Source organism: Streptomyces sp. NPDC047085, assembly GCF_040643735.1.
GTDB lineage: Bacteria > Actinomycetota > Actinomycetes > Streptomycetales > Streptomycetaceae > Streptomyces.
The window spans coordinates 586587-641923 of the sequence record NZ_JBEYUW010000004.1 but is presented as its reverse complement, the minus strand read 5'-3'; the positions used below and the strand labels follow the sequence as shown (position 1 = coordinate 641923).

The following is a 55337-nucleotide window of genomic DNA, read 5'->3' as shown; positions in this document are numbered from 1 at the left end:
TCGGCGCCTTCCTGACCGGTTCGGCGCTGCGCGGGGCGGCCCCGTCGATCGGCTGGCTGATCGCCTCCCGGGCCGTGCAGGGCCTCGGCGCGGGCGGGCTGATGAGCGTCACGATGGTCGTGATCGCCCAGCTCAAGGGGCCCGGCGAGAAGAAGAACAAGGGCGCGGGCACCGGCGGGATCGTCGCCGGCGGCGGCATGGCCGTGGGGCCGTGGCTCGGCGGCTTCCTCGCCGACCACGCGAGCTGGCGCTGGGCCTTCGAAGGCCCCGCCCGGATCTCGGATCTCCGGGCGGGGCCTTCCGGTCGCTACGACCGCTGACGCCTACGACCGCCTACGCCAGCAGCGCCGGGATCGTGCCCTCGTGGGCCTCGCGCAGCTCGGTCAGGGGGAGGGTGAACTCGCCCTGGACCTCGACGGCGTCGCCGTCCACGACACCGATGCGGGTGGCGGGCAGGCCCCGCGCACCGCACATGTCGTTGAAGCGGACCTCCTCCGAGCGCGGCACGGCGACGACGGCGCGCCCCGCCGACTCGGAGAACAGGAAGGTGAAGGCGTCCAGACCGTCCGGGACGATCAGACGGGCGCCCTTGCCGCCCAGCAGCGCGGACTCGACCACGGCCTGGATCAGACCGCCGTCGGACAGGTCGTGCGCGGAGTCGATCATGCCGTCGCGGGAGGCGGAGATCAGGATCTCGGCCAGCAGCCGCTCACGCTCCAGGTCGACCTTCGGGGGCAGACCGCCGAGGTGGTCGTGGACCACCTGCGACCAGGCCGAACCGCCGAACTCCTCACGCGTGTCGCCGAGGAGGTAGAGCAGCTGGCCCTCCTCCTGGAAGGCGACCGGCGTGCGGCGGGCGACGTCGTCGATGACACCGAGGACGGCGACCACCGGGGTCGGGTGGATGGCCACCTCGCCCGTCTGGTTGTAGAGGGAGACGTTGCCGCCCGTCACCGGGGTGCCGAGCTGCTGGCAGGCGTCCGCCAGACCGCGCACGGCCTCCGCGAACTGCCACATCACCGCCGGGTCCTCGGGCGAGCCGAAGTTCAGGCAGTCCGACACCGCGAGCGGCTTGGCGCCCGTGGTCGCCACGTTCCGGTAGGCCTCGGCCAGGGCCAGCTGGGCGCCCGCGTACGGGTCCAGCTTGGCGTAGCGGCCGTTGCCGTCCGTCGCGATGGCGACGCCGAGGCCGGTCTCCTCGTCGACGCGGATCATGCCGGAGTCCTCGGGCTGGGCGAGGACGGTGTTGCCCTGCACGAAGTGGTCGTACTGCGAGGTGATCCACTTCTTGGAGGCCTGGTTCGGGGAGGCCACCAGCTTCCGGACCTGGTCCTTCAGCTCCTCCGAAGTCGTCGGCCGGGGCAGCTTGTTCGCGTCGTCCGCCTGGAGCGCGTCCTGCCAGTCGGGGCGGGCGTAGGGGCGCTCGTAGACCGGGCCCTCGTGCGCGACCGTGCGCGGGTTGACGTCCACGATCTTCTCGCCGTGCCAGAAGATCTCCAGCCGGTCGCCGTCCGTCACCTCACCGATGACCGTGGCGATGACGTCCCACTTCTCGCAGATCTCCAGGAAGCGGTCGACCTTCTCCGGCTCGACCACCGCGCACATGCGTTCCTGCGACTCGCTCATGAGGATCTCCTCGGGCGAGAGCGTGGAGTCGCGCAGCGGTACGTCGTCCAGGGTGACGCGCATGCCGCCGGAGCCGTTGGAGGCCAGCTCCGAGGTGGCGCAGGACAGGCCGGCCGCACCCAGGTCCTGGATGCCGACGACCAGCTTCTCCTGGAAGGCCTCCAGGGTGCACTCGATGAGGAGCTTCTCCTGGAAGGGGTCGCCGACCTGCACCGCGGGGCGCTTCGACGGCTTGGCGTCGTCGAAGGTCTCGGAGGCGAGGATCGACGCGCCGCCGATGCCGTCGCCGCCGGTCCGGGCGCCGTACAGGATGACCTTGTTGCCCGCGCCGGAGGCCTTGGCGAGGTGGATGTCCTCGTGCCTCATCACGCCGATGGCGCCGGCGTTGACCAGCGGGTTGCCCTGGTAGCAGGCGTCGAAGACGACCTCGCCGCCGATGTTGGGCAGGCCCAGGCAGTTGCCGTAGCCGCCGATGCCGGCGACCACGCCGGGCAGGACGCGCTTGGTGTCGGGGTGGTCGGCCGCGCCGAAGCGCAGCGGGTCCACGACCGCCACCGGGCGGGCGCCCATCGCGATGATGTCGCGGACGATGCCGCCGACACCCGTGGCCGCGCCCTGGTAGGGCTCGACGTACGACGGGTGGTTGTGCGACTCGACCTTGAAGGTGACCGCGTAACCCTGACCGACGTCCACCACGCCGGCGTTCTCGCCGATGCCGACGAGCATGGCGTCCGACTGGGGCGCCTTCTCGCCGAACTGGCGCAGGTGGACCTTGGAGGACTTGTACGAGCAGTGCTCGGACCACATGACCGAGTACATGGCGAGTTCGGCGCCGGTCGGGCGGCGGCCGAGGATCTCGACGACGCGCTCGTACTCGTCCTTCTTCAGGCCGAGTTCGGCCCAGGGCAGCTCGACGTCGGGGGTCGCGGCCGCGTGCTCGACCGTGTCCAGAGGCGTCCGGCTCATGCGTTGACCAGCTTCTTGAGGATCGAGGTGAAGAACGGGAGGCCGTCGGTACGGCCCGTACCGATCAGCGGCTCGACGGCGTGCTCGGGGTGCGGCATGAGGCCGACGACGTTCCCGGCCTCGTTGGTGATGCCGGCGATGTCGTTGAGCGAGCCGTTGGGGTTGAAGTCCAGGTACCGGAAGACGACCCGGCCCTCGGCCTCCAGCTTGTCCAGCGTGTACGCGTCGGCGACGTACCGGCCGTCCATGTTCTTCAGCGGAATGTGGATCTCCTGGCCCTGGCGGTAGTCGCCGGTCCAGGAGGTCTCCGCGTTCTCCACCCGCAGCTTCTGGTCGCGGCAGATGAAGTGGAGGTGGTCGTTGCCGAGCATGCCGCCCGGGAGGAGGTGGGCCTCGGTGAGGACCTGGAAGCCGTTGCAGATGCCGAGGACCGGAAGGCCGGCCTTCGCCTGCTCGATGACCGTCTCCATCACCGGCGAGAACCGGGAGATGGCCCCGGCCCGCAGATAGTCGCCGTAGGAGAAACCGCCGGGCAGCACCACGGCGTCGACCTGCTTGAGGTCCTTGTCCTTGTGCCACAGGGCGACGGGTTCGGCGCCCGCGAGGCGGATCGCGCGCTGGGTGTCCCGGTCGTCGAGACTGCCCGGGAAAGTGACGACGCCAATACGAGCGGTCACTTGGCCGCCTCCGCGACTTCCGCGGTCTCTTCCACCTTGACGGTGAAGTCCTCGATCACGGTGTTGGCGAGGAAGGATTCCGCAAGATCGTGGATGCGGGCGAGCACGGCCTCGTCGACCGGCCCGTCAACTTCCAGTTCGAAACGCTTTCCCTGGCGGACGTCCGAGATCCCTTCGAAACCCAGACGCGGCAGCGCACGCTGGACCGCCTGGCCCTGGGGGTCGAGGATCTCCGGCTTGAGCATGACGTCGACTACGACGCGTGCCACTGGCACTCCCGGTGTGTGGTGCTGAGCAGGTTCCTTCAGACTACCCGCACAAAATTTCTACGCGAGTAGAGTTGTAGGAAACTACGTGAGCCGCGTCACGATCGGGTGTCGAACACCGACCACCGTGAAAAGTTCTGGGAAAGTTCTACGGTCCGCCCGCGACACCTATTGCCCCCGGACACGCGGATGGATTTAGTCGGGCTTCACATTGCATTGCCGGGCACTGTACAAATGAATTGGCAATAGCCGATACTCGGCACGTCATCGCCGTTGAGCTGTATCGACGTGCCGCACGAAGGGACCGATATTCGTGGCGCAAAAGGTCGTGGTCACTCTCTTTGACGACATCGACGGCTCGGAAGCGGCGGAAACGATCGCCTTCGGACTCGACGGCAAGTCGTACGAGATCGACCTGAACGAAACCAACGCCAAGAAACTGCGCAAGGCGCTCGCGCCCTACGTGGAGGCCGGCCGCAAGCGGTCGCGGTCCGGCAAGGCGTACAAGCAGACCGAGGTCGCACCCGACCCGGCGGCCGTCCGCGCCTGGGCCCAGGCGAACAAGATGGACGTCCCCGCGCGCGGACGGATCCCCAAGAAGGTCTACGAGGCGTTCACCGCCGCCCAGTGAGCCCGCGAAGGGGCAGCCCCTCAGGGTCCGTCAGCGGGCCCTGGGGGCCGTTCACTTGGCCTCGGGGGAACCGACTTGCGCTACCCCCCCGCCGATCAGCTAATGTCTGGGACACGCCGAGGGGCGAGGCCGGAAGGCCGAATCCCACGGACCGTGCGGGTGTAGTTCAGTAGCAGAACATCCCCCTTCCAGGGGGAAGGCGCAGTGTGCAATTCCTGTCACCCGCTCTGGCACCGGTCGTCACGACCACTCCTGTGGATCAGGTAGGCTGGTGCTCGCACCGATCGGTGGGAGCCGGTCGGGAGCAGTGCGGACGTAGCTCAGTTGGTAGAGCGCAACCTTGCCAAGGTTGAGGTCGCGAGTTCGAGCCTCGTCGTCCGCTCCAGGAAAGCCCCGGTCATCGACCGGGGTTTTTTCGTTCCCACACACCGCCGCCGCGCACCGCACACCGCTGACATTTGTCATGCCGAGTGATGACACCGCGCACTGCCGACCATGCCCGGCCGGCGGAACGCTGAAGGCATGGACATCAGCGAACACGAGCACGTGATCGAGGTCACCGACCTCCGGCGTGTCTACGGGGGCGGGTTCGAGGCCGTACGCGGAATCACCTTCTCCGTGGCGCGCGGCGAGATCTTCGCGCTGCTGGGCACCAACGGCGCCGGAAAGACATCGACGGTCGAACTGCTGGAAGGGCTCGCCGCACCGGCCGGGGGCCGGGTCCGGGTCCTCGGCCACGACCCCTACCGCGAGCGGGCCGCCGTACGCCCTCGCACCGGGGTCATGCTCCAGGAGGGCGGCTTCCCCTCCGACCTGACCGTCGGCGAGACCGCCCGGATGTGGGCCGGCTGCACCACTGGCGCCCGGCCCGAGTCGGAGGTGCTCGGACTGGTCGGGCTGGCCCAGAAGACCGGCGTGCGGGTCAAGCAGCTGTCCGGGGGCGAGCGGCGGCGGCTGGACCTGGCGCTCGCCCTGCTCGGCGACCCCGAGGTGCTCTTCCTGGACGAGCCCACGACCGGGCTGGACGCCGAAGGCCGCCGGGACACCTGGGAGTTGGTGCGCGCGCTGCGCGAGGAGGGCACGACCGTGCTGCTCACCACGCACTACCTGGAGGAGGCGGAGGGCCTCGCCGACCGGCTCGCGATCCTGCACGAGGGGCGCGTCGCCGCCTCCGGAACCCCGGCCGAGGTCACCGCGGGCCGCCCCTCCCGGATCTCCTTCGAACTGCCCGAGGGCTACTTCCTCGGCGATCTGCCCCCGCTGGCCGACCTTGGCGTCTGCGGGCACGAGATCGCCGGGCGGGTCGTCCGGCTGCGCACCCGGGAACTGCAGCGGACCGCCACCGGGGTGCTGGTCTGGGCCGGGCGGGCCGGGGTGGAGCTGCGCGGCCTCGACGTGCGCTCGGCCTCGCTGGAGGAGGCGTTCCTCGGGATCGCGCGGGAGCAGGAGGTCATGGCATGAGCAGCCACGCATGGGCACCGGCCGGCCGCAGGCTGCGCGCGCTGGGCCGCGCCGAACTCGCCCTCCTCGGCCGCAACCGCGGGGCCGTCTTCACCGCGCTGGTCGTGCCGCTCACCCTGCCCTTCACCGTGCGCCCGGCCCTCGACCAGCTGGACCTGGAGAAGCAGGGGCTGACCCTCGGCACCACCCTGCTGACGGCCGCGGTCGGCTTCTCCCTCCTGTTCGCCGTCTACACCTCCCTGGTCGGCGCCTACGTCGCCCGCCGCGAGGAACTCGTCCTCAAGCGGCTGCGCACCGGCGAACTCTCCGACGCCGAGATCCTCACCGGCACCGCCCTGCCCGCGACCGGCATCGGCCTCGCCCAGGCGCTGCTGCTGTCCGTCGGCTGCTCGGTGCTGCTGCACACCGGCGCGCCCAGGGCGCCGTACCTGACGCTGCTGGGGCTCGCGGCGGGGCTCGTGATCAGCGCCGCGCTGGCCGCGCTCACCGCCTCCTTCACCCGGAGCGTGGAGAGCGCCCAGGTGACCGCGCTGCCGATGGTCTTCCTCTCCATGATCGGCTCCGGGATCACCGTCCCCACCGAGGTCCTGCCCGACCGGCTCGCCTCCGTCTGCGCGCTCCTGCCGCTGTCCCCGGCGATCCGGCTGGTCCGCGGCGGCTGGACCGGCCACCTGAGCGCGTACGAGGCGCTCGGCGCGACGGCTACCGCGCTGGCCTGGGCGGTCGTGGCGGTGTTTGCTGTACGGCGGTGGTTCCGCTGGGAACCGCGGCGGTAGGACAGGGGGCTCATGCTGAGGCGGATCCGGCGGCTGCAGCAGCGGCACTGGCGGGAGCGGAGCAAGGCCGAGCGGGTCGAGCTGCAGAGCGTCGTCACCTGGTACCTCACTACCTGGTTCTTCTCGCTGAGCTGGCTGCTACTGCCTCTGGTGGGCGGGCTCGCCCGCCGGCCGGTGCCGCTCGTGCTCGGCGGGCTGCTGCTCGTCGTGGCCGTCCTCCAGTGCGCGGACGCGAACCGGCTCACCCGGCCCGTGCTCGACCACTACCTCGGGCGGGCCGAGCTGCCGCCGCGGGCGCTGCGCGGTTCCGCCGTCCTGCTGGGCCTGGCGCTCGCCCTGATCGTTGCGCTGGCCGCGCTGGACGGGGCGGACGGGGTGACGAGCCGGTTCGCGATCGGCGCCTCACTGCTGCCGTTCGGGCTGCTGTACGGGCTCGTGGTGCCGATCCCGGTGTTCCTGCGCCGGTCCGGGGCCGTCGCGGTGGTGCTGATGGCCGCGCTCGGGCTCGCCGACGCGGACGGCACCGGCATCCTCATGACCGGCGTCGTGACCGCCTTCGGCACGCTCTTCGCGCTGATCGCCTGCCGCTGCGGCGCCTGGACCCTGGCCGTGCTCTGGGAGGCGGAGCGGGCCCGCGAGGTACAGGCCCGGCTCGCCGTCGCCGAGGAGCGGCTGCGGTTCGGGCGCGATCTGCACGATGTGCTGGGGCGCAACCTCTCCGTCATCTCCCTGAAGGCCGAGCTGGCCGTGCAACTGGCCCGGCGGGGGCGGCCGGAGGCCGTGGAGCAGATGATCGAGGTGCAGCGCATCGCGCAGGAGTCGCAGCGCGAGGTGCGCGAGGTCGTACGCGGCTACCGGGAGGCCGACCTGGTGGTCGAACTCGCCGGCGCCCAGGGCGTGTTGTCGGCCGCCGGGATCGACTGCCAGGTCCGCGCCGAGGCCGACGGGCTGCCCGCCGGGGTGCAGGCCGCGCTCGGCTGGGTGGTGCGCGAGGCGGCCACCAACGTGCTGCGGCACGGGGACGCGGCACGGTGCTCCGTGGGGCTGCGGGTGCGGGAGGGCCGGGTGGTGCTGACGGTGGAGAACGACGGGGCCGCGGGCGACGGCGGCAGTGGCGGCTCGGGGCTCGCGGGGCTGCGCGAGCGGCTGGCCGCCGTGAACGGAACCCTCGATGCGGGGCTCGTCGGCAGGGACCGGTTCCGGCTGGTGGCCGAGGTGCCCCTGAGTCAGGAAGTGAGTGAGGTCACCTCATGAGCAGCCCGGTACGGCTGTTGCTCGCCGACGACGAGCACCTGATCCGGGGCGCGCTGGCCGCCCTGCTCGCCCTGGAGGACGACCTGCTCGTCGTCGCGGAGGCGGCGAGCGGGCCCGAGGCGCTGGCGATGGCACGCGCGCACGAACCCGATGTGGCCGTCCTCGATCTCCAGATGCCGGGCGCCGACGGTGTGAGGGTCGCCACATCCCTGCGCACGGAACTGCCCGGCTGCCAGGTGCTGATCGTCACCGGTCACGGGCGGCCCGGGCACCTGAAGCGGGCGCTCGCGGCCGGTGTGCGGGGGTTCGTCCCGAAGACGGTCAGCGCCCAGCGGCTCGCCGAGATCATCCGGACCGTGCACGCGGGAAACCGTTACGTCGACCCGGAGTTGGCCGCCGACGCGATCGCCGCCGGGGACTCCCCGCTGACCGCGCGGGAGGCCGAGGTGCTGGAGCTGGCGGCCGACGGCGCGCCGGTCGCGGAGATCGCCGAGCGGGCCGCGCTGTCGCCGGGGACCGTGCGGAACTACCTGTCCTCGGCGGTCACGAAGCTCGGCGCGGAGAACCGGCATGCGGCGGTGCGTCTCGCACGCGAGCGAGGTTGGGTATAGTTGCTCTCGCGCCACGGCGCAATGCGGACGTAGCTCAGTTGGTAGAGCGCAACCTTGCCAAGGTTGAGGTCGCGAGTTCGAGCCTCGTCGTCCGCTCCATACGAAAAGGCCCCCGGTTCCCGCCGGGGGCCTTTCGCGTGGCGGGAAGCCCCCCGGTTCTCACCAGGGGGCCCGGTGTCACGACCAGCTCGTGCCCGTGAGGCGCTCGTACGCCTCCACGTACTTGGCCCGGGTCGCGTCCACGACCTCCGGGGGCAGCGGCGGCGGGGGCTGCTCGCTCTTGCGGTCCCAGCCGGACTCGGCCGAGGTCAGCCAGTCACGGACGAACTGCTTGTCGTACGACGGCTGGGCGCGGCCCGGCTGCCACTGATCGGCCGGCCAGAAGCGGGAGGAGTCCGGGGTGAGGACCTCGTCGGCGAGGACGAGGGTGTCGCCGACGAAGCCGAACTCGAACTTGGTGTCGGCCAGGATGATCCCCCGGTCCCGGGCGATGTCCCGGGCGCGGGAGTACACGGCGAGGGTGGCCTGGCGCAGCTGGGCGGCGGTCTCGGCGCCGACCTGGCGGGCGACCTCCTCGTAGGAGACGTTCTCGTCGTGCTCGCCGACCTCGGCCTTGGTGGCCGGGGTGAAGATCGGGCCGGGCAGCTCGGAGCCGTCGACCAGGCCCTCGGGGAGGGCGAGGCCGCACACGGTCCGGGACTCGTTGTACTCGGCCAGGCCCGAGCCGGTGAGGTAGCCGCGGGCCACGCACTCGACCGGGACCATCTTCAGGGACTTGCAGATCAGCGTGCGGCCCGCCCAGTCGGCGGGGGCGCCCTCGGGCAGCTCGGTGCTGATGACGTGGTTGGGGGCCAGGTCCCGCAGCTGGTCGAACCACCACAGGGAGAGCTGGGTGAGGACGCGGCCCTTGTCGGGGATCTCGGTGGGCAGCACCCAGTCGTAGGCGGACATGCGGTCGCTGGCGACCATCACGAGGTCGCCCGCCTCGTTCTGGTACAGCTCGCGCACCTTTCCGGTGTGCAGATGCACCAGGCCCGGAACCTGAATCGGCTCGGGCTTTTCTACGAATCCGGACACGGTTCCTCCCCGTGGTTCTGTCCAAGTGCCTCGATTCTCCCTTATCGGGGCGATCGGTTTCGGCCAGGGGTCGGTCGTGGTCCGTCGGGGCGGCGGTCGGCCGTGGTCGTTCGACGGTCGATCGGCGGTCGGTCGGCGGTCGGTCGGCGGTCGGTCGGCGGTCAGTCCCGTTTGCAGATGCGGTCCAGGAGGTTCGCCGTGGCCCGCTGGATCCGGGCGTCCACATGGCCGGGGCGGTCCAGGGACGGCGACCAGGCGAAGGTGCCGGAGGCGAACACCCAGGCGCCGGAGGGCGCGCGGTACAGGGAGGTCTCCTGGTGGCGCAGGACGCCGTCGTTGTCGGTGTAGGGGGAGTGCGCGAGCAGGATGCGCTCCTCGTGGTCGGGGAGCGCGGTGCGCGGGAAGTAACGGTCGGCCTCGCCGGCGACCAGGCCGTCGATCTCGTCGCCCTCCCGCGCGCCCGTCGCGTCCCACAGCCAGTGACCGGCGTTGCGGACGATCAGCGGATGCGGCTCGGGCACCCGGCCCGCGTACTGGATGCCGACCAGCTGCTGCTCGGGGCGGTCGATCTCGCGCCACAGCACCGGCCGCCCGGGGCCCTTGCGCTTGCGGCAGGTCAGCAGCCGGTCGGGCACCCCGGACGGGGAGGGGCCCAACTCCACCTGCCAGTACATGGTGTTGGCGGAGAGGAAGACCAGCGAGGTGCCCCGGTCGCGGGCGTCCTCGACGGCCCGGCGCATCGGCACCGACCAGTACTCGTCGTGGCCGGGGAAGACCAGGCCCCGGTAGCGGCTCGGGTCGACGCGGCCGGCGTGCAGGTCGCGGGCGTCGGCGTAGGCGAGGTCGTAGCCGTAGCGCTCGGCCCAGCGGATGAAGTCGTAGGCGTGGCCGACGTGCAGGGGCAGGCCGGCACCCGCGTACGGGCGGTCGAAGGAGACGGTGGTGGCCGCGTCCGCCTCGCCGAGCAGGCGGCCCTGGGCGTCCCAGGCGTGGTAGAGGCTGGCGCCGGTGCGGCCGTCCTCCGGGTAGAGGTTGTACGCCTGCCAGGTGATGTCCGGCAGCAGCAGGAGCAGATCGGCGGGGCGGTTGTCGCGGACCGTGAAGGGCACGTGGGAGCGGTAGCCGTCGGCGGTGGTGAGGACGGCCACGTAGGCGCCGATGCTCCAGGAGGAGGGCACCTGGAGGCGCCAGGACAGCCACCAGTGGTGACAGGAGACCGTGCGGTCGGCGGCCAGCGGCGGGGGCTGGACGATGCCGGAGAGCCGGGGACTGGTGGTGATCTTGGAGGCGCCGTCGCCGCCGTAGTGGCCGATCCGGTAGATGTCCACGCTGAACTGCTGGGGCGGGTCGACCGTGATGTGGAAGTCGATCGCCTCGCCGGGCGCGACCGCGCCGGTGGAGGTGAAGCCCTTGATCTGACGGTGCACGTCGTCGGCGGAGCGGGGGCCGGGGCCCGCCGCGCGCGGTGCGGGGACGCGTGCCGCCGTGCCGGTGTGCGTGTGCTGCCGGGTGGCGTCGACGTACCAGGGCACGACCTGGCCGGTGTCGTCGAAGTAGGTCTCGCTGCCGCGCAGCCAGGGGACCGGGCCCTGGCCGAAGGGGTCGGTGACGGCGTGCGCGAGTGCTCCGGACTCCCAGCGGCGGATGTGGTCCGAGGCCATGGCCGTTCCCCTCCCTCGTGCCCCCGTCGTGTGTGTCGGTGGTGCTCGTGTGTGTCGGTGGTGCGTCGGTGTGGTGCGTCGTTGCGGTGGCGCTCCCGTCGGGTAGCGCTGCCGTGCGGTGGCGCTTCCGTGTGCTGATGCTCGGACGCGCTGTCGTATGTCGCGTGCCCTTGCCATGTGCGTGGTCGGTCCCAGCACATCACATAACGCACGGGCTCGGTCACTATTCGTTGCGAATTGACCTGAAGTGGATGAGGCAACTCCGGTACGGCACCGGCGCGGGCCGGCCGTCGGGACCACGCGTCCATCCCGGCCGTCAGACCAGTCGGACCGGCTTCTCCGGGCGTATCCCGGATGCGGCCAGCCATGCGCGCAGCGGACCCGGGTCTCCCTCCTCGATCAGGCTGAGCACCTTCGGCGCGAGGTCGGCGGCCCGTTCGCCGCCCAGCAGCAGGGAGGGCCCGTCGAGCCAGTCCAGGCCGGGGACTGCGCCGGCCGTGTCGACGGCGGAACAGCACACCATCGCGGTGACATGGTCGGCGAGCAGGTCCCGCCCGGTACGGGGAGGCTGCAGCGGGAACAGCGGGAGAGCGCCGTCGTCCCACAGCGCGCTGTCGTGGCCGGGTGCGGTCGCGCCCTTCGGGGCCGACACCTCCTCCCGGGCCAGCTCGGCACTGAGGCCGGCGGCCAGGGCGGCACTGCGCTCGGTGGCGGGGTCGGTGTCGTCGGTGTCGTCGGTCTCGTCGGCCGGTTCCGCCCCGGCTCGGCCGTCGGCGGCCTGCCGGGTCTCCCGCAGGACTTCCGGTACGACGGTTTCCGGTACGGCGGTGTCCGGGCCCGGCTCGGCGAGGTGGTCCAGGACCCGGGCGAGGGTGGCGCCGCCGGGGTTGGCGGCCGTGGGGTCGAGGGAGGGGCGGACGCCGAGGGCGTCGAGGACGCGGTGGAGGCGGGCCGCGTCGGCGCGCCAGGTCCGGTCGACGACCTCCTCCGGATACGCCTGCCAGTCCACCGGCGACCACTCCGGGCCGGACTCGGCGGGGCCGCCGTGGAAGAGGCGGGCGGCGAGCAGGGAGGCGGCCTCGTCCACCGCGCCGGGCTCCTCCAGCAGGTCGCAGGCGGGGCGTTCGCCGAGGCGGGAGGCGAAGCCCTCGGCCAGGCGGTCGCGGCGGGACAGCTCGGTCAGCGCGGCCACCACGCCCGCGTCCAGCCGGGAGGGCCAGCGGCCCATCCGCCAGGCGGGCAGCGCCACCTTGGTCAGCAGCCGGTCCCAGCCCGCGTAGGCGAGGCCGACCTGCTCCTGGGCGACGATCCGCAGGCCGTAGTCCACCGCCTGCGCGCGCTCGGCGGCCGCCGCCGCGACCCCGCGCTCCATCAGGGCGGCGTGCTCCCGGCAGCCGCGCAGCAGCAGCCGAGCCACCCAGCCCAGCGCCCCGCACAGGCCCCGGATCAGCGGGCAGCGGCCCGGTGTGGCGGCGACGGCCACCGCGGCGTCGAGCCCGCGCACGAAGCGGCGGGCGGCCGCTATGTCAGGGTGCGCGGAGGGTCCCGTACCGGCGATGACCGGGGCGAGGACCGCGCGCAGCTCGCCGACCCGCATCCACCACAGGAACGGGGAGCCGATGACGAGGACCGGCGCGGTGACGGCGCGGCGGTGGGAGGGGTGGCCGGACACCGGGCCCGCCATCTCGTCGCGGGCTCGCGGCGGGGGTGGGCCGTGGGCCGGGTGGGTGCGGTCCTCCAGCCAGCTGTCGCAGTCCGGGGTGAGCGCTATGGCCGAGGGCGCGGGGACGTCCAGGCGGTCGGCGAGGTCGCGCACCAGCCGGTACAGGTCGGGGGCGGACTTCTCCGGGACCGGGACCGTGGGGGTCATGGCGGGGCGCGCGCGGGACACCACCGCGGCGATGGCGGCGGCGACCAGCAGCACGAGCACGGCGAGCACGCCCACGATCCAGCGGGCGGTGTCCCAGCCCGGACCGACGAAATGGCCCGTGGAACCACCGGTCAGCAGGATCACCTCGGCGGCCGCGGGCAGCAGGGCCACGCCCAGCGCCCGGCCCCGGACACGCAGCACGGCCAGAGCCCGGGATCGCGCTGCCTGCGCGCCCGTTTCCGCACCGATTCCGGTCATGACCGGACCTCACCCCCTCCCTGCCGGTCCCGCGCTGTCCTGGCGTTGTCCACTCCCCCACTGTGGCACCCGCCACCGACATCGCAATGCCGGTGGGCCAAGTGCCGGAATGCACGCGCCGCACCCTAGTTGGGGCCTCGGCCCACGTCAGCCGGATAGAGGATTGCTCACCCGATGGAATGGCTTTGGTCAGAGGTGCATGACAGACAGCAACGATCAGGCCCCGGATCGGGATCGATCCGGGGCCTGGGTGGGGACGGGGTCCGGTGCTTACGCCCGTGCGGCCTCGGCTGCCTTCGCCGCGATGTCCGTGCGGTGCTGGGAGCCGTCGAGGCCGATGCGGGTCACCGCCCGGTACGCCCGCTCCCGGGCCTCGGCCAGGTCCTCGCCGGTGGCTGTGACGGACAGCACGCGGCCGCCCGCGCTGACGATCGCGTCGCCCTCCCGCCTGGTCCCGGCGTGCAGGACGTAAGCGTGCGGGGCGTCCTTCGCGGCCACCTCGTCCAGACCGGTGATCGGGTCGCCGGTGCGCGGGGTGCCGGGGTAGTTGTGCGAGGCGACGACCACGGTGACGGCCGCGTCCCCGCTCCACCGCAGGGGCTCCAGGACGTCGAGGGTGCCGGTCGCGGCGGCGTGCAGGACGCCGGCCAGCGGGGTCTTCAGCCGGGCCAGCACGACCTGGGTCTCCGGGTCGCCGAAGCGGGCGTTGAACTCGATGACCCGGACACCGCGCGAGGTGATGGCGAGACCGGCGTACAGAAGCCCGGAGAAGGGGGTGCCGCGCCGGCGCATCTCGTCGACGGTCGGCTGCAGCACCGTGCGCAGCACCTCGTCGACCAGCTCCGGGTCGGCCCACGGCAGCGGGGAGTACGCGCCCATGCCGCCTGTGTTCGGGCCCTCGTCGCCGTCCAGGGCGCGCTTGAAGTCCTGGGCGGGCTGGAGCGGTACGACCGTCTGCCCGTCGGTGATGGCGAAGAGCGAGACCTCGGGGCCGTCGAGGAACTCCTCGATGACGACCCGCTCGCACGCCGCCGCGTGCGCCTTGGCGGCCTCCACGTCGTCCGTGACGACGACGCCCTTCCCGGCGGCCAGCCCGTCGTCCTTGACGACATAGGGGGCGCCGAAGGCGTCGAGGGCGTCGGCGACCTCGGCGGCCGTGGTGCAGACGTACGACCGCGCGGTCGGCACCCCGGCCGCCGCCATGACGTCCTTGGCGAAGGCCTTGGACCCTTCCAGCTGCGCGGCTTCCCCGGAGGGGCCGAACACCGGGATGCCCGCCTCGCGCACGGCGTCGGCCACACCGGCCACCAGCGGGGCCTCCGGGCCGACGACGACGAGGTCGGCACCGAGGTCGCCGGCCAGCGCGGCCACGGCCTTGCCGTCGAGCGCGTCGACCTGGTGCAGCTCGGCGACCTCGGCGATGCCGGCGTTGCCGGGAGCGCAGTACAGCGCGGTGACGTCGGGGTCGAGGGACAGGGAGCGGCACAGGGCGTGTTCGCGGGCGCCGCTGCCGATGACGAGGACCTTCACGGGGTCAGCCTAATGGCAAGGTCGCCGAACCCTGGGAGCCGGGGAAGCTGTACGTTCCTACGAACGCGGGTCACTCGTTGGAGAACTCACTCGTTGGAGAACTCCTCGACCACCGTCGCCCCCAGTTCCCGCACGATCAGTTCGTGGCCGGAGAGGGCCGACTCGTCGAGGTCGGGGTCGTCGTCCTCGGGGATGTCGTCCTCGGGGGCGACGGGGACCGGCTCCGGAGCCGCCGCGCGCCCCGGAGCCGGGGTGGCCGGTGCCGGGGCCGCCGGGCCGCCGCCCTGAGGGGCGCCGGGCGCCGGGGTGGACGGCTGGACCGGGGCGGGGCGAGGCGCGGCCGGGGCGCCGTGGCCACCGGCGGCGGGCGCGCTGCCGTAGGACGCGCCGCCGCCCCCGCCGTAGCCCGGCGCGCCACCGGACGGCGGGGGTGCGGAGCCGCCCGAGGGATCGACGATCGCGTCGATCTTCCACTGCACGTTGAACTGCTCGGCCAGCGCCTGCCGCAGCACGTCCTCGCTGCCGCTGCTCGCGAAGTTGTCGCGAGCGCCGGCGTTGACGAAGCCGAGCTGGAGGGTCGTGCCGTCGAAGCCGGTCACCTGGGCGTTCTGGCTGAGCAGGATCCAGGTGAAGCGGCGGCGGTTCTTGACGGCCTCCAGGATGTTCGGCCAGAGCATGCGGGGGTCCAGGCCACCGGCGGGGGCGCCCTGAGCCGGAGCCTGGGCCGGGGGTGCGGCCGGGGCAGGGCTCTGGGGTGCGGCGGCGGGCGCCGTGGGCCGGGTCTGCGTCTGGGGCTGGGGCTGGTGAGTGGGCTGGGCCGGGGCCTGGCCCTGCCCCGAGCCCGCCTGAGCGGCCGTGGGCCAGCCACCGGGCCGCCGCCCGCCGCCCGCGGGAGCGGCGGTGGGCCAGGCCCCGGGAGCGGAGGCGGCTGCGGGAGCGGACGGGGCGGAGGGGGCGGGTGCTGCCGGAGCAGGGGGCGCCGCGGCCGGGGCGGGTGCGGGAGCCGGGGGCGGGGCAGGCGTCGTAGGAGCCGCAGCCGCAGCCGCAGCCGCAGGACCGGCAGGACCACCAGGGCCGGCAGGCCCGCCGGCGGCCACCGGTGCCGCCGCGCCCGAAGCCCGTACGGCCGCGCGTGCCGCGGCGGGACCGCCGCCGGGCGGTACGGGCGCACCGCCCTCGGCGCCACCCGGGACCATGCCCATGGGGGCGCCCGTGGGGGCACCCATGTGGGCCTCCGGGCCCGGGACGTACCCCATGGCGGGGGCGCCGGCGCCGGCCGAGAAGTTCACGCCGCGCTCCAGGCGGTCGAGACGGGCCATGACGGACCGCGTGTCGCCGTAGGCGGCGGGGAGCAGGACGCGGGCGCAGATGAGCTCCAGCTGGAGGCGGGGCGAGGTGGCGCCGCGCATCTCGGTGAGGCCCTCGTTGACGAGGTCGGCGGCGCGGCTCAGCTCGGCGGCGCCGAAGGTGGAGGCCTGGGCCCCCATGCGCTCCAGGACGTCGGCGGGGGCGTCGATGAGCCCCTTGTCGACGGCGTCCGGGACGGCGGCGAGGATCACCAGGTCGCGCAGCCGCTCCAGCAGGTCGGCGACGAACCGGCGGGGATCGTTGCCCCCCTCGATGACGCGGTCGACGACCTCGAAGGCGGCGGCGCCGTCACCGGTGGCGAAGGACTCGACGACGGAGTCGAGGAGGGAGCCGTCGGTGTAGCCGAGGAGGGAGGTGGCCATGGCATACGTCACACCCTCCGCCCCGGCGCCGGCGAGCAGCTGGTCCATGACGGACATGGAGTCACGCACGGAACCGGCGCCGGCCCGCACCACCAGCGGCAGCACGCCGTCCTCGACGGGGATGTCCTCCTTCTGGCACACCTCGGCGAGGTAGTCGCGCAGGGTCCCGGGAGGCACGAGCCGGAACGGGTAGTGATGGGTCCGCGACCGGATGGTCCCGATGACCTTCTCGGGCTCGGTGGTGGCGAAGATGAACTTGAGGTGCTCCGGGGGCTCCTCGACGACCTTCAGCAGGGCGTTGAAGCCGGCCGACGTGACCATGTGGGCCTCGTCGATGATGTAGATCTTGTAGCGGCTGCTCGCGGGACCGAAGAAGGCCTTCTCGCGCAGCTCACGGGCGTCGTCCACACCACCGTGAGAGGCCGCGTCGATCTCGATGACGTCGATGGAGCCCGGGCCGTTGCGCGCGAGGTCCTGGCAGGACTGGCACTCCCCGCACGGGGTCGGGGTGGGACCTTGCTCACAGTTCAGGCAGCGGGCCAGGATGCGCGCGCTGGTCGTCTTGCCACATCCGCGCGGCCCGCTGAACAGGTACGCGTGATTGACCCGGTTGTTCCGCAGCGCCTGCTGCAGCGGGTCGGTGACATGCTCCTGCCCGATGACCTCGGCAAAGGTCTCCGGGCGATAGCGGCGGTACAGCGCGAGAGACGACACGCATACGAGGTTATAGGCGCCCACCGACAACCAACCCCGCCGAAGGCTCCCCGCCCGGCGGCGCGGACCCGCCCCGGCAACGCAAGGGCCCCCCACGCACCCGCCAGAGCCGACCTACCCTTGCTGCCTTCCGGCCCTGGGGGAGTTCAGTCAGATAGCGCCGCGTGAGGGGCTGCGCTCCACACTACCCGATCGCGGCCTGCGGTCAGTACCCGATGCGGGCCTGCGGGAACGAGTTCGCGAGCACTCCCCTCGGTCATGTAATGTTTCCGGCGGAGGATTCGCCTAGAGGCCTAGGGCGCACGCTTGGAAAGCGTGTTGGGGGCAACCCCTCACGAGTTCGAATCTCGTATCCTCCGCCAGCTCAGAGGGCCGGACCGCGAAAGTGGTCCGGCCCTCTGGCGTTCGTCCCGTCATGTGGCTGACCTGCCTGGCCGGCCTACGGTGTGCCGTCGCCCGCCTGGGCGAAGTCGTACACGGCCCAGTCGGCGAGCCGGACGTATCCGAGGCGCTGGTAGAGGGCGTTGCTGGTGGGGTTGGAGAGGTCCGCGAACAGGACGACGTCCCGCGCGCCGGCGGCCAGCGCGGCGCGGCTCACGTCCGCCGTCACGGCGCCCGCGTAGCCGCGACCGCGCAGGTGGGCCGGGGTGTAGACGATGTCCACCTGGATCTGGCCGCCGATCAGCGGGTTCATGCCCGCGATGGAGACGGGGGTGCCGTCCGGGGTCTCCCAGAGCGTGTAGCGCTTGTCGGCGAAGCGGGTGCCGGCCCACGTGCCGGCGTCGATGGAGACGTCTTCCCCGACGGCCCTGGCGAACTCGCCGCACCAGAACATGACGTCTTCGAGGTCCTGCTCCCCCAGGACACGGCCGCGGCCCGGCGGCATCGGCCGCGGTGGGGCGAGCGCGCCGAGGCGGTACAGGCGGAGCCGTGTGTCGCGGAGCTTCGGCGTCGCCCCGGTGTGCCGCTGCCAGGCCTCGGCGAAAGCGGTGGCCGTGCCGTGGTCCGCGCTGACGCGGGAGAGGGAGTGCCCGAGGGCGACGAGGGGGGCGGCGAGGGAGTCGGCCTGCTCGGGCGTGAGCGGGGAGAGGCCGAGACCGCGGGGCGGGAGGCGGTAGAAGGTGGCGTGGATCTCGCCCGCCCGCTCCAGCACACCGAAGACGGGTGCTTCGGTGCCGAACGCCTCCGCTCCACGTGCTCGCACCCTCTCGGCCCACGTCAGCTGCATGACGTGCGGGCCGGGCCGCGAGCGCAGGAAGTCTCCGGCGCGGGCGAGGAATTCGTCGACGTCTCCGGTGAGGTGCCAGTCATCCGGTCGCATGCCTCATGGTCCCCGATGTACCCGGCTCGGGGGAGCATGTGCCCGGAGCCGAGCCGTCGCCACGACGGACCGCGGAGGCGAACGTCGGGACCAGGCTCGGGTCGTTGAACGCGGTGATGCGGGCGATGCGGGCGCCGGTCAGGGTCAGGACGTGGACGCCGTAGGGCTCGTACCGGCCGTCGCCCGCGTGCCGGTGGACGACGAGGGCGGGCTGGCCGTTGGCGCGGGTGGGTGTGAGCCGCCACAGGCCGCCGCGCAGCACCCGGCCGGCCAGGAAGCCGGTGACGGCGCCGCGGCCGGTGAACCAGGTCGGGGTGGGCGGCATCTCCAGTTCCACATCGAGCCGCAGCAGCTCCACCAGCGCGTCGGGGTCGGCCCGGGTGAACGCGTCGACGTAGCGGTCGAGGAGGGTGCGCCTGGTCTCCTCGTCCGGCTCGGTCAGGCCGTCCTCGACCGGACCGGCTTCGGCCAGGCGGGCCCGGGCGCGGCGGAGCGCGCTGTCGACGGCCGCGACCGTCGTGTCCAGCATCCCGGCCACCTCGGCCGTGCGGAATCCGAGCACGTCGCGCAGCGTGAGCACGGCCCGCTGCCGGGCGGAGAGGAACTGGAGCGCGGCGATGAAGGCGAGCCGCACTCCCGTCCGACCGGCCACGACCGCTGCCGGGTCGCCGGCGCCGAAGAGGGCGTCCGGCGCCGGCTGGAGCCATGCCACCGACGGCTCGCGGGGGGCCACGGCCACCCGGTGATCGTCCTCGGGTGCGCCCAGCCCCGACGGCAGGGGGCGCCGGGAGCGCGTCTCCAGCGCCGTCAGGCAGGCCATGGTGGCGATCTTGTACAGCCAGCGCCGCACCGAGGAGCGGCCCTCGAACCCGTCGTACGCGCGCCACGCGCGCAGGTAGGTCTCCTGCACCAGGTCCTCGGCGTCGTGGATCGAGCCGAGCATCCGGTAGCAGTGCGCGAGCAGCTCCGGCCGGAACGGCTCGGTCGAGGCGGCGAACTGGGCGTCTGACGGCATCACGGTCACTCCCCGGATTCCGGCGCGGTCCACGGTGGTTCCGGTGCGGTCCACCGTAGGGGTGGACGAGGTCAGTCGATCGGCTGCAGGCCGGAGCCGGTGCCTTGGTACTCCGGGGCGCTGTCCGGGTCCGCGGCGACCTCCACGACGGCCTTGGCGAACTGCGCCGGGGTGAGGATCGGCTGCCGGCCCGCCACGAAGGTGTCCCGGTCGACGCCCAGGCGCTCGGCGTAGCCGGCGATCGCGGCCGAGCCGATACCCGTGCCCGGGGTCATCTGCGGCAGCAGCGTGACGAACCGGAGGCCCAGCCCGGCCCGCTCCGACTCGCCGGCGGCGTAGCCGCGCAGGTAGCGGACGGCGGCCTTGGCACTGGCGTAGCCGCCGCTGAGCGGCGAGCCGCCCAGGACGGCTCCGCTGGACAGCGAGACGACCACGCTGCCCGGCGCCAGGGGCGCACGCAGCGCCGCCCGGGTCCAGGCGAAGACGTGCCGGGTGTCGACGTGCCAGTGCCGGCTGAAGGTCTCCCAGGTCTGCTCGTGCACGGGTGCCATGTGCGGCAGGGCCCCGGCGTTGAGGACGAGCAGGGTGGGACCGTGCTCACGGATCACGTCCTGCGCGAGCGTTTCGTCGGTGGCGTCGGCGGCGACAGGCGTGAAGCGGTCGCCGAGTTCGTCGCGTACGGCGCGCAGCTCCCGCTCGTCGCGGGCGATGCCGATGACGCGGGTGCCCCCGGCGACGAGCGCGGCGGCGATCGCCCGCCCGAATCCGCGGCCGGCGCCGGTGACGACGGCGGTCGGGAACTGTGCTGTCCGGAACTGCTCGGGCATCGGGCTCTCCTCGGTGACTGGTCCTGGTGCGGTCGGCATAAGGACCAGCCACCGGAGGAGAAACCGTCGCCCCACCCACCCTCTCGCGCGTGACGTAGGTCACATCAGCTGGTGAAGACGGGGAATGGGATCGGCCGGTCAGGGGGCCGGGTGGGGGTGGCCGAGGTAGGGGAAGTCGGGCAGCAGGTCGGTGTGCGGGCCGATGTGGTCGTCCGTGATCCTGCCGCCGGAGACCATGGCGAGCCGGGCCGAGCTGACGTCGTCGGTGACGGCCTCAGAGGAACACGGCGCTCCCGTCGGTGCCCGGCGACAGCCGTCGGACGGCGGTGGTGAGCGCGGCCGTCACCGTGGGCGGTGGGACATCGGGGGCTCCCGGGGCGGACAGGGACCCCTGGGTACGGGCGGTCAGCGGGAGTTCGACCTGGACACCGCCCGCCGCGGCGAGGTTCACCGGGTTACGGGGGTGGAGGCCGCGCAGTCCCGACGGGATGTCCGCCAGGGCCGTCACGGTGTCGAAGCCCGGGGCCAGCCGGGTGAGGGCCTGCTGGAGGGTGCGGGCGGCCTCGCGGTTGGTTCCGCCCAGGAAGATCGAACGGGAGGCCGCGCCCCTGAAGTGGCCGTGCAGGGAGACCGTCAGGGTCACATGGGCCAGGAAGTCGCGCAGGGTCGCGCAGTGGGGCACGGACATCCGGTGGGAGGGGATGTGCACCGGGTCGCCGACGGGCTGGGTGAAGACCAGACAGCTGGCGCCGGTGCGGGCCGCGACCTCGTACGCCAGCTCCGCCGTACCGCCCTCCACGCTTCCGTGCAGGGCCAGCAGGCCGATGTCCGACCCGGTCGTCAGGGTGGCGAGGAACTCCACGCCCTCGATCTCCACCCGCTCCTCGGTCCGCTCCGCCACCGGCTCGTCCACGTGCTCCTCCACCGCTCCGCCTGCCCCTCCACCCGCGCTCGCCGCGTGTCACTACCTCCCCACCCGCAAGGTCCGGGACACGGTCACCTGATCCACCTCCGACACCCGTACCGTCACCTTCATGGTCCACGTCCCGGGGATCGGCAGGTCGAAGGAGTCGGCGGCCCAGTAGCCGCCCCGGTCGGTGACCTTGGTGTCCAGGGGGCCGATCCGCTGGGCGGGCAGGGTGAGGGTGACGCGCAGCTCGGGGACCGAGGACAGGCCGCCGTCGGGGCCGTAGACCACCGCCTGGACGGAGTTCGCGCCGACCCGGCCGGGGTCCAGGGTGATCTGCACCTTGCCGTGGCCGCCGGGGGTGCCGACGTCGAAGGGGATCGTGGTGACCGAGGCAACCGGGATGCCGGTCGTGGCCGTCACGCCCGTCGCGTCCGTCGCGGACTCCGCCGCCTCGGCCGCCGCGCGGCCCGGCAGTGTGCCCGTCAGCAGGGTCGTCAGGACGAGGACCACCACGCCGAGGGCCACCTCCACGAGGACCGAGCGGCGGAGGTGGGGGTGGTGGTGGCGGAGGTCGCTTAGGTCGCCGTGGCCATGGTCGTGGCCATGGTCGTGGTCGTGGTCGTGGTGACGGCGGTTCTCGATCCAGCGGCGGGACCAGGCGGCCGCGGCCAGCAGCAGGGTCACCGCCGCCAGCTTGGCCAGCAGGACCCGGCCGTACGTGGTGTCGCCGAGCGCCTGCCAGGAGCCCAGGCCGCGCCAGGACTGGTAGACGCCGGTCACCACCAGGACCGTCACCGAGACGAAGGCCAGGCGGGAGAAGCGGGTGACCACACGGGCCGGGAGGGGGGCGGGGTCCGGCGATCCGACGGGAGGGTCCGGCACCGGGGCCGGTGGTGTCCGGCGCAGGGTCAGCAGCAGGGCCGTCAGGCCGCCCAGCCAGGCCGCCATCGCCAGCAGGTGGAGCGTGGCGGAGGCGACGGCGAGGGGGACCTGGAGGCCCGCCGAGGCGTGTTCGGCCGCCGCCCAGGTGAGGGCGAGGGCGACGGCGAGGGTCGCGCCGGTCGCGAGGACCGCCCGCCGGGGGATCCGGCGCCGCCACCTGCTCAGGGCCAGTGCGCAGGCGGCCACGAGGAGCAGCAGGGCCAGGCGGGCCAGGAGGAGTTCGCCGGGGCGGGTCGTCGCCGTGCGGGTGAGGGAGGACGGGGCGAGAGCCCTCGCCGGGGAGGTGCCCTCCTCGTACGGGCCCCTCAGCAGGAACAGGGCGAGCGTCGAAGCGAGCAGGGTCCAGCCGCCGGTGTGGAGCAGGGGGCGCAGGTGGGACCTGGTCGGCGGGCGACAGTACGCCACGAACGCGGCCGTGCCGAGCAGCAGCGCCACGGACAGGTAGGCGAGGTAGCGCGCGATGTCGTACAGGCGCGTGGTCGTACGGTTCTCCGCCGGGTCGGTGACCGTCACCGCCGTCGCCGTGCGCTTGCCCACGGAGAACGTCAGCGCGCCCGACACCGGGTGGCTGTCCGCCGACACGACCCGCCAGGCCACCGTGTACGTGCCGGTGCCCAGCCGGGCGGGGAGGGTGACGCGGGCCGTGTCGGAACGGCCGGAGGCGTGCTCCGCCTCGCCGGTGCGCAGCCGGCGGTTCTCGGGGTCGTAGACACGGAACGAGTCGGTCAGCAGGCCCACCGACTCCGTGAACGTGAGCGTCACGTGCCGGGGGGCGCGCTTGAGGACGACTCCGTCGCCGGGGTCCGTCCCGCGCAGGGCCGCGTGGGCGGAGGCGGGGGTCGCGGTGCCGAGGAGGAGGGCGAGGAGGAGGGACAGCAGGCCGGCGGCCAGGAGCAGCGGTCTGCGCGGGTGGCTGTGGCTGTGGCTGTGGCTGTAGCCGTGGCTGTGGGGTGGGGGGTGCCCTGGGTGTGCGTTCCGCTCGCCGTGTTCCTCGTGCCCCTCGCCGCGCACGTCACCCGCCCTCTGTCTCGGACCTGCATGTCCCCGCATACGTACGGACGGATCCGGGGCGGCGCTCAATCCGGGGCGGTGTTCTCTGTGCTCAATCCGTGCCGGTGTCCTCGGGGAAGACCGTCTCCCGGGTGAGGAAGGCCAGCCGGGCCCGCTTCTCCGGGAGGTACACGTCCGGCAGGTCGATCTCGGGGAGGACGACCTCGGGGCCGGTGACGAAGCCCTGGCGTTCGAAGCGGGCGATCGCCTTGACGTTGCGGACGTCCGGGTCGACCACGATCCGGCGGCGGCCGAGCACGCGCAGGACGTACGACGTCATCGCGGTCAGCAGGGCCGAGGTCCAGCCGGGGCGGCGGCCGTCCGGGCCGGCGGGGGCCAGGAGGAGGTGGACGCCGATGTCGCCGGGGCGGACCTCGTAGCACTCGCCGACGCGGTCGGCCTCGGGCTCGTAGGTCTGGAGCAGGGCGACGGGGGTGCCGTCCTTGGTGACGAGGTGGGCGTGGTGGGTGTCGAGGGTGGCCATGTGGGCGTAGATCTCGGCGACTTGGGGGCGGGTGAGGCCGGTCATGCCCCAGAAGGCGGCGCGCTCCTCGCTGACCCAGGCGTGGATCACGTCGGCGTCGGCCGCGGGGTCGAGGGGGCGGATGCGGACGGTGCCGTAGTCGGGGATGCGCTGTTCGTGGGTGGGGGTGGGAGTGGGGTTGGGAGTGGGGGTCGAGGCGGGGGTTCGAGGGTCAGCCATGGGTGTCCTCCGTGTGTTCGAGGGCGAGTCGGGACCAGTCCGTGGTCACCGGAGCCAGATCTCCCTTGAGCCACAGGGGGAGTTGGTCACGGTGGTGGGCGCTGCCGGGGACGCCGTCCGCGCCGAAGGGGACGATCCAGCGGCTGTTGTCCCGGTCGGCCAGGTCCCAGACGTAGCGGGCGGCGGGGCCGCGCGCCGCCAGGTCGGTGAGGCCGGGGACGGCCGAGGTGCACAGCACGCAGTCGTGGTCGCCGGCCAGGCCCGGTTCGTCGTACGACTCCCCCGGCAGCGCGCGCCACGGGGCGAGGCGGTGGGTGTCGGCCCAGGTGCCGGTGGGGGGCGTGGCGGCCACCTCCTCCAACGCGGCGCGGACGGTTTCGCGGCGGTCGATGCCGTACAACTCCTCGGCGCTCAGCAGGTGTTCGAGGGCGTGTCCGATGCGCGGGGTGAGCGCCAGCCAGGGGAGCAGGACCTCGGGGTAGGCGGGGGGTTCGGTGAGGGCGGCGAGGGCCGGGTGGGCGGCGAGTCGGCGTACGACCGCCGAGCGCAGCGCCGCGTAGGCCGCCGCGTCGGTGCTGCCCGCGTCCATGTGGCGGTTCCAGGAGAGGAGGCGGTCGCGGAGGCCGGCCGCCTCGGGGGTGAGGCCGGGGGTGGGGGTGACATCGGGTGTGCCGGTGAGGGTGGGGGCATCGGCGGTGTCGGTGAGGGCGGCGAGGTGGTCGAGGAGAGGGGCGGCGGAGGCGAGGTGGGTGTCGGTGTGGATCGCGGGCAGGTCGGCGGCGGACCAGGTGCGGCGCCGGTCGAGGAGGGTGCGGATGCGGTCGGCGCGGTGGGGTGGGGCGAACTCGACGCCGAGGGGGGCGGCGGGGCCGCGCTGGTTGGCCATCACCGCGATGCCGTCGGTCAGTCCGGCGTACGGGGTGTCGTGCCGACCCTGCCAGTCGTGGCCGGGCTGCCAGGCTGGGACGGGGTGGAGGCGGTTGGCCGGGGCGCGGAGGGGGACGTGGCCGGCGACGCGGTGGAGGAGGCCGCCGCTGGTGTCGGCGGCCTGGACGACGTTGACCGGCTCGGTCCAGGTGTCGAAGGCGCGGTCGATGTCGGTGACGGTGCGGGAGCGGAGGAGGGGGAGGAGGGTGCTGAAGCCGAGGTCTTCGGTGACGCGGGGTGGGTAGCGGAGGGCCAGAGCGAGGTTTGCGGGCCCCGACTCCAGCCCCTCCGGGCCCCCGATGATCACCGGACCCCGGGCCGTTTCGATGACCTCGATGTCCAGGGGAGGTTCGCCCGCGATCTCGATGGTCTCGGTGTGGCGGTGGGCGCGGTGCCAGTGGCCGTCGGGGGAGAGGGCTTCGACGCCGGCGCCGGTGCGGCGGAGGCGTTCGTGGTAGAGGTCCTGGTAGTCGGCCATGGCGTTGGTGATGCCCCAGGCGACCGTGCCGGTGTGGCCGAAGTGGGCGATGCCGGGGACGCCGGGGACGGCGAGGCCGATGACGTCGAACTCGGGGCAGGACAGGCGGATCTGCTGATAGACGCCGGGGTCCTCGATGAAGCGGTGCGGGTCACCGGCGATCAGGGCGTGGCCGGTGTCGGTGCGGGTGCCGGAGAGCAGCCAGCCGTTGCTGCCCGCGGTGCCGGGGCCGTCCGTGGCGAACAGGCCGACCGCCTCGGGGCCGAGGTGCCGTATCGCCTGCTCGCGCCACAGCTTGGCGGGGAAGCCGGCGAAGAGGAGGTGGGTGGCCAGCCAGATGCCGAGCGGGGTCCAGGGGTGCCAGGCGCCGGGGGCGAGGCCGGTCCGGGTGAACTCGGGGGCGCGGGCGGCGCCTTCGGGCAGGCCCGCGTTGACGCCGTCGACGTACGCCCGGACCCAGTCCGCCGTCTCGGGGTCACGCCGTTCCAGCGCGGCGAAGCAGCGTCTCGCGGTGTCGTCGAGGCGGGCGCGGCGGGCGAGGACGTCCCAGGAGAGGGCGCTCGCGCCGAGGAAGGAGGCGGAGGTGCCCTGGGAACGGTGCCGTTCGACCTCCAGCTGCCAGGCGCGGTCCCGAGCGGTCACGCGGCCCTGGGCGTGGGCGAGTTCGCGGACGCCGGCGGCGCGCAGATGGGGGATGCCCCAGGCGTCGCGGTAGGTCTCGGTGGTCACCCTGGGACACTCCTTCATTTTAGGTTAGCCTTGCCTAAGTTCACGACGGTGCGGGAATCGTACGCGAAGGCGGAGGCAGTGATGGGGCAGGGGCGGGGCTGGGAGGGGGCGGTCCTCCGCCTGCTGCGCGCGAAGGACTTCGTGTGCACGGTGATGGAGGCGGAGGACGTCACACCGCACTACCGGCGGCTGCGGCTCAGCGACGGCGGGCTGCTCGCCGCGCTCGGTGTCCATCCGACGATGTGGGTGCGGCTGTGGTTCACCGACGCGGCCGGGCGGCCCCACCAGCGGGCCTTCACGCTCGTCGATCCGGACCCCGCGACCGGCACCTTCGGACTCGAGTTCGCCCTGCACGAGGGGTGCGCCGCGGACTGGGCACGGGCGGCCGCGCCCGGCGACACCATCGAGGCGACCGTCCAGGGCACCGGCTTCCAGCACCCCGACCCCGCCCCCTCGCACGTCGTCGCGATCGGTGACCCCGCCTCACTGCCCGCGATCAACTCCCTGCTCTCCGCGCTGGGTTCGGCCCCGGCGACCGTATGGTTCGAGGGCGGCCTGGACGGCCTCCCCTGCCACGCCGACCCGTCCCGCCACGAGATCCGCGAGGTCCCGCGCCGCGCCGCCGGCGCCCACCTGGTCGAGCGGGTCCGCGCCGAGCTGCCCGCCGTCCTGTCCGCCACCCCGCACCCGTACGTCTGGATCGCCTGCGACACGGCGACGACCCGCGCCCTGGCGTCGTACGTCCGCAAGGAACTGGCCGTGCCGAAGGCGCGGGTGCACGCCCTGGGGTACTGGCGGGCGGACTGAGTTCCCGCGCGGGATCATCGACCCATGGACGTCACCCTGCACCTCGCCCAGGACCCCGAGGCCGACGCGCTGCTCGGGCGCAGCCCGCTCGCCGCGCTGACCGGGATGCTGCTGGACCAGCAGATTCCGATGGAGTGGGCGTTCAAGGGGCCTGCGACGATCGCGCGGCGGATGGGCGCCGAGGACCTGGACGCCCACGACATCGCGGCCATGGACCCGGAGGCGTTCGCCGCGCTGCTCTCCGAGAAGCCGGCCGTGCACCGCTACCCGGGGTCGATGGCCAAGCGGATCCAGCAGCTGTGCCAGTACCTGGTCGAGCACTACGACGGGGACACCGAGGCCCTCTGGCAGGGCGTCGGCAACGGAACGGAACTGCTGAAGCGCCTGGAGGCCCTGCCCGGCTTCGGCAAGCAGAAGGCGCAGATCTTCCTGGCCCTGCTCGGCAAGCAGCTCGGCGTGCGGCCCACGGGCTGGCGGGAGGCCGCGGGCGCGTACGGGGAGGCGAAGTCCTTCCGGTCCGTCGCCGACATCACCGGACCCGAGTCGCTGGCCAAGGTGCGGGCGCACAAGCAGGAGATGAAGGCGGCGGCCAAGGCGGCCAAGACCGCCAAGCCCTCGGGCACGTAAGCCTCAGGCACGTAGGCCTCAGGCAGCGATGCCCCGGGCACTTAGGCCTCAGGATCACCCGAGTGGCCGCCCGCGCGTGAGCGCCCCGAGTGGCGGAACGTGCCCGGATGGTCCAAGCATGGAACATGACTGAGGCACCCAGTAGCGGCCCCTCCTGGGACCGCGAGTACAACGACCGCAGCGTCCACACGGGCCACGCGCCGCAGACCCAGCACGAGCCCGAACCGCCCATCGAGGGCCCCCTGCACGCCCTGTCCCAGGCCGCCTGGCAGGTCGTCCTGCTCACCGGCATCGCCTCGCTGATCCTGGGCGTGCTGGTGCTGATCTGGCCGAAGCAGTCGCTGGTCGTCGCCGGCGTCCTGTTCGGCATCTACCTCGTGGTCAGCGGCATCTTCCAGATCGTCGCCGCCTTCGGCACGCACCAGAAGACCTCGCTGCGCGTGCTGGCCTTCATCAGTGGCGGCCTGTCGGTCCTGCTGGGGCTGTTCTGCTTCCGCGGGGCCATGCAGTCGATCCTGCTGCTCGGCCTGTGGATCGGCATCGGCTGGCTGATCCGCGGCATCACCCAGAGCATGGCGGCGATCTCCGACCCCGCGATGCCCGCCCGGGGCTGGCAGATCTTCCTCGGGGTCGTCACCTTCATCGCCGGCATCGTGCTGATCGACTCGCCGGTCCAGTCGGTGGCCGTGCTGACCCTGGTCGCCGGCTGGTGGCTCATCGTGGTCGGCATCGTGGAGATCGTCACCTCCTTCGGCCTCCGCGGCCGCGCCAGGCAGATTCCCCGCACGGTGTGAGCGGCACCTCTGAGCTGCGCGATGTGAGCGGCACGCTCTGAGCCGCCCGCTGTGATCCGCACGCGCGAGCCACGTGCTGTGAACACCGTCAACCACGCGGTCCGCCGGGTACGCCGAGCGAGCGGATCTCGGGGCCGGGCGATGAACACCCCGGCTCCCGCGGGGAAATGACGGGTGTGAGCAGCACCGCACACCATCGCCCGCCACGCCCCCGCGCGTGGCTACGGCTGCTCGTGCTGCTGCTCGCCCTGCTGGTGCCCGGCGTCCACGCGCAGGCCCAGGCCGCGCCGGCGGTGGCGATGTCCGCCGAGACCGCCGAGCACGACGTCCTCGACACACTGCTCCGGCCCCCCGCCCGCACCGTCCACCGGGCCGACGCGCCCGAGCGCACCGCGCCCCTCCCCGACCCGGCGCCCGCCCGGCCCCCGGCACACCCGTGCCCCGCCGCACCGAGGGCGCCGTACGCCGTACCCCTGCTGCGCACCGTGGTCCTGCGCTGCTGACCGACCCCGCTCCCGCCCAGGTCAGTCAGCTTCACGCAAGGAACCGAGGAACACAGCATGCCCACCGACCCCTACGCGGTCCTGCGCGCCCTGCTGCGCGCGGAGGCCAGGCGCAGCGCGCCGCGCCGACCGGACACCAAGTCACCCCAACCCCAACAGCCGGCCAAGGAGGACGGCCGCTGACACGAGGGCGGCCGACACGACGGCGGAGGCGGCGGGCCCCGGCCAACAGGGACCCGCCGCCTCCGCCGAGCCGTGCCGCGGAGAGCCGCCGTACCGCGGAGAAGAGCGACCTCCGGGACGGACCTACCGCCTCCGCCGGGCCGTACCGAACAGGGACCGGGTGATCTCGCGGCCGATCTGGGTGCCGACCGAACGGGCCAGCGACCTGAACATCCCGCTGGCGACCACCTGCTCGACCAGCGACGGCTCCTCCTCGGGCACCCTCGCCCGCGCCTTCCCCATCGCCCGCGCTTCCCTCTCCGCCCGCTGAGCGGCGGACGCCTCCCGCCCGGCCCGCTCCCCCTGCGCGGCGGTCAGCCTCTCGTACGCCGACTCGCGATCCACAGCCTGTGCATAACGTCCGTACCGCGCGGACTCCCGGACCGCCCGGTCCAGCTCGGCCGCGTCCCGGGCCGGGGCGGGCAACTCCGGCTGCTTCGGAGGCGCCCCTGGGCCCCGGGAGTGGCGGGAGTGGCGGGAGTGGCGGCGGCCGACGCGGTCTCGCTGTCACTCATCTCAGGCCCCCGTTCCCGGCGGTGCTCCCGGTAGTCGCCGCTTTGCCCTGCTTCGCTCCGTCATTTCCAACGTCGCACTCCGGCGCCATGGCTGCGCCCGGAACGTCTTGACCGGTAGGCTTTCCGTGTGATCTTCAAGCGCATCGGAAACGGCCGGCCGTACCCCGACCACGGCCGGGAAAGCACCCGGCAGTGGGCGGACGTCGCGCCGCGCCCGGTCCGCCTCGATCAGCTCGTGACCACCAAGCAGCAGCTCGACCTGGAGACCCTGCTGGCGGAGGACTCGACGTTCTACGGCGACCTCTTCGCGCACGTCGTGAAGTGGCAGGGCGACCTGTACCTGGAGGACGGCCTGCACCGCGCCGTCCGCGCCGCGCTCCAGCAGCGCCAGGTGCTGCACGCGCGCGTGCTCGAGCTCGACTGACCCCGGCTGACCCCGGCGCGACAGGGGCGTTGGCCCTTTCGGGTTCCGCTGAGCGGCGTCAACTGATCATCTAATAGGCATCGCCGCCCGGGCGCACTACGCTGCGCCCATGAGCATGCTGACTCCCCCCGGCATGGGTGGCAAGTACCGGATCACGGGGGGCACATACCCTCGGATGCGCCCGCGCCGGCGGCGCGGCAGGCTCGTGTTCGCCGTGCTGGCCTCCGTCACCGCGCTGGGCCTGGTCGGCTGGGGCACGCTGCAGCTCATCGACGTCTTCACGGGCGGCGACAAACACACCTCGGCGGACGGTTCCGCCGCGAGCTGCCGTACCAGGACCACGACCACCACCGCCGCACGGACCAAGGCACTGCCCCGGCCGGGTGAGATCACGGTGAACGTCTACAACGCCACCGCGCGCACCGGGCTCGCCAAGCAGACGGCGGACGAGCTGAAGAAGCGCGGCTTCAAGATCGGCGCCGTGGGCAACGCGAGCAAGGACTTCGACAAGAAGATCAAGGGCACCGGGCTGTTGCTCGGCCCCGCCGCCGCGCTCGACACGTCGCTGCCGGTGCTGTCCACCCAGCTGGCCGGCGCCGAACGCCGTACGGACGCCGCCCGCAAGGGGAACGACGTCGACCTGATCATCGGTGACGGCTTCAAGGCGCTGACCAGCACGCCGGAGGCGACCAAGGCACTGACGGCCCTGGCCGCACCGCAGCCGACGGCTTCGCCGAAGGACGGCTGCTGACCGTCTCCGGCGAGCGGCCGGGCTGAGTCGGGGGAGGGAGCGGAGGGGGGTTACTCCGCCGCGCCGTAGAGCCTGTCCCCCGCGTCACCGAGGCCCGGCACGATGTAGCCGTGCTCGTTGAGGTGGTCGTCCACGGCCGCCGTCACGACCGTCACCGGCGTGCCCGCCAGCTCGCGCTCCATGACCTCGACGCCCTCGGGGGCGGCGAGCAGCACCACCGCGGTCACGTCGTCGGCGCCGCGCTTGATCAGCTCCTGGATCGCCGCGACCAGCGTGCCGCCGGTGGCCAGCATCGGGTCCAGGACGTACACCTGGCGGCCCGAGAGGTCCTCCGGCATGCGCGAGGCGTACGTGGAGGCCTGCAGCGTCTCCTCGTTGCGGATCATGCCCAGGAAGCCCACCTCGGCGGTCGGCAGCAGCCGGACCATGCCGTCCAGCATGCCGAGACCGGCCCGCAGGATCGGCACGACGAGCGGGCGGGGGCGGGCGAGCTTGACGCCGGTGGTCCGCGCGACGGGCGTCTGGATGTCGACGGCCTCGGTGCGCACGTCCCGCGTGGCCTCGTAGGCGAGCAGGGTGACCAGCTCGTCGGCCAGGCGGCGGAAGGTCGCGGAGTCGGTGCGCTGGTCGCGCAGCGTGGTGAGCTTGTGGGCGACCAGGGGGTGGTCGACGACGTGGAGACGCATGTCCCTAACAGTAACCGCGCCCGACCGCGGCTCGCTCTGGCATCAAACCCCCCGTCCGAGGGAAAGTGGGAGGACGGACTGGGGTGGTGTGACGTGCCTGACCTGCCTGACGTACCCGAAGACGCCTCCGCCGACGCCGGCGCCGCCGAGCCGGAGCGGACCGAGACGGACGCCGAACGCCGACGCAGGCGTGCCCAGTTCCTGCGCGACCTCGCCGAGGCACGCCAGTTGCGCCGGCGCGTCCAGCCCCGCCGCGCGAAGGCGGCCCGGCTGCGCCACGCCATGCGCATGCGGACGTTCCGTTGGTAGGGCGGTCCGGCGTACGGTCCTGAGGCAAGGAGTCCGGGGAAGATCCCGGCGAGAGGGACACGAGAGGGTCCGCGGCAGAAGGACCGCGGCAGAAGGACTGCGGAAGACCGAGGCGGATCGAGGAAGATCAACGCCCGCTCGGATGTTGCGGGGACGGGCGTGCGTGAGCTCTGCGAAAGCCGCGTACGATCCGCAGGTGGCGGCAACGAGTGCGCTGCTGAGTCGTTCACGGATCCACGATCGAAACAGCCAGACACAGGGAGCCGAAGACGTCCCCTGAACGCCTTGTTTCTGCCACGATTCCGAGTGGGTGGGGCTCGGAGCCCAGCTCTCTCCGCCCAGTACCTCCGCCGGGGGGACCCCCAACCGGCACGCCTATGACCAGTGGGAGAGTCACGGTGTACTTCGCCGCACTGCTCGCGCGCACCGAAGACGGGTGGGAAGCGAGCGACACAGAGCTCGACGATGTGGAGACCCTGTCGGATCTGGCCGACCTGGCCCGGGAAGCCTCTCCCGAAGAGGACACGGTGCTCGTCCTGATCGAGCAGGAGGACGCCTGGTTCGGGGTCGTCCGCGTGGACGGCGAGGACGACCCTCGCATCTACGTCTCGGACGCGGCCGCGGCCGCCCGCAGCGCCTACGGGGAGCTGCTGCTCACCGACGAGCTGCTGGGCCGCGAGCCCGGCGTCGACGACGGCACGGACCTGGACGCCCTGGACCTCGACGGCACGGAGGACGGTGAGTCCGGGGACGAGGACGACGAGGACGGGCCCGCCGCCGACGCGGTGCCGCACAGCCCGGTGGGCGACAGCGAGATCCTCGACGACCTGGGCGTCAGCGAGAAGGAGCTGCGCGCGCTGGACGCCGAGGAGGCGCTGGGCGCGATCGCCGAGGCCCTGGGCGCCTCGGAGGTGCTGGAGACCGTCCGCTGACCGCACGACTGGACACGCAAGGCGCTCCGGACCCGGTACGGGACCGCTGGCGGGCCGCGATGCGACTCGCCCTGGACGAGGCCGAGCAGGCCGTCCGGGGCGGGGACGTACCCGTCGGCGCCGTCGTGCTGTCCCCGGACGGTACGACGGTGCTCGGGGCCGGGCACAACGAGCGCGAGGCCACCGGTGACCCCACGGCCCACGCGGAGATCCTCGCGCTGCGGCGGGCCGCCCTGGCCCTCGGGGAGTGGCGGCTGAGCGGCTGCACGCTCGTGGTCACCCTGGAGCCCTGCACGATGTGCGCGGGCGCGCTGGTGCAGTCCCGGGTGGACCGGGTGGTCTACGGCGCCCGCGACGACAAGGCGGGCGCGGCCGGCTCCCTCTGGGACGTCGTACGCGACCGCCGGCTCAACCACCGGCCCGAGGTCGTCGAGGGCGTCCTGGCCGAGGACTGCGCGCGGCTGCTCACCGAGTTTTTCCGGGACCGGTGAGCAGACCGGTGAGGGGACCGGTGAATACCGATTTCAGCGCACGCCCCCCTGTGCTGTAAGGTCTCCCTCGGTAGCGTGTCCGAGCGGCCGAAGGAGCTCGCCTCGAAAGCGAGTGTGGCGCAAGTCACCGAGGGTTCAAATCCCTCCGCTACCGCTTGAGAAGGGCCCTGTCACGCGACGGGGCCCTTCGTGCACCTACCCTCAAAAGGCGAGGAGAGGGCGGACGTTACACTCGCCGCCGGCAGCAGGGGCCCACGGGGGCAGGGACAGGGGAGGCCGCGGTGGCGGTGAACGCCAAGAAGATCGCCGTGTACGCGCTCGTGGTCTTCGCGCTGTACGTGATCATCACGGACCCGGCCAAGGCGGCCGACTACGTCCAGATAGGCTTCGAGGGCATATCGGACGCGGCCAAGGCCATAGGCGACTTCATGACCTGGGTCGCCAACGGAGGAAAGAGCTGAGGTACACCCCATGATCCGCCACCTGGTCCTCTTCAAGCTCAACGAGGGCGTCGAGCGCGACGATCCGCGAGTCGTGGCGGGCGCCAAGGCCTTCGAGGAGCTCGGCGGGCAGATCGAGGAGCTGCGCTTCTGGGAGTGCGGCTGGAACATCACCGACCGGCCCATCGCCTACGACTTCGCGATCAACTCGGCGGTCGAGGACGCGGACGCCCTCAAGCGCTACCTCGAGCACCCCGCCCACCAGGCGGGCGCGGCCATGTGGCGGGAGTTCGCCACGTGGGTGATCGCCGACTACACATTCTGAGCCACCCGCCTTCCGGAGGCTTTCCGGACCCGAGCCCTCCGCCGGAACGGCGGGGGGCTTTCGTGCGTCTTGCGACCCAACTTGGCGCAGTTTGACCACAACACGGCGTTATGCGGTGCTTGCACACAGTGCACATGTCTTGTGATGCTATGACCGCTTTTGACCGATGATTGAGCGACGAAGAGGTGGCGTTGACCGTGTCGGCCAGTACTGCGCCACCCCAGGCGGAGGCGCCCGCCCCCGCCCCCGTTCCGCCCACTTCCCCCGCCCCCGAGAAGCGCCGCGGCGCCGACACCCGAGCCCTGACCCAGGTGCTCTTCGCCGAGCTGAAGGATCTGACGCCGGGCACCCCGGAGCACAACCGGGTACGGGGGGCGCTCATCGAGGCCAATCTCCCGCTCGTGCGCTACGCGGCCGCCCGCTTCCGCTCCCGCAACGAGCCGATGGAGGACGTGGTCCAGGTCGGCACCATCGGGCTGATCAACGCCATCGACCGCTTCGACCCGGACCGGGGCGTGCAGTTCCCGACCTTCGCCATGCCGACCGTGGTCGGAGAGATCAAGCGCTACTTCCGGGACAACGTCCGCACCGTCCACGTGCCGCGCCGGCTGCACGAGCTGTGGGTGCAGGTCAACAGCGCGACCGAGGACCTCACGACCGCCTTCGGACGCTCACCGTCGACCGCCGAGATCGCCGAGCGGCTCAGGATCAGCGAGGAGGAGGTGCTGTCCTGCATCGAGGCGGGACGGTCGTACCACGCCACCTCGCTGGAGGCCGCGCAGGAGGGCGACGGGCTGCCGGGCCTGCTGGACCGGATCGGCTACGAGGACCCGGCCCTGGACGGCGTGGAACACCGCGATCTCGTCCGGCATCTCCTCGTCCAACTCCCCGAACGGGAACAGCGAATCCTGCTGCTGCGCTACTACAGCAATCTCACCCAGTCCCAGATCAGCGCGGAACTCGGTGTCTCGCAGATGCACGTCTCGCGACTTCTCGCCCGCAGCTTCCAGCGACTGCGCTCCGCGAATCGCATCGAGGCATAGAGGCATGACCGGCGCACGGAAGCACAACGCGGAACACACCAGGTCACACCCGTTCGCAAGCAAGATCGATCAGTAACCGGAGAGAGCGAATCGCCCACCCGGGCCGTTCCCGACAGTTGTGCGCCGAAAAACTGTCAGACCCCTTCTTTCCAGGGCTGATTCACCTCTGGCATGTCGACATGTCACTACAGCGTGTTGCCGACATGTGACATTCTTCCGAGAGCGCGTTTGCCGGACCTCCGGCTCCGGTATTCAGGTGAAGGCTGCGTTGCTCGAAAGGCACCGCACCACGACCGTCCCGCGACCCAAAGGGGGTGGCATGTCCGCAGACCAGGGCAGCTCGAAGGTGCTCACGCCCACGAGCGAGGCAGCGCCCAAGGAGCTCGACGCTCTCGACGTCCTCGACGGCATCGAGGGCGTCACGGCCCTCGACGCCGTGCCGTCCCCCGCCGCCGTGGCCCCGGCTCCCGAGCCGGCCCTGCCTGTCGCGGCGGACCTCGACACCCGCACCCTGTCCCGCTCCCTGTTCCTGCGGCTCGCCGCCCTCGACGAGAACAGCCCCGAGCGCGCCTACGTCCGGGACACCCTGATCGAGCTGAACCTCCCCCTCGTGCGCTACGCGGCGGCCCGCTTCCGCTCGCGCAACGAGCCGATGGAGGACATCGTCCAGGTCGGCACCATCGGCCTGATCAAGGCGATCGACCGCTTCGACTGCGAACGGGGCGTGGAGTTCCCGACGTTCGCGATGCCGACGGTCGTGGGCGAGATCAAGCGCTTCTTCCGCGACACCTCGTGGTCGGTGCGGGTGCCGCGCCGGCTCCAGGAGCTGCGCCTGGCCCTCACCAAGGCCAGCGACGAGCTCTCCCAGAAGCTGGACCGCTCCCCGACGGTGACGGAGCTGGCCGCCGTGCTCGGCGTCTCCGAGGAGGACGTGGTCGACGGCCTCGCGGTCGGCAACGCCTACACCGCCTCCTCGCTCGACTCCCCGGCCCCCGAGGACGACGGCGGCGAGGGCTCGCTCGCCGACCGCCTCGGCTACGAGGACAGCGCGCTGGAGGGCGTGGAGTACCGCGAGTCCCTCAAGCCCCTGCTGGCCAAGCTGCCGCCCCGCGAGCGCCGGATCATCATGCTGCGCTTCTTCGCGAACATGACCCAGTCGCAGATCGGCGAGGAGGTCGGCATCTCCCAGATGCACGTCTCCCGGCTGCTCACCCGGACGCTGGCCCAGCTGCGGGAAGGACTCATCTCCGACTGAGGCTCTGAGGCCTGAGGGTCCGAGTGGTCCGAGGACCCAAGGTTCTGAGGGTTCTTTTCTGACGAAGCGTCAGTCACCATGTCCGGATGCGGCGGATGCTTCGTACGACATGGACACATGGCCGCCGGGGCGCCCTGATGGGGGCATCGGCGGCCGTCGTGTGCCTGGGTGTGACGCTGGGCGTCTGCGGAGGCGGCGGGCGGGACGGATACGTGGCGGTGGGCGGCGTGCCCCGCCCCGGGGAGACGGCCGGCGGACCGACCGGAGCGGTGCGGATGGTCCCGCTGGACGGACCGTCCGGGGCGACGGGGTCGTCCGGGTCGGCCGGGTCGACGGGAAGCTCCGATTCGGCGGCTGGCCCGGGCACTTCGCCCCCGTCCTCGGAGCAGGCCCCCTCGACCACCGAGGGCACCGCCCCCGGTCGAACGCCCGGGACGTCAGCCGCCACACCGAGCCCCACCGAAGCGGCCCCGGGCAGCACGGACAGCACCCGTCCACCGTCCCGCTCCCCGGCCCCAACTCCCTCCCGTACGAGGCCTCCTGCGCCTGCCGCCCTCACCTGGGGCGACCCCAAGGGTGAGGCCACGGACCAGCGCTGGTGCGAGAAGGTGACCGTCGCATTCCACAACTCCGGTGGCACGGCGGTGCGTTCGGGGACGGTGACGTTCGGGACGCACATCATCGGCCTGCTCGGCCTCGACTGGGGGACGGTCGACTCGACCGAGGACCTGCCGGTGCCGATCGCGGCCGGCGCGCGCGAGGACCACACCTGGACGGTGTGCGTCGACGCCTGGCGCGTCCCGCTGGGGATGCACATCGAGACGCGGGACGTGTCCGTCCGGTGGAAGTAGTCGTACGCCTTACTTGAACGCCAGCCAGGCGACCGCCGCGACGACCGCCACGGCCACGACGATGCCGATGATCAGGCCGACGCGCGGGCCCGAGGAGGCCGCCTGCTGCTGCCGGCCCTGCGGGGCCTCGTCGACGAACGCGCGGAACATCTGGGTGCTGCCGGCGGGGTCGTAGTTGCCCTGGGGGCCCTGGGTGTTAGCCATGGCCCGAGACACTAGCGAATCCAGGTGTGCGGCCCAAGTGCGGGGCCACCGGGACAGAGGGGGGCACCTCACCCGGGCCGACCTGCACATTTACGGTCGCAATACTTGCCTTTGCCAAGTTTTTGCGCCGCCCGCTCCCCGTTTATTTGCCTGCAGCAACCAAACAGGCCTATGGTTGCCCCAAGCAACGAATACGGGAGGTGTGATGGCCGAGCGGACGCAGTTCGAGGAGCTGGCGCGTCAGCTCAGCGCCGTCGGCGCCGTGAAACGGGACCTGGGGCGGATTCTGCCCCCCGACTGTCCGGGCGGCTCGGCGGCCGTGCTGACGCTGCTCGGCACCCACGGCGACATGCGCATCAGCAAGCTCGCCGAGCTGCTGGCCGTCGACATGTCGGTCACCAGCCGGCACGTCGCGCACGTCGCCGAGCGCGGCTGGATCGAGCGGTCACCGGACCCCGCGGACAAGCGTTCGCGCATCCTGCGCCTGACGCCCGCCGGCCACGAGCAGCTCGACGAGCTGTCCCGGCGGACCAGCCATCTGCTCGCCGAGCGGCTGAGCGACTGGAGCGACGACGACGTCGCCCTGCTCATCCGCCTGATGACGCGCCTGCGCGCATCCTTCGCCGACTGCCGGTCCGCCCCGGCGCGGTCCCCCGCACCCGTCGTCGTAGCCGAAGAGACCACCCGTACACCCGCAAGCACGTAAGAGAAGGAAGCCCATGGCAACGACCACACCAGCCGGTGTGCGGGCTCACGCCAAGCACGGGGGAGGCTCCCAGGGGACCTCCGGGGACGCCCCGATGACCCACCGGCAGATCATGGAGGCCCTGTCCGGGCTGCTGCTCGGCATGTTCGTGGCGATCCTGTCGTCCACGATCGTCTCCAACGCCCTGCCGCGCATCATCGGCGACCTCGGCGGCGGCCAGTCCGCCTACACCTGGGTGGTCACGGCGTCCCTGCTGGCGATGACCGCGACCACTCCCCTGTGGGGCAAGCTCGCCGACCTGTACAGCAAGAAGGCGCTCGTCCAGATAGCCCTGGTCATCTACGTCCTGGGATCCGCGGCCGCCGGTCTGTCGCAGAACGCCGGCATGCTGATCGCCTGCCGTGTCGTGCAGGGCGTCGGCGTCGGCGGTCTGTCCGCGCTGGCGCAGATCGTCATGGCCGCCATGATCTCCCCGCGTGAGCGCGGCCGTTACTCCGGCTACCTCGGCGCCACGTTCGCCGTCGCGACCGTCGGCGGCCCGCTGCTCGGCGGTGTCATCACCGACACCTCCTGGCTGGGCTGGCGCTGGTGCTTCTACGTCGGTGTCCCGTTCGCGGTCATCGCGCTGATCGTGCTGCAGAAGACCCTGCACCTGCCCGTGGTCAAGCGGGACGTCAAGGTCGACTGGGGCGGCGCGTTCTTCATCTCCGCCGCCGTCTCCCTCCTGCTGGTCTGGGTCACCTTCGCCGGTGACAAGTACGACTGGGTGTCCTGGCAGACCTACGCGATGGTCGGCGGCTCGATCGTCCTCGGCGCCCTGTTCGTCCTCGTCGAGGCCAAGGCCAGTGAGCCGATCATCCCGCTGCGCCTGTTCCGCAACCGCACCATCACGCTCGCGTCCCTCGCCTCGCTGTTCGTCGGTGTCGCGATGTTCACCGGCACGGTGTTCTTCAGCCAGTACTTCCAGCTGGCCCGCGACAAGTCCCCGACGATGTCCGGCGTCCTGACCATCCCGATGATCGGAGGCCTGTTCGTCTCGTCCACCGTCTCGGGTCAGTTCATCACCCGCACCGGCCGCTGGAAGGCGTGGCTGGTCAGCGGTGGCGTGCTGGTGACCGCCGGCCTCGCGCTGCTGGGCGGCATCCGGTACGACACCGACTACTGGAAGATGGCCATCTTCATGGCCCTGCTGGGCCTCGGCATCGGCATGATGATGCAGAACCTGGTCCTCGCCACGCAGAACCAGGTGGCGCCCTCGGACCTCGGCTCGGCCAGCTCCACGGTCACCTTCTTCCGCTCCCTCGGCGGTGCGGTCGGCGTCTCCGCCCTCGGCGCGGTGATGTCCCACCGGATCACGCACTACGTCACGGAGGGCATCTCCTCCCTGAGCCCCAAGTACCAGAAGGCCCTGGCCGCCGGCTCGGGCTCCACCGACAGCATCCCGGACATGGACACGCTCCCGAAGCCCATCCGGACGCTGCTGGAGAGCGCCTACGGCCACGGCATCGCCGACGTCTTCCTCATCGCTGCCGCGCTCGCCGCCGTCGCCTTCCTGATCACGCTGTTCATCAAGGAGGTCCCGCTGAAGACCAAGGGCGCGCTCGCCCAGGCCGCCGACGGCGAGTCCCCGGCCGCCACGGACGCACCCGCCGCGGTGGCCGCCGCCGAGGCTCCGGCCCAGGAGCCGGTTCCCGGCTGGGCCGCCCCCGTGGTCGGCGAGGACGGCACCGCGGCGACCGCGACCGCGGCCACGCAGCTCACCGCCGTCGCCACCGTCGCCGAGCCCGGCTCCGCCACGGCCGGCGGCACCCCGGTCCACGGCCACGTCCGCGGCGCCGAGAGCGCCCCGGTCCCGCAGGCCGCGATCACGCTGATCTCCCTGTCCGGCCGCCAGCTGGGCCGCTCGATCGCCCAGGCCGACGGTTCCTACGCGCTGGCCGCCCCGGGCACGGGCTCGTACGTGCTGATCGCCGCCGCCGACGGCTACCAGCCGCAGGCCTCCACGATCGTGGTGGGCGAGGAGCCGCTGGCGTACGACATCCTGCTCAGCGGCACCAGCGGGCTGACCGGTGTGGTCCGGGCGACCGGGAGCGCGCTGCCGGTCAAGGACGCGATGGTGATCGTCACCGATGTGCGCGGGGATCTGCTGGCCAGCGCCGTCACCGGTGAGCAGGGCGAGTTCGCCCTCACCGACCTGGTGCCGGGCGTGGTGACCGTCGCGGTCAACGCGAGCGGCTTCCGGCCGCGGGCGCTGCCGGTCGAGGTCGCGGCCACCGGGATCACCCGGATCGAGGTCGGCCTGGACGCCGGCGCAGTGCTGCAAGGTGTCGTCCGGGCCCCGCACGGCCCGCTGGCCGACGCCCGCGTGACCCTCGTGGACGCGGCGGGCAACGTGGTCGGCACCGCCACCACCGGCGCGGACGGGGCGTACGCCTTCACCGACCTGGACGGCGGCGACTACACCGTCATCGCCACGGGCTACCCGCCGGTCGCCACCGCGCTGACCGTCGCCGGCCCCGGCACCGACGGCCACGACATCGAACTCGCCCACTCCGGCGAGTAGTCCAACCCCGGCCCGTGGTGCGCGCACCGCCATGCGCGCGCCACGGGCCGGACTCATACGACCAATTTGTAAGCCTTTGTTATTCCTTGCAGGAGAAAACGGGATGGGACTGACCGCGAGGATCCGCACCCGGGACGGATGGGCCGTGTCGCACGCGGTCGTCACCGTGACCGACATGACCGGCACGCAGGTGCTGCGGGCCGGCGCCGACGCCGAGGGCGCCGTACGGGACACCACCGAGCTGGCGCCGGGCGCGTACACGGTGATCGTGACCGCCGTCGGGTACGCGCCCGCCGCCTCCAGCGCCATCGTCACCGCCTCCGGGCGGGCCGAGGTCGGCACGGTGACGCTGGCCCGGCAGGGCGGCACCGAACTGCCGCCGCCCGGCCCCTGGACCATCGATCCGGTCCACTCCTCCGTCGCCGCCGTCGCCCAGCACCTGGGGATCTCCAGCGTGCACGGCCGGTTCACGGAGTTCGGCGGAGCGATCGAGATCACGCCGGAAGACATCACCAAGTCCCGTGTGGAGGCGGTGATCCGGGCCGCGTCCATCGACACCGGCAACGGCATGCGGGACACCCACCTGAGGTCCGCCGACTTCCTCGACGCCGAGCGGCACCCCGAGATCACCTACCGCTCGACGGGCCTGACCCAGGCCGGCTCCGACCGCTGGACCGTGCACGGCGAGCTCTCCATGCACGGAGTCGTCCGGCCCGTCGACCTGGACCTCGCCTACCTCGGCACCGGCGCCGACCCCTGGGGCGGCACCCGCGCCGCGTTCCGCGCGACGGCCGAACTGCACCGCGAGGACTTCGCCATGAACTACAACCAGGTCCTCCAGGCGGGCATCGCCGCCATCGGCACGACCCTCAAGGTCGAGCTGGACATCCAGGCGGTCCAGGGCGAGGCGCTGCCGCAGGCGTAAGGCGTAACGCGCAGGAGCAGGCGCAGGCATCGCAGGGTGCATCGACACAGCCGGGTGCGTAGGCACAGCAGGGTCAGCCACCGGGGCAGGCGCTGCCCCTAGGCTGCCCCCATGGCACCGAACATCGCTACCAACACCCGTGTATCGCTGGACGAGCTGCTGGACTTCGTACGCCCCCGGCACCGGGCCCTGCTCCTCACCCGCCGTGCCGACGGCGGCCCGCAGGCCTCCCCGCTGACCTGCGGGGTCGACGACTCGGGACGGATCGTCGTCTCCACCTACCCCGAGCGGGCCAAGACCCGCAACGCCAAGCGGGACCCGCGCGTCAGCCTGGTCGTCCTGAGCGACGAATGGAACGGCCCCTGGGTCCAGATCGACGGCACCGCCGAGGTCATCGACACCCCGGACTCCGTCGAGCCGCTGGTCGAGTACTACCGCAACATCGCCGGTGAGCACCCCGACTGGGACGAGTACCGCGAGGCGATGGTCAAGCAGGGCAAGTCGATCATCCGGGTGACACCGGAGCGGTGGGGGCCGGTGGCGACGGGTGGCTTCCCGGCACGGCTGGTGCAAGGAGAGTAGACACCCGAGGCCCCGGCCACCCTGCGCTCAGCCGCTCGCTTTCCGGGTCAGGTCGTAGAACGTGGCCGAGCCGACGGTCACCTTCTTGAAGGTGCTCTCGACCCACGAGCTGATCTGCGACCCGGTGCCGCTGTTGCCGCTGTTGCCGCCACCGCCGCCGCCGAAGCCGCCGCCCGCGATGAAGTAGTGGATCCTTCCGTCCGCCACGTACTGCTTGAACTGGGCGAGCGTCGGGGACGGGTCGGTGCCGTTGAAGCCGCCGATCGCCATCACCGGCTCACCGGTGGCGAGTTGGTAGCTCGCGGCGTTCTGGGAGCCGATGGAGGCGGCGGCCCAGGTGTAGTCCCCGGCGTTCTTCTCCAGCAGCTTCTTGGCCGCGGAACTGACGTTCGCGCCGTTCAGCAGGCCGCCGGCACCACCGGCGCCGCCCATCCGGCCGCCTTCGCCCAGGGCTCCGGGGCCCGGGAAGCCGTTGCCGTTCTGCTGGTTCCGGCCTTGGCCCTGGGCATTGCCGTTCTGGCCCGGCAGGCCTCCGCCCGGGAAGCCCTGTCCCTGACCCTGACCCTGACCCGGCATGTTCCCGTTGCCGTTCTGCTGGCCCTGCTGACCTTGCCGGCCCGGCATACCGCCGCCGAAGCCGCCGGGCATTCCGCCGCCGTTGCCGCCCCCGGGGCGGCCGCCGCCGAAGCCCATCATGCTCGCGCCCGCCGGACCGGCCGTCGGGATGGAGCCGGTGTGCGCGGAGTTCACCGTGCTGAGGGTGTACGCCGTCGGACCGGCCAGCGCGGCCACCAGGCCCACCGCCGCCGCACCGAGAGCGAGCCGCCGCGCGAGGCGACCGGCGAAGATCAGCCCGAACGCGGCCGCGAGCCCGCCGACGAGCACCAGCCACTTCAGCCAGGGCAGATAGTCGGGGGTGCGGTTGAGCAGGACGTATCCCCAGGCCGCCGCAGCCACCACGGACGCGGCGAGCGTGAGCGACGCCCAGGTCTCCTTCCGCTTCTCCCACAGCAGCCCGGCGCCCATGCCGGTGACGGCCGCGACGTAGGGGGCGAGGGCCACCGTGTAGTACTGGTGGAAGATGCCCGCCATGTAGCTGAAGACCACCATCGTGATCAGCAGCGAGCCGCCCCACACCAGGAACGAGGCGCGCGTGACGGACGTACGCCGCGCCTTGCGGGTCGCCCACAGACCCGCGACCAGCAGGATCAGCGCGGCCGGGATCAGCCAGGAGATCTGGCTGCCGATCTCGTCGTTGAACATCCGGTCCCAGCCCGTGACACCCCAGCGGCCGGCACCGGCCGCGCCACCGCCACCGCCGCCACCCCCGCCCACACTGCCGGTCTCGTCGCCGCTGATCCGGCCGAGGCCGTTGTAGCCGAAGGTCAGCTCCAGGAAGCTGTTGTTCTGCGAACCGCCGATGTAGGGGCGGGAGGAGGCCGGCCACAGCTCGACGACCGCGACCCACCAGCCGCCGGAGACGATCAGCGCGAGGGTCGCCAGACCCAGCTGCGCCAGCCGCTTCACCGGCTTCACCGGACCGCAGACGGCGTACACGATCGCCAGCGGCGGCAGGATCAGGAAGGCCTGGAGGGTCTTGGCGAGGAACGCGAACCCGATCGCCACCCCCGCCCAGACCAGCCACCTCGTCCGCCCGTCCTCCACGGCCCGTACGACGAAATAGCAGGCCAGCGCCATCAGGAGGGCGAGCATCGCGTCCGGGTTGTCGAACCGGAACATCAGCGCCGCGACCGGGGTCAGCGCGAGCACCGCGCCCGCGATCAGTCCGGCCGCCGGGCTGAACCGGCGCCGTACCGCCGCGTACACGACCGCCACCGTGCCGACGCCCATAAGGACCTCGGGGGTGAGGATCGCCCACGAGTTCAGGCCGAAGATCCTGACCGACAGCTCCATGGGCCACATGAAGGCCGAGGGCTTGTCGACGGTGATGGCGTTGCCCGCGTCCAGCGAGCCGAAGAAGAACGCCTTCCAGGACCTGCTGCCCGCCTGGACGGCCGCCGAGTAGAAGGAGTTGGCGTAACCCGAGGCACTGAGGTTGTACAGGTAGGTGACGAGGGTGACCGCCAGCAGGCCGAGGAAGGCCGGACGCGCCCAGCGCGGGTCCTCGGGCCGGCCGTGCCAGAGTCTCCGCACGAGGGGCTGCCGGGGCTCGCCCGACTCGGGGGCCCGCGGAGGAGCGGTCGTGGGCGGACCCCAGACCGCGGGGGCGTCCTGCTGTGCGGACGGGTCGTAGTGCGTGGTCATCGGGACTCCCCCGGGTCGATGTCGTGAGGGCGCACCGGCTGCAGTCGCAGGGTGGCCTGGGTGTCGTAAGTGGCCTGGGTGCCGTAGACCGCCTGGGTGTCATAGGCGGCCTGGGTCTCGTAGACGGCCTGGGTGTCGTACGAGGACGGGCTCTGGTCCGGGAACACCCAGGCGCGGAAGAGCAGGAAGCGCAGGACGGTCGCCGCGAGGTTGGCGGCGATGAGGACCGCGAGCTCGGTGGAGTGCGCGGGGTTGCCGGTGGCCGTGTTCAGGGCGGCCAGCGAGCCGCTGGTCAGGGCGAGTCCGATGGCGAAGACGACCAGGCCCTGCGCCTGGTGCCGTACGGCACCGCCCCGGCCGCGCACCCCGAAGGTGAGCCGGCGGTTGGCGGCCGTGTTGGCGACCGCCGAGACCAGCAGGGCGAGCGCGTTGGCGATCTGGGAGCCGGAGAACTGCCGGAAGACGCTGTAGAGGAGGAGATAGAAGAGGGTGGACAGGCCGCCGACCACGCAGAATCCGACGAGCTGGCGGGCCAGCCCCCTGGGCACGTCCGTGATCTCGCGGTCGCGCGGGTCGTCGCCGAAGGGCCGGGTGAGCCGGTCCAGCGGCAGCGAGCCGGTGGCCAGCGCCCTGCCGATGCGCCACACGCCCTTGAGGTCGTCGGTGGCCGTCCGCACGATGTGCACGGTGGAGTCGGGGTCGTCGACCCAGTCGACCGGCACCTCGTGGATTCTCAGGCCGGCCCGTTCGGCGAGCACCAGCATCTCGGTGTCGAAGAACCAGCCGGTGTCCTCCACCAGCGGCAGCAGCACCTGGGCCACGTCACGCCGGATCGCCTTGAAGCCGCACTGCGCGTCCGAGAAGCGGGCCTGGAGGGAGCCGCGCAGGATCAGGTTGTAGGTCCGGCTGATGAACTCCCGCTTGGGTCCGCGCACGACCCGGGAGGCGCGGGCCAGCCGGGAGCCGATCGCGAGGTCGGAGTGGCCCGAGATCAGCGGTGCCACCAGCGGGAGCAGGGCGTTGAGGTCGGTGGACAGGTCGACGTCCATGTAGGCGAGGACCGGGGCGTCCGAGGCGGACCACACGGTCCGCAGGGCACGCCCGCGGCCCTTCTGCTCCAGCCTGAAGTGGGCGACCTCGGGGATCTCCGCCTCCAGCCGTGCCGCCACCAGCGGGGTGCGGTCCGTGGACGCGTTGTCCGCGACCGTGATGCGGAAGGCGTACGGGAAGGTGCGCGTGAGGTGCTCGTGCAGTCTGAGCACGCACGGCTGGAGGTCCTTCTCCTCGTTGTAGACGGGGATCACTACGTCCAGGACAGGCGTACCGGCGTCTCCGGCCGGGAGGTGCTCCCGCGCCGGCAGGGTGCCGGGAGAAGAGTCGGTTCGCATGGGACCGACTCAACTCACCTGCCCTGTCGCACCCATGTGGTGGTGCTGTGCTGTGCCTGTGAGTGCCGTTGCCCGTTCACGGTGGCCGGGGCGAGCGCGGGCAGGTGCACGGTGAACACCGTGCGCCCCGGACCGCTGTCCACGGTCACCGCACCGCCGTGCGCGGCCGCGACGGCCTGCACGATGGCGAGGCCCAGACCGGTGGACCCGGTGGCGCGGGAGCGCGCGGAGTCCCCGCGCGCGAACCGCTCGAAGACGTGCGGCAGCAGGTCCGGCGGGATCCCCGGCCCGTTGTCCTCGACGTCGACGCACATCCACGGCCCGCGCCGCTGCACGCGCGCGGTGACGGTCGTACCGGGCGGGGTGTGGGTGCGGGCATTGCCCAGCAGGTTGACCAGCACCTGTTGCAGACGTGCCGCGTCGGCGGAGACGAGGGCGGGCTCGTCGGGCAGGTCGAGCCGCCAGGTGTGGTCCAGGCCCGCCGCGCGGGCGTCGCTGACGGTGTCCACGACCAGCGGGACGAGATCGGTCTGCTCGAACTGCAGCGGCCGCCCCGCGTCCAGCCGGGCGAGCAGCAGCAGGTCCTCGACCAGGAGGGTCATCCGCCCGGCCTCGGACTCGATCCGCCCGAGGGCGTGCCGGGTGTCGGGCCCGACCTGCTCCCGGCCGCGCCGGGTCAGCTCGGCGTACCCGCGGATGGAGGCGAGCGGGGTCCGCAGCTCGTGGCTGGCGTCGGCGACGAACTGCCGTACCCGCGTCTCGCTCTGCTGCCGGGCGTGCAGGGCGCCGTGGACGTGGTCGAGCATCCGGTTGAGCGCGGCACCGACCTGGCCGACCTCGGTGTGCGGGTCGCATTCCGACTCCGGGACGCGTTCGCTGAGGTTCACCTCGCCGGTGTGCAGGGTGAGTTCGGAGACACGGGTGGCGGTGGCGGCGACCCTGCGGAGGGGGCGGGTGGCCACGCCGACGATGACGGTCCCGGCGATACCGGCGGCGACGAGCCCGGCGACGGTGACGCTGACCTCGATGAGGATGAGCGCGTTGATGGTGCCGTCGGTCTCCTTGGTGGGGAAGCCGACGTAGTAGTCGCCGCCGGGGCCGGAGGCGTACTCGACGCGGTAGGACCCGAGTCCCGGCACGTCCACGGTGTGCGGTTTCCGGTCCCGTACGACGGAGTCGAGGACGGCCAGCTGGGCGCGGCCGAGGGACTTGGCGCTCATCTGGAGGGTGTCGGTGGACTTGTAACCGACCTTGCCCTCGGCCGCGGCGCCGCTGCGGACCTTGGCGATGATCGTGTACTGCGGCTGCGGGCCGTGCACGACGAACTCGGAGAGGTTCGTCTCCTCGTCGGCCCGGCCGTTCTGCTGGGCGCCGGGCAGACCGGTCTTGCCCTGGCCGGGTGGGCCGAAGTCGCCGGACACGCGCCGGGCGGCCTCGTGCAGCCCGCCGTCCAGCTGCGCGTACAGATGCGACCGCAGGGCCAGCGTGGTCACGGTGCCGATCACCGCGCACACCACGGCGATCAGCACCACGGACGCGACGACGAGCCGCGTCCGCAGGGTGCGCGGCTGCGCGGCACGCCCCCGGCGTCTTGGGTGTTCCGCTCGCCCCGCTCGTCGCTGTTGCGGACGCGGCCGTCGCCGCCCGCTCATGAGACGGCGGGCTTGATCAGATAACCGGCGCCGCGCCGAGTGTGGATCATCGGCTCTCGCCCGGCGTCGATCTTCCTGCGGAGATACGAGATGTACAGCTCGACCACATTGGCCTGCCCGCCGAAGTCGTACGACCACACGCGGTCCAGGATCTGTGCCTTGCTGAGCACGCGGCGCGGATTGCGCATCAGGAACCGCAGCAGCTCGAACTCGGTGGCGGTCAGGTGGATGTTCTCCCCGGCCCGCGAGACCTCGTGGCTGTCCTCGTCCAGGGTCAGGTCGCCCACGACCAGCACGGAGTCGGACCGCCGGTCGGCGGCGCCGGACCGCCGTATCAGCCCGCGCAGCCGCGCCACGACCTCCTCCAGGCTGAACGGCTTGGTGACGTAGTCGTCCCCGCCGGCGGTGAGCCCGGCGATCCGGTCCTCGACCGCGTCCTTGGCGGTGAGGAAGAGGACGGGCACGTCCGGCAGCTCGCGCCGCAGCCGCCCGAGAACGGCCAGCCCGTCCATGTCGGGCAGCATCATGTCCAGGACGACTGCGTCGGGCCGGAACTCACGGGCGGTCTGTACGGCCCCGTGCCCGTCCCCCGCACTCCTGATCTGCCAGCCCTCGTAACGAAGAGCCATGCTCAGGAGTTCGGTGATCGACAACTCGTCGTCCACCACAAGCACGCGGACGGGGCTCCCGTCCGGCCTCAGCAGTTCGGTGCGCCCCTGGGGCGAGGTCGTGGTCATGGTGGACACCCTGTCGGGGACCTCTGAGAAGAGACTTTCCGCAATCTGTGAATTCCCTGAGAAACACACAGGGGGTTCTCAGGGAGTTCCAGGGAGTTCCTGAGAAGGGCTCACTCCCGCTTGTACGCGTGACTGTGCTCGACCCGGGCGATGTGGATCGCGTACCGCTCGTACCACCGCTCACGCCCACGCCGCTTGGCCTCCAGGTGCTCGGGATGCCGCCGCCACTCCTCGATGCCGGCCAGATCCCGGAAGTAGGCGACGGAGATGGCGAGTCCACCAGGGCTGCGGGCGAAGTCCTCACCGAGGAAGCCGGGGATGTCCCGCACGAGGGCGGAGAGACGGGCGGCGGTGCGGTCGTAGCCTTCGGGGTCGTGGTCGGTGCGGGAAGAGGTGAACACGACCGCGTAGTACGGGGGTTCAAAGGCGGAAGTGGGCATAGGAGTGTCAGTGGCAAGAGGCTGATCGCTCATGTCGCCCACGATGACCGGCGGGGGTGCGGCCGGTCCATGGACCTTGCCCAAAGGGATCCGTACGGGATCCAAGTCTTGACCTTCGGGCTGCCCACGACGTCAGAACAACCCGTCCTGCTGCTCCGCTCTCCTGAACTCCCGCACCGGAACGGCGAATTCGGCGTCCTCCGTCGGCAGCGGGGCCAGCTCCCACCCGGTGAGCAACCGCGTGTCGAGGACGACGACCCCGCGTCCGGCGACCGCGAGATGCAGATCGGGCCCGGCGGCCGCGACCAGCTCACCGCTCACGGCCCCGCCCGGCACCAGCTCCACGACATCACCGACCGCCGCGGGTACGCCCGCGAGCCCGAACGCCCCCACATGGTCGACGGCTTGACACGGCTCATGGATCAATGACTCAGGCCACCCCTCGAGTACGACGGCCCGCGCGTGCAACTCCCGTACCTCGGCGACCCGCTCGGCCTCCCTCTCCGGCAGCGCAGCCCGCACGGCCCGCTTCTCGGCGTACGGAATCCGGTCCGGCACCTGGAGAGCGGCCCGCAGCAGCTCCTCGGTGCGGCGGGCTGCCATCAGCGGACCGGTACCCAGCCAGGAGAAACAGACGGCACCCTGTTCGAGCAGGCGCGCCGAGCCGCGCTCGACGGCGGTGATGCCGACCTTGACCATGCCGGGCCCGAACCACGCCAGGTAGACCCGATACGGCCGCGGATCATCCGCGATCGTGTCGGCGGCCACGGAGTGCGCCCGGTCCAGCCGCGCACACTCCTCGCACCGGGCCCCCGTGCTCCGCCCCGACACCACGGCCCGCACCGGACAGGCATGCCCCCGCGCCCCGACGCACGTCCGCACACCCCCTTCCGGCACCGCGAACCCGATCCGCTTCCCCCACGGCAGCACACTGCGCCGCCCGCCGTCCCAGACCAGCACGGGACCATCGGGCGACCAGCGCAGTCCCGAGCACTTCCACAGGTGTGCCATCACTCATCAGGGTATGGGTCGGGTCTGACAACGGGTCCGGGCGGCGAAGAGGCGTAAGGTGGGCGAAGGCCCGAAGCCGCAACCTCGTTTTGCGACTTCGGGCCTTTCCCATCGGACCGACGCTACGGCAGCACGTACACGGGCACCCCTTCCGCCACGATCCCCGACTGCCGCATGCAACCCCGCTTGATCAGCATGCGCACGCAGTCATGGACCCGGTCGAGCGTGAGCCCCGTACGGTCCGCGACCTCCTCCAGCCGGCAGTGCACCGGCCCGCGCACCAGTGCCGGGGCGAGGTAGGCGGCGACGGCGTGCACGTCCTCGGTGACGACGAGGTTCCTCGCCCGCCAGGAGGCGAGGAGCTGCTGGGGAGTCATGGTGGGCTCGGTCGGCTGAGTGCCGGTGGGCGGCCGCAGCCGGTCGGCGATCAGATCGAGGGAGTCCGCGATGCGCCCGAGCAGGCCGTTGGTACGGCGCATCTGCTCGATCCGCTCCAGCTGCGCGATCGCCAGCCCCTCGTCCGCCTGGATGTTCCGCTCCTCCAGCCGGACGATCGCGTCGGCGACCTGCTGGGGCATGAGGTAGGCGGTGCCCCCGGTGGGTGCGGGTTGCACGGGTGCGGGGTCGAGACTGTAGGAGCCGTCGCGCTGAAGGGTCTCGATGACCTCGCTGACCCACGCCTTGAAGGGCGCGCACTCGGGCTTGGTGCATCCATTGACGAGCTGGATGATCCCCTTCAGGTTCACCAGCTTCATCGACCGCTGGAGCCTGTGACCTGCGAGTTTGCGCAAAGTGGTTGGTCCACAGACGCCTTCTGCAATCTCACTGAGCCGCTTCGTGCAATCCGCTGCAACGTGCCACAACAAGGCTTGCCGCGTGTTTGCGTACCCGAGATGGACGGCCACGTCCACCGCCGGGAACCAGTGCTCCCCCTCCGGCGTGGTCAGCCTCCGCACCCGCGCCCCTGTGGCCGCGAACACGAAGTCGTTGATGTCGATCGCGTCCTGAGTGCCTGCCGCCGACTGGTCCGGCGGCGTGTCGTTCTGCTCGTGCATCGAGCATCACCTCCACTCCGGAAGCTAGAGGCGACGATCAGCAACTACCGTTCGCAGACAGTACGTTCACTCGATAGGTGACAGAGGTATCGATTCGGCAGGAATCGCCCCAGGCACCGGGGACTCCACCCGCCGCCCCCGTCCCGCCAGCCGGCACCCCACGCACCCGGGATGCCCCTCCCGGGCCTGGGTGTCCCGGAGCCGCATGCCCCACTGGTCCCGGGGCCGTACGCCCGGCGGCTTGCCCCAGCCGGTGAGGTGGAGGATCCAGGTGACCAGGACGCTCCCGGCCGTGATCACCAGCCCGCCCACGAGGGCCGGTACGGAGGCCATGACCACCCCCGCTCCCACCCCAGCGCTTCCAACTATGGCAATGCCGAAGCCGGTCCAGCCGGCGATCGTGTGACCCTCGTCGTACAGACTCATGTACCAGCCCTCCCAGGACCCCTGGACCCAAGACCTCTCACGAACTAAGAGATTCACCTCCCCGAATATCTCACGAACTAAGGGATTGAGGAAGAAGGAAGATGGACAGCACGGCCCGACCGCCCGCCACCCCGGCGCAGGCGCTGACGGCGATGGACCACCTCATCGCCGCCCACCTGATCGGCCAGCAGGAGCTGGCCCGGCGGCTGGGCCTGAACGTCACCGACCTCACCTGCTTCGCCTTCGTCCTGGAGGCGGGCGAGGACCTGCTCACGGCCGGCGACCTCGCGGCCCGCGCGCACGTCACCACGGGCGCGGTGACCGGCATCCTCAACCGCCTCGAACGCGCCGGCTACGTCACCCGCCGCCCCGACCCCGCCGACCGCCGCCGGGTCCGCGTGGCCGCCGTACCGGCCGCGGTGACCCGTGTCGAGGCGGTGTACGCCGGCCACTACAAGCGCCTCACCGCTCTGTTCGCCGAATACTCCCCCGATGAGCTGGCGGTCGTCACCGACTGGTTCACCCGGGCCACGGCACTGGCCCACGAGTACCTGGAGAAGCTGAACAGGAACGACCCCGAAGAGGACTGCTGAGCTCGCTCCCCTCACCCCCTCCCCTCACCCCCCTTACTCCCTCCCTTCAACCACCCCCACTCATCCCTGCGTTGGCGACATGAAGACCCCCGCCTGGGCTCGACGGCCTCGGTCCCGCGCCTCGGCACCCGGTTACGTAGCGTGTCCGTCCGAGATGCGATGTGTGTCCGGCGATGTGAACCTGAGGTCGTTCCCCCCTCCCACTCAAGGAGTGAGCCCGATGGGCATGAAGGACGACATGCAGAAGAAGGCGCAGCAGGCCAAGGAGAAGGCCCAGCGGGGCCAGCAGCAGGCCCAGCAGAAGACGCAGCGGGGTCAGCAGCAGGCCCAGGAGAAGTCGCAGCGGGGTCAGCAGCAGGCCCAGGAGCGCGGCCGGCAGCTCGACGACATCCGGGACGAGTTCGACGACCGCTCCTGACGGTCGCTGCCGCCGAGGCAAAAAGCCAGAGGCCCCGGATCTCTCCGGGGCCTCTGTTCTGTGTGCACTCGGCAGGATTCGAACCTGCAACCTTCTGATCCGTAGTCAGATGCTCTATCCGTTAAGCTACGAGTGCTTGTTCTTTTGTTTTCTGTCTCCGCTCCCGGCCCTTCCGGCCCGCTCGCGGCGACAGGAAGAACATTACATGACTGCCGCCGTCATGTGAAATCCGATTCGCACACCCTTTGTGACCTGCGAAAACGTCGATCGAGCGGACAACGAATGGTCAGTGAGGTCAGTGGGGGGCAGGAACCGGAGAACGCCGAAGCCCCGGTCCTGGGGACCGGGGCTTCGGGATCAGGTGCGGAGGCGGAGGGATTTGAACCCTCGATGGGCTTTAAGGCCCAAACCGCATTAGCAGTGCGGCGCCATAGACCGGACTAGGCGACGCCTCCAGCACAACCACTCACGCGAGCGCGCGACTGGTGCGTGCAGATGATGACACAGTCGAGCGCGGTGTCACCAATCGCCCCCCACGGTACTAGGCGCGAGGGCCACAGGGCAAAGGGCTTCGCCCCGGCGGGGCGGCGGGGCGGCGGGGTGCGCGGTCGGGCGCAACCGCCGGGCGGCGGGAGCGTTGGGCAGGGCATGGTCTCTGTCATGTCGGTCGTCCCGCGCGGCGCCCTGGCGTCGTCCCTCGCCGCCGTCTCGTCCGTGGTGTCCCTGGTCGCCCTCACCGCCGTACCCGCCGCCGCGGCGGCCGCCGCGCCCCCGCCCCTGCGGCCCGAGGACCGCGCCGGTGATCACCTCACCGTCGTCGTCGAGCAGGCCGGGCCCGGGCGGGACGGGAGGTACGAGCTGTTCTGTCACCCGGATGGCGGCACTCACCCGGACGTGTCGGGGGCCTGCCGGGTGCTGGACGCGGACACGCGCTGGGGGGAGGACACCTTCGCCCCGGTGCCCCCCGACAGCACCTGCACCATGCTCTACGGCGGCCCGGCCACCGCCCATGTCACCGGCACCTGGGCCGGGCGCCCGGTCGACGCCCGGTACGACCGCACCAACGGGTGCGAGATCGGGCGGTGGGACCGGATGGTGCCCTTCCTGCCGAGCTTGGGCTCGCCGCTCTAGGTCCGGGGCGTGAGCAGGGGCGGCGGGGCGCGCGCGAATCGCCGGCGCGTAAAGGTCCCGGGGAGGTCTCAAGGAGCCCGTGCGGGGCCGGCGCGGAGCCGGTGGGGAGCCCGTACAGGGGTGCGTGGGGGGTGCGTGGCGGGTTACGGCAGGACGCAAGGGTGCGGTCATCTGCTCGTCGTCACTTTGTCGTGCGACCTCCCTCTCATCCGGCATCGCGAGCGCAACCCGTGCCCTTAGACTCCCTCGCGTGACACGCCGCGGGCCGGTTGGCAAGATGGCCCGAGCGGTCGGCAAGGTGCGGTAACAGGGAGGAAGCGTCTCGTGAGCAGCAGGCCATCCCGAGGCGCTGCTCGCCTCGCAGCCATACTCGACGCGCTGCCGGACGCGTTGGTCCTGGTCAACGCCAACGGAACCGTCGTCAACGCCAACACCATCGCGCTGGAGGCCTTCGAGGCGCCGGGCACCGCGCTCGTCGGGCGCGGGCTGCTCGATCTGCTGCCGCAGTTCGACTCCCGGCTGATCCCCGGCTCCATGCGCCGGCCCGACCACATGGACCCCCGGGGCCGGACCAAGCCCACCCGGATGGTCGCCCGGCGGACCGACGGGACCGAGTTCCCGGTCGAGGTCACGAGCGCGAACCTGGAGAACGGGCAGCAGGCGTACGACGGTTACGGCTACACCGGCGACGAGCTGCTGATGATCGTCGTACGGGACCTGTCCGGGACCGTCGACACCGAGGCCGAGCTGGCCCGCTCGCAGCGGCAGACCGAGATGATCCTGCGGGCCGCCTCGGAGGGTGTCGTCGGCACGGACACCGACGGGCGGATCGTCCTCGTCAACCCGGCCGCCGCGCAGATCCTGGGATACCGGGCCGGCGAGCTGGGCGGCAAGGAGCTGCACACGCTGGTGCTGCACTCCCGTGCGGACGGATCCCCGTTCCCGTACGGCGAGTCGCCGCTCGCCGACACCCTGCGCTCCGGGCGCAAGCACCGGGTGCGCGGGCAGGTGCTGTGGTCCAAGGGCGACCAGAAGGTCCCGGTGGATCTGACGACCGCGCCGGTGCGCGACGGCGACCAGCTCGTCGGTGCCGTCATGACCTTCACCGACCGGCGGCCGTACGACGCCCTCACCGACGAGAAGGCCGCCCAGGAGAAGGCTCACGCGGACGAGCTGGAGCGGCTCTCCGAGGAACACGCCTCCGACCTGACCGCGCTGCGCCAGAAGCACGTCACCGAGGTCGAGGAGCTGCGCGAGCAGCACCAGGAGGAGATGGCGGCGAGCGAGGAGCGCTACGCCGCGCTCGCCGAGCGGGAGAAGGACCGGTACGAGGCCCTCGCCGGGCGGCACGAGCAGTTGCTGACGCTGCTCGGCGGCTCCCTGCGCGGACCGCTGGACGAGCTGCGCCGCGAGCTGGCCGCCCTGGCCGCGGACGACGCCGGGCAGCTGTGGCCCGAGGCCAACCAGGTGCTGCACCACCTCTCGGCCGGTTACTCACGCATCACCACCCTCATCGACAACGTCCTCGGCTATCAGCGGCTGGACGCCGGCGCCGAGGACATCACCCGGACGAAGGTGATGCTCGACTCCGTCGTCGCCGCCGGTGTCGACGGGGCCGTCGACCTGATCGGGCCGGGCCGCGTGCAGTTCGCCGTGCACGCGCCGCCCATCGAGGCCGAGGTCGACCCGCAGCGGCTCGCCACCGCGCTCGCGCATCTCGTCGCGGACGTGGCGGGCGTGGACGCCACCGGCAACGCGCCCGTCTCGGCGGGCGGTTACATGGACAACACGGTCGTGGTCGCGGCCGCGCAGCGCGGCGAGGTCGCGCGCATCGAGGTCCGCGGGCCGTACACCGGCGGCGACCCGGTGCACGAGCCGATCGTGCGCGGGATCGTGCGCGCCCACGGGGGTGTGCTGCAGACGCACGAGGTGCCGGGCATGAGCGGCAGCGCGTACGTGCTCGAAGTGCCGCTCGGGGGCGGCGCCGGCGCGATCGCCGCCCAGATTCCGGACAGCGCGAGGACCGCCGCCGAGGGTGCCGTACCGGCGCTGCCGGCCGAACCGGGCCCCGGTGGCCGGCGGCGGGCCCGGCGGGCCTCCACCGACGCCTTCCTGGAGTGCGAGGTTCCCGGGGCGGCCGAGTCCGCGAACGGTGTCGCCGAGGCGACCGCGCCGACCGGCCGGCGCCGACGGCGAGCCGGGGCGGCGGCCGAGGAGCCGGCGCCGGCGCCGGCCGCGATCGAGAACGCGGAACCG

The 55337-nt window shown here is 72.2% G+C and carries 53 protein-coding genes, 7 tRNA genes, 1 other RNA gene and 2 pseudogenes (2 of these 63 cut by a window edge); 34 read left to right on the top strand and 29 right to left on the bottom strand.

Annotation, left to right across the window (positions count from 1 at the left end):
- Positions 1 to 260 (top strand): annotated as a pseudogene (locus ABZ865_RS18465) (MFS transporter); its annotated part reaches 187 nt to the left of the window's first position; the annotation flags it as partial.
- Between the two features lie 73 nt (positions 261 to 333).
- Here ABZ865_RS18465 and purL read toward each other — a convergent pair.
- From purL to purS, 3 genes are read right to left on the bottom strand one after another with little or no spacing between them, the layout of a single operon-like run.
- Positions 334 to 2592, bottom strand: a complete 2259-nt coding sequence (gene purL / locus ABZ865_RS18460; RefSeq protein ID WP_361231109.1) for a phosphoribosylformylglycinamidine synthase subunit PurL — start codon at positions 2590 to 2592, stop codon at positions 334 to 336.
- A complete protein-coding gene (gene purQ, locus ABZ865_RS18455; protein WP_361231107.1) occupies positions 2589 to 3269 on the bottom strand; it encodes a phosphoribosylformylglycinamidine synthase subunit PurQ in 681 nt (226 codons plus the stop codon). Before purQ ends, purL begins: the two co-directional genes overlap by 4 nt.
- A complete protein-coding gene (gene purS, locus ABZ865_RS18450; protein ID WP_100827069.1) occupies positions 3266 to 3538 on the bottom strand; it encodes a phosphoribosylformylglycinamidine synthase subunit PurS in 273 nt (90 codons plus the stop codon). The genes purQ and purS overlap by 4 nt, the downstream gene beginning before the upstream one ends.
- A 310-nt stretch (positions 3539 to 3848) precedes the next feature.
- On the opposite strand from purS, the gene ABZ865_RS18445 reads away from it, so the two are divergent.
- The 8 genes from ABZ865_RS18445 (at position 3849) to ABZ865_RS18410 (ending at position 8367) form a co-directional block, all read left to right on the top strand.
- Positions 3849 to 4166: an Lsr2 family protein gene (locus tag ABZ865_RS18445; protein ID WP_030619653.1), complete on the top strand. Its 318-nt coding sequence runs from the start codon at positions 3849 to 3851 to the stop codon at positions 4164 to 4166.
- A 155-nt stretch (positions 4167 to 4321) separates the two neighbouring features.
- A tRNA-Gly gene (locus ABZ865_RS18440) sits at positions 4322 to 4393 on the top strand.
- Positions 4394 to 4475: 82 nt separating this feature from the next.
- Positions 4476 to 4551: transfer RNA gene (locus tag ABZ865_RS18435), tRNA-Gly, on the top strand.
- A 137-nt stretch (positions 4552 to 4688) separates the two neighbouring features.
- A complete protein-coding gene (locus ABZ865_RS18430) occupies positions 4689 to 5627 on the top strand; it encodes an ABC transporter ATP-binding protein (RefSeq protein WP_361231105.1) in 939 nt (312 codons plus the stop codon).
- On the top strand, positions 5624 to 6403 hold the full coding sequence (locus ABZ865_RS18425; RefSeq protein WP_361231103.1) for an ABC transporter permease: 780 nt from the start codon (positions 5624 to 5626) through the stop codon (positions 6401 to 6403). The genes ABZ865_RS18430 and ABZ865_RS18425 overlap by 4 nt, the downstream gene beginning before the upstream one ends.
- 12 nt (positions 6404 to 6415) lie before the next feature.
- A complete protein-coding gene (locus ABZ865_RS18420) occupies positions 6416 to 7657 on the top strand; it encodes a histidine kinase (protein WP_361231101.1) in 1242 nt (413 codons plus the stop codon).
- Positions 7654 to 8268 carry a response regulator transcription factor gene (locus ABZ865_RS18415; protein ID WP_361231099.1) on the top strand — a complete coding sequence of 205 codons (615 nt, stop codon included), beginning with the start codon at positions 7654 to 7656 and terminating at the stop codon, positions 8266 to 8268. The genes ABZ865_RS18420 and ABZ865_RS18415 overlap by 4 nt, the downstream gene beginning before the upstream one ends.
- A 23-nt stretch (positions 8269 to 8291) precedes the next feature.
- A tRNA-Gly gene (locus ABZ865_RS18410) sits at positions 8292 to 8367 on the top strand.
- A gap of 78 nt (positions 8368 to 8445) precedes the next feature.
- Here the strand turns inward: ABZ865_RS18410 and ABZ865_RS18405 are convergent.
- The 6 genes from ABZ865_RS18405 to ffs form a co-directional block, all read right to left on the bottom strand.
- The gene (locus ABZ865_RS18405; protein WP_361231097.1) at positions 8446 to 9345 is read right to left on the bottom strand and encodes a phosphoribosylaminoimidazolesuccinocarboxamide synthase; all 900 of its coding nucleotides are present in this window, start codon (positions 9343 to 9345) and stop codon (positions 8446 to 8448) included.
- A gap of 161 nt (positions 9346 to 9506) precedes the next feature.
- Entirely contained in the window at positions 9507 to 11006 is a 1500-nt protein-coding gene (locus ABZ865_RS18400) for a N,N-dimethylformamidase beta subunit family domain-containing protein (RefSeq protein ID WP_361231095.1), read from the bottom strand.
- Positions 11007 to 11322: 316 nt separating this feature from the next.
- Positions 11323 to 13134, bottom strand: coding sequence for a hypothetical protein (locus ABZ865_RS18395; protein WP_361231093.1), 1812 nt, complete (start codon positions 13132 to 13134; stop codon positions 11323 to 11325).
- A 270-nt stretch (positions 13135 to 13404) separates the two neighbouring features.
- Positions 13405 to 14664: a phosphoribosylamine--glycine ligase gene (purD, locus tag ABZ865_RS18390; protein ID WP_361231091.1), complete on the bottom strand. Its 1260-nt coding sequence runs from the start codon at positions 14662 to 14664 to the stop codon at positions 13405 to 13407.
- Between the two features lie 86 nt (positions 14665 to 14750).
- The gene (locus ABZ865_RS18385; protein ID WP_361231089.1) at positions 14751 to 17108 is read right to left on the bottom strand and encodes a DNA polymerase III subunit gamma and tau; all 2358 of its coding nucleotides are present in this window, start codon (positions 17106 to 17108) and stop codon (positions 14751 to 14753) included.
- 80 nt (positions 17109 to 17188) lie between these two features.
- An RNA gene (gene ffs / locus ABZ865_RS18380) (signal recognition particle sRNA small type) lies at positions 17189 to 17285 on the bottom strand.
- 97 nt (positions 17286 to 17382) lie between these two features.
- Here ffs and ABZ865_RS18375 point away from each other — a divergent pair.
- Positions 17383 to 17470, top strand: a tRNA-Ser gene (locus tag ABZ865_RS18375).
- Positions 17471 to 17547: 77 nt separating this feature from the next.
- Here the strand turns inward: ABZ865_RS18375 and ABZ865_RS18370 are convergent.
- The 7 genes from ABZ865_RS18370 to ABZ865_RS18340 form a co-directional block, all read right to left on the bottom strand.
- The gene (locus tag ABZ865_RS18370) at positions 17548 to 18429 is read right to left on the bottom strand and encodes a GNAT family N-acetyltransferase (RefSeq protein WP_361231087.1); all 882 of its coding nucleotides are present in this window, start codon (positions 18427 to 18429) and stop codon (positions 17548 to 17550) included.
- Positions 18416 to 19444: an RNA polymerase subunit sigma-70 gene (locus tag ABZ865_RS18365; protein ID WP_361231085.1), complete on the bottom strand. Its 1029-nt coding sequence runs from the start codon at positions 19442 to 19444 to the stop codon at positions 18416 to 18418. The genes ABZ865_RS18370 and ABZ865_RS18365 overlap by 14 nt, the downstream gene beginning before the upstream one ends.
- Positions 19445 to 19515: 71 nt before the next feature.
- On the bottom strand, positions 19516 to 20271 hold the full coding sequence (locus tag ABZ865_RS18360; protein ID WP_361231083.1) for an SDR family oxidoreductase: 756 nt from the start codon (positions 20269 to 20271) through the stop codon (positions 19516 to 19518).
- Between the two features lie 274 nt (positions 20272 to 20545).
- On the bottom strand, positions 20546 to 21184 hold the full coding sequence (locus ABZ865_RS18355; RefSeq protein WP_361231081.1) for a poly-gamma-glutamate hydrolase family protein: 639 nt from the start codon (positions 21182 to 21184) through the stop codon (positions 20546 to 20548).
- A gap of 51 nt (positions 21185 to 21235) precedes the next feature.
- On the bottom strand, positions 21236 to 23134 hold the full coding sequence (locus tag ABZ865_RS18350; RefSeq protein WP_361231079.1) for a copper resistance protein CopC: 1899 nt from the start codon (positions 23132 to 23134) through the stop codon (positions 21236 to 21238).
- Between the two features lie 91 nt (positions 23135 to 23225).
- Positions 23226 to 23876: a GNAT family N-acetyltransferase gene (locus tag ABZ865_RS18345; protein WP_361231077.1), complete on the bottom strand. Its 651-nt coding sequence runs from the start codon at positions 23874 to 23876 to the stop codon at positions 23226 to 23228.
- On the bottom strand, positions 23869 to 26010 hold the full coding sequence (locus ABZ865_RS18340; RefSeq protein ID WP_361231075.1) for a penicillin acylase family protein: 2142 nt from the start codon (positions 26008 to 26010) through the stop codon (positions 23869 to 23871). The genes ABZ865_RS18345 and ABZ865_RS18340 overlap by 8 nt, the downstream gene beginning before the upstream one ends.
- A gap of 81 nt (positions 26011 to 26091) precedes the next feature.
- Here ABZ865_RS18340 and ABZ865_RS18335 point away from each other — a divergent pair, with 81 nt between their 5' ends.
- The 5 genes from ABZ865_RS18335 (at position 26092) to ABZ865_RS18315 (ending at position 28924) form a co-directional block, all read left to right on the top strand.
- Positions 26092 to 26817 carry a siderophore-interacting protein gene (locus ABZ865_RS18335; RefSeq protein WP_361231224.1) on the top strand — a complete coding sequence of 242 codons (726 nt, stop codon included), beginning with the start codon at positions 26092 to 26094 and terminating at the stop codon, positions 26815 to 26817.
- Positions 26818 to 26841: 24 nt separating this feature from the next.
- Positions 26842 to 27444 (top strand): HhH-GPD-type base excision DNA repair protein, encoded by a 603-nt coding sequence (locus ABZ865_RS18330; protein WP_361231073.1) that lies wholly within the window; start codon positions 26842 to 26844, stop codon positions 27442 to 27444.
- A 125-nt stretch (positions 27445 to 27569) separates the two neighbouring features.
- The gene (locus ABZ865_RS18325; RefSeq protein ID WP_361231071.1) at positions 27570 to 28238 is read left to right on the top strand and encodes an HdeD family acid-resistance protein; all 669 of its coding nucleotides are present in this window, start codon (positions 27570 to 27572) and stop codon (positions 28236 to 28238) included.
- 176 nt (positions 28239 to 28414) lie between these two features.
- Positions 28415 to 28741, top strand: coding sequence for a hypothetical protein (locus ABZ865_RS18320; RefSeq protein ID WP_361231069.1), 327 nt, complete (start codon positions 28415 to 28417; stop codon positions 28739 to 28741).
- 57 nt (positions 28742 to 28798) lie between these two features.
- Positions 28799 to 28924, top strand: a complete 126-nt coding sequence (locus tag ABZ865_RS18315; protein WP_361231067.1) for a hypothetical protein — start codon at positions 28799 to 28801, stop codon at positions 28922 to 28924.
- Positions 28925 to 29047: 123 nt separating this feature from the next.
- On the opposite strand, the pseudogene ABZ865_RS18310 reads toward ABZ865_RS18315, so the two are convergent.
- A pseudogene (locus ABZ865_RS18310) lies at positions 29048 to 29371 on the bottom strand (helicase HerA-like domain-containing protein); the annotation flags it as partial.
- A 234-nt stretch (positions 29372 to 29605) separates the two neighbouring features.
- On the opposite strand from ABZ865_RS18310, the gene ABZ865_RS18305 reads away from it, so the two are divergent.
- Together ABZ865_RS18305 and ABZ865_RS18300 are read left to right on the top strand one after the other, a co-directional pair.
- On the top strand, positions 29606 to 29902 hold the full coding sequence (locus ABZ865_RS18305; protein ID WP_004943146.1) for a type II toxin-antitoxin system VapB family antitoxin: 297 nt from the start codon (positions 29606 to 29608) through the stop codon (positions 29900 to 29902).
- 109 nt (positions 29903 to 30011) lie between these two features.
- Positions 30012 to 30653, top strand: a complete 642-nt coding sequence (locus ABZ865_RS18300) for a LytR C-terminal domain-containing protein (RefSeq protein WP_361231065.1) — start codon at positions 30012 to 30014, stop codon at positions 30651 to 30653.
- Between the two features lie 50 nt (positions 30654 to 30703).
- On the opposite strand, the gene upp is transcribed toward ABZ865_RS18300, so the two are convergent.
- Positions 30704 to 31339, bottom strand: coding sequence for a uracil phosphoribosyltransferase (gene upp, locus ABZ865_RS18295; RefSeq protein ID WP_100827088.1), 636 nt, complete (start codon positions 31337 to 31339; stop codon positions 30704 to 30706).
- Positions 31340 to 31441: 102 nt separating this feature from the next.
- Here upp and ABZ865_RS18290 point away from each other — a divergent pair, with 102 nt between their 5' ends.
- The 9 genes from ABZ865_RS18290 to ABZ865_RS18250 all read left to right on the top strand — a co-directional run bounded on the left by ABZ865_RS18290 (position 31442) and on the right by ABZ865_RS18250 (position 36985).
- On the top strand, positions 31442 to 31648 hold the full coding sequence (locus ABZ865_RS18290) for a hypothetical protein (protein ID WP_361231222.1): 207 nt from the start codon (positions 31442 to 31444) through the stop codon (positions 31646 to 31648).
- 398 nt (positions 31649 to 32046) lie between these two features.
- Positions 32047 to 32580, top strand: coding sequence for a hypothetical protein (locus ABZ865_RS18285; RefSeq protein WP_361231219.1), 534 nt, complete (start codon positions 32047 to 32049; stop codon positions 32578 to 32580).
- A gap of 59 nt (positions 32581 to 32639) precedes the next feature.
- Positions 32640 to 33071: a tRNA adenosine(34) deaminase TadA gene (gene tadA, locus ABZ865_RS18280; protein WP_361231062.1), complete on the top strand. Its 432-nt coding sequence runs from the start codon at positions 32640 to 32642 to the stop codon at positions 33069 to 33071.
- Positions 33072 to 33140: 69 nt separating this feature from the next.
- A tRNA-Ser gene (locus tag ABZ865_RS18275) sits at positions 33141 to 33225 on the top strand.
- Between the two features lie 127 nt (positions 33226 to 33352).
- The gene (locus ABZ865_RS18270) at positions 33353 to 33532 is read left to right on the top strand and encodes a hypothetical protein (protein WP_153540120.1); all 180 of its coding nucleotides are present in this window, start codon (positions 33353 to 33355) and stop codon (positions 33530 to 33532) included.
- Positions 33533 to 33542: 10 nt separating this feature from the next.
- The gene (locus ABZ865_RS18265; protein ID WP_361231060.1) at positions 33543 to 33836 is read left to right on the top strand and encodes a Dabb family protein; all 294 of its coding nucleotides are present in this window, start codon (positions 33543 to 33545) and stop codon (positions 33834 to 33836) included.
- A 191-nt stretch (positions 33837 to 34027) separates the two neighbouring features.
- Positions 34028 to 34879, top strand: coding sequence for an RNA polymerase sigma factor SigF (locus ABZ865_RS18260; RefSeq protein ID WP_361231217.1), 852 nt, complete (start codon positions 34028 to 34030; stop codon positions 34877 to 34879).
- 319 nt (positions 34880 to 35198) lie between these two features.
- Entirely contained in the window at positions 35199 to 36134 is a 936-nt protein-coding gene (locus ABZ865_RS18255) for an RNA polymerase sigma factor SigF (protein WP_361231058.1), read from the top strand.
- A gap of 608 nt (positions 36135 to 36742) precedes the next feature.
- The gene (locus ABZ865_RS18250) at positions 36743 to 36985 is read left to right on the top strand and encodes a hypothetical protein (RefSeq protein WP_361231056.1); all 243 of its coding nucleotides are present in this window, start codon (positions 36743 to 36745) and stop codon (positions 36983 to 36985) included.
- Between the two features lie 9 nt (positions 36986 to 36994).
- Here ABZ865_RS18250 and ABZ865_RS18245 read toward each other — a convergent pair whose 3' ends face one another.
- A complete protein-coding gene (locus tag ABZ865_RS18245) occupies positions 36995 to 37189 on the bottom strand; it encodes a hypothetical protein (RefSeq protein WP_361231054.1) in 195 nt (64 codons plus the stop codon).
- Between the two features lie 205 nt (positions 37190 to 37394).
- On the opposite strand from ABZ865_RS18245, the gene ABZ865_RS18240 reads away from it, so the two are divergent.
- The 4 genes from ABZ865_RS18240 to ABZ865_RS18225 all read left to right on the top strand — a co-directional run bounded on the left by ABZ865_RS18240 (position 37395) and on the right by ABZ865_RS18225 (position 41965).
- Positions 37395 to 37895, top strand: a complete 501-nt coding sequence (locus tag ABZ865_RS18240; protein WP_361231052.1) for a MarR family transcriptional regulator — start codon at positions 37395 to 37397, stop codon at positions 37893 to 37895.
- Positions 37896 to 37908: 13 nt separating this feature from the next.
- Positions 37909 to 40458: a DHA2 family efflux MFS transporter permease subunit gene (locus ABZ865_RS18235; RefSeq protein ID WP_361231050.1), complete on the top strand. Its 2550-nt coding sequence runs from the start codon at positions 37909 to 37911 to the stop codon at positions 40456 to 40458.
- A 103-nt stretch (positions 40459 to 40561) separates the two neighbouring features.
- A complete protein-coding gene (locus tag ABZ865_RS18230; protein ID WP_361231048.1) occupies positions 40562 to 41383 on the top strand; it encodes a YceI family protein in 822 nt (273 codons plus the stop codon).
- A 111-nt stretch (positions 41384 to 41494) separates the two neighbouring features.
- Positions 41495 to 41965: a PPOX class F420-dependent oxidoreductase gene (locus ABZ865_RS18225; protein ID WP_361231046.1), complete on the top strand. Its 471-nt coding sequence runs from the start codon at positions 41495 to 41497 to the stop codon at positions 41963 to 41965.
- Positions 41966 to 41992: 27 nt separating this feature from the next.
- On the opposite strand, the gene ABZ865_RS18220 is transcribed toward ABZ865_RS18225, so the two are convergent.
- The 8 genes from ABZ865_RS18220 to ABZ865_RS18185 form a co-directional block, all read right to left on the bottom strand.
- On the bottom strand, positions 41993 to 44230 hold the full coding sequence (locus tag ABZ865_RS18220; protein WP_361231044.1) for a glycosyltransferase family 39 protein: 2238 nt from the start codon (positions 44228 to 44230) through the stop codon (positions 41993 to 41995).
- Positions 44227 to 45618: a bifunctional glycosyltransferase family 2/GtrA family protein gene (locus tag ABZ865_RS18215; protein ID WP_361231042.1), complete on the bottom strand. Its 1392-nt coding sequence runs from the start codon at positions 45616 to 45618 to the stop codon at positions 44227 to 44229. The genes ABZ865_RS18220 and ABZ865_RS18215 overlap by 4 nt, the downstream gene beginning before the upstream one ends.
- Before the next feature lie 14 nt (positions 45619 to 45632).
- A complete protein-coding gene (locus tag ABZ865_RS18210; RefSeq protein ID WP_361231040.1) occupies positions 45633 to 47270 on the bottom strand; it encodes a HAMP domain-containing sensor histidine kinase in 1638 nt (545 codons plus the stop codon).
- A complete protein-coding gene (locus tag ABZ865_RS18205) occupies positions 47267 to 48007 on the bottom strand; it encodes a response regulator transcription factor (protein ID WP_361231038.1) in 741 nt (246 codons plus the stop codon). The genes ABZ865_RS18210 and ABZ865_RS18205 overlap by 4 nt, the downstream gene beginning before the upstream one ends.
- 110 nt (positions 48008 to 48117) lie before the next feature.
- Positions 48118 to 48447 (bottom strand): antibiotic biosynthesis monooxygenase, encoded by a 330-nt coding sequence (locus ABZ865_RS18200; protein WP_361231036.1) that lies wholly within the window; start codon positions 48445 to 48447, stop codon positions 48118 to 48120.
- A gap of 132 nt (positions 48448 to 48579) precedes the next feature.
- The gene (locus tag ABZ865_RS18195) at positions 48580 to 49458 is read right to left on the bottom strand and encodes a DUF2797 domain-containing protein (RefSeq protein ID WP_361231034.1); all 879 of its coding nucleotides are present in this window, start codon (positions 49456 to 49458) and stop codon (positions 48580 to 48582) included.
- 122 nt (positions 49459 to 49580) lie between these two features.
- Positions 49581 to 50513, bottom strand: coding sequence for a Bro-N domain-containing protein (locus ABZ865_RS18190; protein ID WP_361231032.1), 933 nt, complete (start codon positions 50511 to 50513; stop codon positions 49581 to 49583).
- Between the two features lie 66 nt (positions 50514 to 50579).
- Entirely contained in the window at positions 50580 to 50939 is a 360-nt protein-coding gene (locus ABZ865_RS18185) for an HGxxPAAW family protein (protein ID WP_361231030.1), read from the bottom strand.
- Between the two features lie 101 nt (positions 50940 to 51040).
- On the opposite strand from ABZ865_RS18185, the gene ABZ865_RS18180 reads away from it, so the two are divergent.
- Entirely contained in the window at positions 51041 to 51532 is a 492-nt protein-coding gene (locus ABZ865_RS18180; RefSeq protein WP_361231028.1) for a helix-turn-helix domain-containing protein, read from the top strand.
- A gap of 220 nt (positions 51533 to 51752) precedes the next feature.
- Positions 51753 to 51950 (top strand): hypothetical protein, encoded by a 198-nt coding sequence (locus tag ABZ865_RS18175; RefSeq protein WP_361231026.1) that lies wholly within the window; start codon positions 51753 to 51755, stop codon positions 51948 to 51950.
- A 63-nt stretch (positions 51951 to 52013) separates the two neighbouring features.
- Here ABZ865_RS18175 and ABZ865_RS18170 read toward each other — a convergent pair.
- Positions 52014 to 52086 (bottom strand) — tRNA-Arg (locus ABZ865_RS18170).
- 228 nt (positions 52087 to 52314) lie between these two features.
- Positions 52315 to 52405 (bottom strand) — tRNA-Ser (locus ABZ865_RS18165).
- A 205-nt stretch (positions 52406 to 52610) separates the two neighbouring features.
- Here ABZ865_RS18165 and ABZ865_RS18160 point away from each other — a divergent pair.
- Entirely contained in the window at positions 52611 to 53081 is a 471-nt protein-coding gene (locus ABZ865_RS18160) for an SSI family serine proteinase inhibitor (RefSeq protein ID WP_361231024.1), read from the top strand.
- A gap of 324 nt (positions 53082 to 53405) precedes the next feature.
- Positions 53406 to 55337, top strand: the start of a protein-coding gene (locus ABZ865_RS18155; RefSeq protein ID WP_361231021.1) for a PAS domain-containing protein. The gene runs 2637 nt beyond the window's last position; the window shows 1932 of its 4569 coding nt (coding positions 1-1932); it begins with the start codon at positions 53406 to 53408; the stop codon falls past the right edge of the window.

Bases quoted from the DNA above. Each gene is read 5' to 3' on its own strand.
- ABZ865_RS18240 (WP_361231052.1), top strand. From the start codon at position 37,395: ATGGCCGAGCGGACGCAGTTCGAGGAGCTGGCGCGTCAGCTCAGCGCC.
- ABZ865_RS18325 (WP_361231071.1), top strand. From the start codon at position 27,570: ATGACTGAGGCACCCAGTAGCGGCCCCTCCTGGGACCGCGAGTACAAC.
- ABZ865_RS18335 (WP_361231224.1), top strand. From the start codon at position 26,092: ATGGGGCAGGGGCGGGGCTGGGAGGGGGCGGTCCTCCGCCTGCTGCGC.
- ABZ865_RS18160 (WP_361231024.1), top strand. From the start codon at position 52,611: ATGTCGGTCGTCCCGCGCGGCGCCCTGGCGTCGTCCCTCGCCGCCGTC.
- purL (WP_361231109.1), bottom strand. From the start codon at position 2,592: ATGAGCCGGACGCCTCTGGACACGGTCGAGCACGCGGCCGCGACCCCC.
- ABZ865_RS18315 (WP_361231067.1), top strand. From the start codon at position 28,799: ATGCCCACCGACCCCTACGCGGTCCTGCGCGCCCTGCTGCGCGCGGAG.
- ABZ865_RS18345 (WP_361231077.1), bottom strand. From the start codon at position 23,876: ATGGCTGACCCTCGAACCCCCGCCTCGACCCCCACTCCCAACCCCACT.
- ABZ865_RS18420 (WP_361231101.1), top strand. From the start codon at position 6,416: ATGCTGAGGCGGATCCGGCGGCTGCAGCAGCGGCACTGGCGGGAGCGG.
- ABZ865_RS18370 (WP_361231087.1), bottom strand. From the start codon at position 18,429: ATGCGACCGGATGACTGGCACCTCACCGGAGACGTCGACGAATTCCTC.
- ABZ865_RS18215 (WP_361231042.1), bottom strand. From the start codon at position 45,618: ATGCGAACCGACTCTTCTCCCGGCACCCTGCCGGCGCGGGAGCACCTC.
- ABZ865_RS18425 (WP_361231103.1), top strand. From the start codon at position 5,624: ATGAGCAGCCACGCATGGGCACCGGCCGGCCGCAGGCTGCGCGCGCTG.
- ABZ865_RS18365 (WP_361231085.1), bottom strand. From the start codon at position 19,444: ATGCCGTCAGACGCCCAGTTCGCCGCCTCGACCGAGCCGTTCCGGCCG.
- ABZ865_RS18330 (WP_361231073.1), top strand. From the start codon at position 26,842: ATGGACGTCACCCTGCACCTCGCCCAGGACCCCGAGGCCGACGCGCTG.
- ABZ865_RS18415 (WP_361231099.1), top strand. From the start codon at position 7,654: ATGAGCAGCCCGGTACGGCTGTTGCTCGCCGACGACGAGCACCTGATC.
- ABZ865_RS18195 (WP_361231034.1), bottom strand. From the start codon at position 49,458: ATGGCACACCTGTGGAAGTGCTCGGGACTGCGCTGGTCGCCCGATGGT.
- upp (WP_100827088.1), bottom strand. From the start codon at position 31,339: ATGCGTCTCCACGTCGTCGACCACCCCCTGGTCGCCCACAAGCTCACC.
- ABZ865_RS18235 (WP_361231050.1), top strand. From the start codon at position 37,909: ATGGCAACGACCACACCAGCCGGTGTGCGGGCTCACGCCAAGCACGGG.
- ABZ865_RS18175 (WP_361231026.1), top strand. From the start codon at position 51,753: ATGGGCATGAAGGACGACATGCAGAAGAAGGCGCAGCAGGCCAAGGAG.
- ABZ865_RS18230 (WP_361231048.1), top strand. From the start codon at position 40,562: ATGGGACTGACCGCGAGGATCCGCACCCGGGACGGATGGGCCGTGTCG.
- ABZ865_RS18265 (WP_361231060.1), top strand. From the start codon at position 33,543: ATGATCCGCCACCTGGTCCTCTTCAAGCTCAACGAGGGCGTCGAGCGC.
- ABZ865_RS18200 (WP_361231036.1), bottom strand. From the start codon at position 48,447: ATGCCCACTTCCGCCTTTGAACCCCCGTACTACGCGGTCGTGTTCACC.
- ABZ865_RS18190 (WP_361231032.1), bottom strand. From the start codon at position 50,513: ATGCACGAGCAGAACGACACGCCGCCGGACCAGTCGGCGGCAGGCACT.
- ABZ865_RS18180 (WP_361231028.1), top strand. From the start codon at position 51,041: ATGGACAGCACGGCCCGACCGCCCGCCACCCCGGCGCAGGCGCTGACG.
- ABZ865_RS18400 (WP_361231095.1), bottom strand. From the start codon at position 11,006: ATGGCCTCGGACCACATCCGCCGCTGGGAGTCCGGAGCACTCGCGCAC.
- tadA (WP_361231062.1), top strand. From the start codon at position 32,640: ATGCGACTCGCCCTGGACGAGGCCGAGCAGGCCGTCCGGGGCGGGGAC.
- ABZ865_RS18220 (WP_361231044.1), bottom strand. From the start codon at position 44,230: ATGACCACGCACTACGACCCGTCCGCACAGCAGGACGCCCCCGCGGTC.
- ABZ865_RS18245 (WP_361231054.1), bottom strand. From the start codon at position 37,189: ATGGCTAACACCCAGGGCCCCCAGGGCAACTACGACCCCGCCGGCAGC.
- ABZ865_RS18205 (WP_361231038.1), bottom strand. From the start codon at position 48,007: ATGACCACGACCTCGCCCCAGGGGCGCACCGAACTGCTGAGGCCGGAC.
- ABZ865_RS18210 (WP_361231040.1), bottom strand. From the start codon at position 47,270: ATGAGCGGGCGGCGACGGCCGCGTCCGCAACAGCGACGAGCGGGGCGA.
- ABZ865_RS18185 (WP_361231030.1), bottom strand. From the start codon at position 50,939: ATGAGTCTGTACGACGAGGGTCACACGATCGCCGGCTGGACCGGCTTC.
- ABZ865_RS18360 (WP_361231083.1), bottom strand. From the start codon at position 20,271: ATGCCCGAGCAGTTCCGGACAGCACAGTTCCCGACCGCCGTCGTCACC.
- ABZ865_RS18395 (WP_361231093.1), bottom strand. From the start codon at position 13,134: ATGACCGGAATCGGTGCGGAAACGGGCGCGCAGGCAGCGCGATCCCGG.
- ABZ865_RS18430 (WP_361231105.1), top strand. From the start codon at position 4,689: ATGGACATCAGCGAACACGAGCACGTGATCGAGGTCACCGACCTCCGG.
- ABZ865_RS18225 (WP_361231046.1), top strand. From the start codon at position 41,495: ATGGCACCGAACATCGCTACCAACACCCGTGTATCGCTGGACGAGCTG.
- ABZ865_RS18255 (WP_361231058.1), top strand. From the start codon at position 35,199: ATGTCCGCAGACCAGGGCAGCTCGAAGGTGCTCACGCCCACGAGCGAG.
- ABZ865_RS18300 (WP_361231065.1), top strand. From the start codon at position 30,012: ATGAGCATGCTGACTCCCCCCGGCATGGGTGGCAAGTACCGGATCACG.